This window comes from Nonomuraea recticatena (assembly GCF_039533245.1).
Lineage (GTDB): Bacteria > Actinomycetota > Actinomycetes > Streptosporangiales > Streptosporangiaceae > Nonomuraea > Nonomuraea roseola.
Window position 1 is genome coordinate 221,930 of sequence record NZ_BAAATE010000005.1, and the last position, 54,633, is coordinate 276,562.

The following is a 54,633-nucleotide window of genomic DNA, read 5'->3' on the forward strand; positions in this document are numbered from 1 at the left end:
CACGCGTCGCGCCGTAGTCGTTGGGGCTCGTGATCGTCCTCTGTGCCACCCCCTCCTTGTCTCCGTAGACCGTGATCCGAGATCCCCTGACGCTCGCGATCTTCGAACTGACGCTGCTCGCCGACTCGGGCCGTACGGCGCCGCTCGCGGAACTGGCGCTGTCCGCCGGCTCGCGCTGTACGGCGCTGCTCGCGCTGCCCGCACAGCCGGCCAGCAGGAACGCGAGTGCCGCCGCGGCAGCCGTACGAAGCAGGTTGGTTCTCACCTGCCGCAGCCTGGCGACAAAATGTGTGGAACCTGTTTGGTTGTCATGCGGATCCCATGTGCACCCCTCACGTGGACATAGCCTCAGCCCATGTGCGCGTACGTGCTGGTCGCCGAGGACGATCCCAAACAGGCCGAACTGCTCAGGCGGTATCTGGAGCGGGAGGGCCATGAGGTCCTCGTCGTGCACGACGGGCGTTCCGCGATCGACGAGGCGCGGCGGGCCGATCCCGACCTCGTGGTGCTCGACGTGATGATGCCGAAGGTTGACGGGTTGGACGTCTGCAGGGTGCTGCGTGCCGAGTCCGACCTGCCGATCCTGATGCTGACCGCCAGGTCCACCGAGGATGATCTGCTGCTGGGGCTCGACCTCGGTGCTGACGACTATGTCGCCAAGCCGTACAGCCCGCGTGCGCTGATGGCTCGCGTGCGGACCCTGCTGCGCCGTACCGGAAAGTCCCAGGACGCCGACCGGCAGGTGTTCCAGGCGGGCGACCTCCTCGTGGACCCGGTCAGGCACACCGTCACCGCGGCGGACACGCTGGTGGACTGCACGCTCGCGGAGTTCCGGATCATCGAGACGCTGGCTGCCGAGCCGGAGCGGGTGTTCACCAGGAAGCAGTTGCTGGAGCGCATCCACGGCTTCGACAGGTTCATCACCGAACGCACGGTCGACGTGCACGTGATGAACCTGCGCAAGAAGATCGAGCCTGATCCGCGCCGCCCGGTCCGGCTGCTGACCGTGTACGGCGTCGGCTACAAACTGACCAACGCATGAGGTCGTTGTTCGTCAGGTTGCTCACGAGCTCGGCTGTCGTGGCGGTCTGCTCCATCACGGCGACCGCGTGGCTGGCTGCCAGCAGCACCTCCGGCGCCATCCAGCGCGAGCAGGGCCAGACACTGGCCAGCGACGCCCGGATCAACAACAGCCTGCTCGGCTACGCCTCGCGTCATTCGGACTGGTCGGGCGTCGCACCCACCCTGCGCGAGCTCGCCGCCCAGACCAGCCGCCGCATCGCGCTGACCACCGAGAACGGTGCCCTCATCGCGGACTCGGCGACCGCCGGGACCCCACTGCCCGCCAAGGTGTCGGCCGTCGTCGACCCGCTGGCCGTGGACGTGACCCTGGTGCCCGGGGCGGCCAGGGACCGCATCGATCCACGCGCGGTGGGCCCTTTCCTGCTGTCCGCCCGCGATCGCGCCCGGCTGAGGAAGGCCGCCGACACCTATGCCGCCTGCATGGGCCGCACGGGGCAGGCCGTACAGGTGACCGTCTCGAACACCGGCAGGCCCCTCGTCACGACGCTCAGCCAGGAGGGCGGCCGGGAGCCGAGCCCGATGCCGAGCCCGATGCCGAGCGCCGCCCCCACCGTGGTGAGCCTCTGCGACACCACCGCCTTCAGCACGCCGACGCGCACCGAGAAGGCCGCGTTGAAACAACTCAACCTCCTGGTCAGCAGGTGCCTCAAGGGCAAGGGCGCGGAAAGGGGCTCGGTCGGACTCGACTTCACCTGGGTCTCCAAGGAGAAACAGCCGATGCCGCCGGCCGCCGAACCCGATCAGACGATCTCCTCCTGCGTCGCCACCGCCCGCAAAGAGCAACTCGATCCCTACGTCGCCCCCGCGGCGTACCTGTACATCGGCTCCCCCTCCGAGGCCACCGGCCAGCGCATCCCGCTGCCCTCGATCGCCGGTGCCGCCCTCCTCGTGCTCGTGCTGACGGTGGGCGTGAGCGTCATGGCGGCCAGGCGCCTGGTCAGGCCAGTCAACGCGCTCACCCACGCCGCGCAGCGGATGCGTGACGGGGACAGCTCCGCCCGCGTCACGGTCAGGACCACCGGCGAGATCAGCGAGCTCGCCACGGCGTTCAACGAGATGTCGGAGCACCTCCAGCGCATGGAGGAGCAGCGCAAGGCCATGGTCAGCGACGTCTCCCACGAGCTGCGCACCCCGCTGAGCAACCTCAGGGGCTGGCTGGAGGCCGCCCAGGACGGCGTCGCCGAGCTGGACCCGGCGCTGATCGCCTCGCTGGTCGAGGAGATCCTGCTGCTGCAGCACATCGTCGACGACCTTCAGGAGCTCGCCCTCGCCGACGCGGGCAAGCTCCGTCTGCACGTCGAACCCGTCCACCTCGGCGACCTTCTCGACCAGGTGGCCACCGCTCACCGGGGCCGGGCCGAAGCCGCAGGGCTCACGCTGACCACCATGGTCACCGATGACCCCCCGCTGACCGCGGATCCGGTACGGCTCCGCCAGGCCATCGGCAACCTGGTGACCAACTCCCTGCGCTACACGCCACGCGGCGGGCACATCACGCTGTGCGCCCGCCAGGATGGCGACCAGGTCGTCGTCGAGGTGACCGACACGGGCATCGGGATCCGCGCCGAGTACCTTCCCCACGTCTTCGACCGGTTCTGGCGGGCCGAGAAGTCCCGCAACCGCCAGACCGGCGGCAGCGGGCTCGGGCTCGCCATCGTGCGCAACCTGGCCGAGGCGCACGGCGGCACAGCCACGGTCGCCAGCGTGCCAGGTGTCCGCACGACGTTCACCCTGCGTCTTCCGTCGTAGCGGCGCCCATGGTCAGCAAGCAGCCAAATCGAGCTGTCAAACGACTCTCAGCGCGAAACCGGCGGTGGCACCGTAACTCGATCTCCGCGCTTTGGGCTCATGCCGAAACCTGCACCGGCCCGAAGTCACCGCTCGTGGGTTTGCGAGCTTCGGCGTAGTGCGCAGGGTCGGCCTTGATTCTGGCAGTGGCCCGCCAGCCCTCTATGACCTCGTGGGTGGTGGCGTCGACATCCAACTCCGCCGCGTCAGAGAGCGCTTCCACCAGTTCCAAAGTGAAGGCACGCAGCTCTTCCGCCGAGAGGTGGCGAACCCGAGCGATCAAGAAGATCGCGGCGACTCGGGGATGAACTCGCTCGGGCCGACCTCCCCGCCGCAGGTGCGCCGGTTCTCACGGTGGGCCACGCATCGCTGCACGGTGGTCCAGCTGACGGGGTGCAGAGGCACGGGGTGGGGCACTGACTCGGTACGACCGGGCCTGAGCGGGCGGTCGTCGCCGACGAGTCGGTGTCGCGGGTAGTGGTCGACGAGGCGTCGGCGTGCGCCTCCGGTGGTCAAGGGCTCGTAGAAATGCGCAGGGATGAGCGGTGAGCCCAGGTGGCCCAGCGCCAGAGCCACTCGATGGGGCCCTGGCGGTAGCGGCGCAGCCAGAGGGTGGACAACAGCCACTGGGCCGCCAGGATGGCTCCCGCGGTCCAGGACGCCGCCGTCAAGGACTGACCGATCGGCAGGCCGAGGATGTGACTGGCCGCCAGAACGAGGAGTGTGGCGGTCAGGTAATTGGTCAGTGCCATCCGGCCCAGTGGCGCGAAGACGAACTGCAGCACCGGTCGCAGCGGCGTTCTGAGCAGGACCAGCATGCCGCACACGTACACACCGACGAGCAGTAGATCAGCAAGGCTGGACGTGGAAGCCAGGTACGTCGTGGCCCCCACGGCCCGCATGCTGGCCTGCACCCACAGGGCAGAGGCCAGTCCCGCCGCGAAGACCAGGCCCAGCAGGAGCGGCCCTCGGGTGGACCGATCGATCTGCTCGATCACTCCGTAGCGGACCAGTGCCGAGCCCAGCAGGAACAGCCCTGCGATCAGCAGAGGCCCGCCCCCGCTGAGGATCAGCGCCGCCGGGATGAGCACAGCGGCGAGGCCGGCCATGGCCCACCGGGGCAGCCAGGTCGAGGGCAGCAGCACCAGTATGCCGACGACGGCGTAGTCGGTCAGGATCTCGCCCGGCCATAGCAGCATGTGCACGAGGCCGATCGCGAGCAGCGCCCCCAGCCGCCGGAGCAGAGCCAGGCGTGGGCGGGGGACGCGGCTCGCGGCGGAGCCCAGCAGCAGCGCGAACCCGATGCCGAACAGCAGGGAGAAGATCGGCATTCCGAGCCAGGGGTCCCAGTCGCCCATGGGCTGCGTCACGACGGCGGAGCTGCCGGTGGCCATGAGCTGGATGTTGGCGAACAGGATCTCGCACAGCGCGAACCCGCGCAGGACGTCGAGCGCGGCGATACGCGATCGGCCGGGCGAGGTCATCGCCGAGCCTCCCCTGCCGTCGCCTCGGCGCGGGTGCAGGGGACACCGGGAGCTCCGGCCATATCTCCGGCATTCAGTCCCGGAGCGTGATCTTTTAAGGGCATAGGGCCCGATTCTCCGGATGCGGCCCGGTGCGGACATCGACCACAAGACGGGGCGCGCGGTATCCCGGCCGTACTTTCGGCCGATTCAGCGCGCCCAGATAACCAGAGCATCCGCATAGCCGCAGCGCGGCCAGCGACCGCCCGACGCGCCGGGCCGCCGCAGGCGGACCGGCCTTGACCTGTAGAGAGAGTTGTCGCCGGTGTTACTGTCCGTGACGCTCTCCCAGCGTTGCTCGGCCCAGGATCAGGTCGGCGATACGCACTGATCGGGCCACGAAAGCTCGCGCCTCTCGACCACGGACGCGCCTGAGTACCCAACGAAGATCACGTGCGCATGAGCTCAACATACGCCGTTGCTCCTCCGTGAGAACGCCACGCTGAGAGCCGACATACGAGGTCACGATGCCCGCCATGTAGGCATCCGCGAGCACGAAGTCCGGGAAGACGTCCCCCATGCCAGGAAACGGCTGGCCGAGGTGCTCGGCCCAGAGGACCGAGACCTCGTTGAAGACCGCGCGGTTCACTCACCAGCAGGCGCGATGCCTACCGGGCAGGTGACCCCGGTCCCTCCAATCCCGCAGTAGCCGTTGGGAACCTTGTGGAGGTACTGCTGGTGGAAGCGCTTCGCTTCAGGCAATAGATGTACGACCTAATGAGGCTTGGACCGGTACTCCGCCCACAGGTCGACAGCCTCTTGAAGATCAAGAGCGGCAACGTCCTCGCGCGCCATCCCGACCGTGTAGATCAACCGGTCCGCGAGCCAATCCGGAACCGGTTCTCTAGGGGGTGCTTCCTCCATCCGAAGATGATCGGCTAGCGTGCCGAGACGCTCGATCACCTGACCGAGCTGGACAAACTCAGGACGGGCAGCAACCGCCTCGCGAACCCTCGCTGTCGCCTCCGCGTACACTTCCGCGTCGGCACGCTCACCAACGGCCCACACCTCACAGATCTCCACCGACTTGTCCTCGGTGATCCTGTAGACGACCCGCCAGGTGTTACGGCCGACCACCAGCTTCCGAAAACCGGTCAGTTCCCCACCGAGCGGGTAACCGGCCTCAGGATTGTCCAGCAGGAGAAGGATCTTCTTGAGGACCTTGGGCACCGCGTCTGGGCCGATGCGTCGGAGGTCGTCGACCGCCGGCGCCGTGAAGACGACGTCGGACACGACTCACTCATCGTCCGGGATGGCGGCCAGCGACTCGCGAGTCTGCCCGAAGGCGGCAAGCACGTCATCGAGCGAAACGCGCTCCCCCGTGTCCGTGACCGACCGAGCGAGCACAAGCGCAAGATCACGCAGATCAGCCGCCGCCTCCTCCAACTCCTTGAGTCGGCGAATGCTCACCACGGCCGCCACCGGCTGATGCCGGCGGGTGACCACCAGATCGGTCCCCTGCTCCGCATCAGCCACCAGGCGGGCAACCCCTCGCTGGGCCGCTTCTGTGACGCTCAGCTCAGTAGCGTCGTGCAGAACAGTCATACATGAACTGTATATCTTTCTGCACAGAACCGCGATACTTCGGCCCGCATGAGGCTCACGCCTCTCCGGAGGTCAGGCCCACCGGACAGGCCACACCGGTTCCACCGATGCCGCAGTAGCCGTTCGGTACTTTAAAAAGATATTGCTGGTGATAATCCTCCGCGTAGTAGAACGGGCCTGCTGGGGCGATCTCTGTGGTGATGTCGCCGTACCCCGCTCCCTTCAGCACCTCCTGGTAGGAGTCGCGCGACGTCAGTGCCGTCTTCTCCTGCTCAGGTGAGTGGAAGTACACGGCTGAGCGGTACTGCGTCCCCGCGTCGTTGCCCTGGCGCATCCCCTGCGTAGGGTCGTGCGCCTCCCAGAACACGCGCAGCAGCTCCTCGTACGACACCTTCGCAGGGTCGAAGAAGACCCGTACGACCTCCGTGTGTCCCGTGCGCCCTGAACACACCTCCTCGTACGTCGGGTTGGGGGTGTAGCCGCCCTGGTAGCCCACAGCGGTCGACACCACGCCCGGCGTCTGCCAGAAGATGCGCTCGGCGCCCCAGAAACAGCCCATCCCGAAGTCCGCGATCTCTCCGTTCGCGCCCTCGAGGGGAGCGTCCAGGACCGCGTGGCGAGCGGGCACCGGCATCGGGGTCGGACGGCCCGGTAGAGCATCCGAGGGGTCCACCATCGATGACTTGTGCGTGCCGAACAGCCAGCCCATCATCCACCTCCTCCATCGACTCTACGCGACAACACTTAAGCGGCCCTACATCATCCCAGATAGCAATACGCATTTGTATTTAATGGAGTAAGGCGTAAAAATCGGTTACATGCCTGACCAACGTCGCGGAGTCCTCTACGGGGTGGCCGCCTACGTCCTGTGGGGACTCTTTCCGCTCTACTGGCCCCTGCTGAAGCCCTCGGGAGCGATCGAGATCCTCGCCCACCGCATGGCGTGGTCGCTGGTCGCCGTCGTGGCGATCCTGGCGGTGCGCAGGCACTGGTCGTGGTTCAGGCAGCTGACGCGCAGGCAGCTCGGACTGCTCGGGCTGGCGGCGGTGCTCATCACGGTCAACTGGGGCACCTACATCTACGGGGTCAACTCGGGACACGTGGTGGAGTCGGCGCTCGGCTACTTCATCAACCCGTTGGTGAGCGTGCTGTTCGGGGTGATCCTGCTCAAGGAGCGGCTGCGGACCCTGCAGTGGGTCGCGGTGGGGTTCGGGACGCTGGCCGTACTCGTGCTGACCATCGACTACGGCCGGCTGCCGTGGATCGCGCTCACGCTGGCGATGAGCTTCGGCATCTACGGGCTGGTGAAGAAGAAGGCGAACGTCGGGGCCGCGGAGAGCCTGACGGTCGAGACGCTCGTGCTCCTGGCCCCCGCGCTGGCCTACCTCGTCTACCTGGAGCAGTCGGGCGGCTCGACGTTCGGCGACCACGGTCCGTGGCACGCGCTCCTGCTGGCGGGCGGCGGCGTGGTGACGGCGGTGCCGCTGCTGTTCTTCACGGCCAGCGCGATCAGGGTGCCGCTGACGACGATCGGCCTGCTGCAGTACATCGCCCCGATCCTGCAGTTCCTGGTGGGCGTCCTGATCGTGAAGGAGACCATGCCGCCGAGCCGGTGGGCGGGATTCGCGATCGTGTGGCTGGCGCTGGCGGTCTTCACCTACGACAGCCTCCGCTCGGCGCGCGCCCGGCGCGCGGCCGAGCTGCAGCCGGCCTGACCCTCTCTGGAAGCCCCCGTACGGCAAGCCCCCCACGGCGCCCCCGCGGTCACAGGGTTCCCCCCACCGCGGGCGCGCCGCCCAGCAGAACTCCGGTCCCCGCCGTCACGGCGTCCGAAGAGGTCGTCACGGCGGGGGCATCCAACGAAGCCGCCAGGGCATGGGGCATCCAGAGAAGTCGTCGCGGCACCCAGGGAGAAGGCGTCAGCCCGACCGCTCGACCACGTAGTCGCACAGCGACAGGAAGGCCGACCTGGCCGGGATGTCAGGCAGCTCCGCCAGCTGGCTCCGGGCCCTGTTCACCCACGAGTCGAGCTCCTGCCTGGCCCGTGCCATCCCCTGGTCCGCCCTGAGCAGCTCTAGCGCCTCGTCCACGTCGGACTCCGCCACGGGCGCGCTCAGCAGCGAGCGCAGCCGCGAGGAGGGCGACGACTCCAGCGCGTAGAGCACGGGCAGCGTCCTGATGCCCTCACGCAGGTCGGTGCCGGGCGTCTTCCCCGACTCGGAGGAGGTGGAGGCGACGTCCAGCAGGTCGTCGCCGAGCTGCCAGGCCACGCCGATCGCCTCACAGGCGTTGGAGAGCCGCTCCACCACGTCGGGAGAGGCCCCCGCCAGCAGCCCGCCGAAGCGGCCCGAGGTGGCGATGAGCGAGCCGGTCTTGTCTGCCAGGACCCTGATGTAGTGCGCCACGGGGTCGTCGCCGGCGGAGGGGCCGATCGTCTCGCGGATCTGCCCGCGCACGAGGCGGGAGAACGTCTGCGCCTGGATCTTGATGGCCTCGGCGCCGAGGTCTGCGAGGATCTCCGACGCCTGCGCGAACAGGAAGTCGCCGGTGAGGATCGCCACGGTGTTGTCCCACCTGGCGTTGGCGGAGGGCGAGCCTCTGCGGACCGGCGCCTCGTCCATGACGTCGTCGTGGTAGAGCGTGGCCAGGTGGGTCAGTTCGATCACCACCGCGGCGGGCACGACGCCCGGCGCGGAGGGATCGCCGAACTGCGCGGCCAGCAGCACCATCATCGTCCTGAAGCGCTTGCCGCCCGCCTCGATGAGATGCTTGGACGCCTCCGTGACGAAGGCGTCCTCGCTCTCGACCGACGTGCGCAGCAGCTTTTCGACAGACGCGAGACCGCTGGCCAGGTCTTGCGCCAACCGCTCATCGTCGATGGGCAGATCAACAACCGGTGGCGCGGACATACATTCCCCTTAGCGGATAAACAAGGCAGAGGCAGCCTTGTCGGCGAGATCCAGGACAGGCTGCGGGAAAACCCCCAGCACTACCGTAACTGCTGCCGCAAGAGTGATAACAGCCGCGGTGGCCGCAGTGGGCACCGCGATGGTGGGGCCGTCGGCCGCGGGCTCGCTGAAGAACATCAGCACGATCACGCGAACGTAGAAGAACGCGGCGATCGCCGAGGAGACCACACCGACGACGACCAGCGGCGTCGCGCCGTTGGCCACGGCGGCGGCGAAGACCGCGTACTTCCCGAAGAACCCGCTGGTGAGCGGGATTCCGGCGAAGGCCAGCAGGAAGAAGGCGAACACGCCCGCCAGCATCGGCGACCGTCTGCCGAGCCCGGCCCACCTCGACAGGTGGGTGGCCTCGCCGCCCGCGTCGCGCACCATCGTGACGACCGCGAAGGCGCCGACCGTGGTGATGCCGTAGACGAGCAGGTAGAACATGATCGCCGACAGCGAGGTGGCGTTGCCCTCGGCGTCGGGGCTGGTCGCGATCACGCCGATGAGCAGGAAGCCCGCGTGCGCGATCGAGGAGTAGGCCAGCATGCGCTTGATGTCGGTCTGGGTGATGGCCAGAACCGCACCCACGATCATGGTCAGGATCGCGACGCCCCACATGACCGGACGCCAGTCCCAGTCGAGGTTGCCCAGAGCCACCCAAAAGACCCTCAGGACGGCCCCGAAGGCCGCGACGAGGGTACCCGAGGCCATGAGGGCCGTGACGGGGGTCGGGGCGCCCTGGTAGACGTCAGGCTTCCACGCCTGGAACGGCGCGGCGCCGATCTTGAACAGCAGGCCGACGCCGAGCAGCCCCAGGCCGATCAGCAGCACCGTGTCCAGCCCGCCGACCGTGCCGAGCGCGTCGTTGATCTTCGACAGGTCGACGGAGCCGGCGAAGCCGTACACGAACGCCATGCCGTACAGGAAGAAGGCCGAGGAGAACGCGCCGAGCAGGAAGTACTTCATCGACGCCTCCTGCGACAGCAGGCGGCGACGGCGGGCGAGGCCGCACAGGAGGTACAGCGGCAGCGACATGACCTCGAGGCCGACGAACATCACCAGCAGGTCGTTCGACGAGGCGAACAGCAGCATGCCGCCGACCGCGAACAGGATCAGCGGGTAGACCTCGGTGTGCGCGCCACCGGAGATCTCCGCCTCCTCCTCGGCCGCGCTGCCCGGCACGGCCGCGGCCGAGGCCACGAAGTGCTCGTCGTCGATGACCAGCAGCACGCTCACGAAGGACAGGACGAGGATGACGCCCCAGAAGAACAGCGCGGGACCGTCCACCGCGACGGCGCCCATGGCCGCTGCCGTGGTCGGCACGCCGCCGATCACCTGGAAGATGACCAGCACGAAGGCGCCGGCCGTGCTGAGCAGCGTCAGCGGCACGTGGATCGACTTGCGCAGGTAGCGCGGCGCGAACGCCTCGACCAGCACGCCGATGACCGCGGCGCCGAAGATGACGAGCATCGGCGCGAGCGTGCCGTACTCGATCGTCGGCGCTTGGATGCCATTCACTGTCCGGCCCCCTTCTCGGCAATCGCCGGGGTGAACTTCTCCACCTGGACGGAGACCAGGGTGTGGTCCACGGCCGGGTTGATCACGTCAAGCAGCGGCTTGGGGTAGAAGCCGAGCCCGATGATCAGGGCGATCAGCGGGGCGACGACCCACAGCTCGCGGCCGTTGAGGTCCTTGAACTCCTTGACGGGCTCGGCCGTCGGACCGCCCGCGACGCGCTGGTACATCCACAGGATGTAGATGGCCGCCAGGACCACGCCGCTCGCGGAGATGATCGCGGGGACCATGTACCGCTCGGCGGTGCCGACCAGCACCATGAACTCGCTGACGAAGGACGACAGCCCGGGCAGGGCCAGACCGGAGAGGCCGGCGATGAGGAACACGCCCGCGAGCTTCGGTGTGACCTTCTGCACGCCTCCGTAGTCCTCGATGTGCGGCGAGCCACGCCGCGCGATGAGGAACCCGGCGATCAGGAACAGCGCGCCGGTCGAGAAGCCGTGGTTGACCATGTAGAGCGTGGCGCCCGCGCCCGCGTCGTTCGTCATCGCGAACACGCCGAGGGCGATGAAGCCGAAGTGCGAGATCGAGGTGTAGGCGATCAGGCGCTTCATGTCCGTCTGTCCGATGGCCACGATCGCGCCGTAGATGATGCCGACCACCGACAGCACGATCACCAGCGGCGTGAAGAACTTCGACGCGTCAGGGAACAGCTCCAGGCAGAAGCGGAGCATGCCGTACGTGCCGACCTTGTCCAGCACGCCGACCAGCAGCACGGCCGCGCCCGCGGGAGCCTGGGCTGCCGCGTCGGGCAGCCAGGTGTGGAACGGCCACAGCGGCGCCTTCACCGCGAACGCGAAGAAGAAGCCGGCGAACAGCCACTTCTGCGTGGTCGGGTCCTGGATGGCCCCGATCAGCTCGGGGAACATGAAGGTGTTCTTGCCCGCGACCACGTAGAGGCCGATGACCGCGACCAGCATGAGCAGGCCGCCGAACAGCGAGTAGAGCAGGAACTTGACGGCCGCGTAGGACCGCTGGGCTCCGCCGTACGACCCGATCATGAAGTACATCGGGATCAGCATGGCTTCGAAGAAGACGTAGAAGAGGAAGATGTCGGTCGCCGCGAAGACGCCGATCATCATGGCCTCGAGCACCAGCAGGAGCGCGAAGTACGTCTTCACCGAGCGCTTGGCGCTCGGCGCGTCGGCGTCGTGCCACGAGGCCAGCACCACGATCGGCACCAGCACGGCGGACAGCGCGATCAGCACCAGGGCGATGCCGTCGACGCCGACGCCGTAGTGGACGCCGAAGCGCGGGATCCACTCGTAGGTCTCGACGAACTGGAAGCGGTCACCCTTCGGGCTGAACTGCACCGCCATCGCGATGGTCAGCGCCAGCACCACGACGGAGACGGCCAACGTGAGCTGCTTGGCCAGCTTGTCGTTGCCCTTCGGCGTGAGGGCCACCAGGACGGCGCCCACCACGGGCACCGCCATCAGGATCGTAAGCCAGGGCATCACAGGTTCCCTACGAGGAGCAGAGCGCCCGCCAGTACGGCAGCGCCGAAGAGGATGGACAACGCGTACGTCCGCGCGAAGCCCGTCTGGAGGCGGCGAAGCCGTCCCGACGAGCCGCCGATCGTCGCCGCCAGCCCGTTGACCAGGCCGTCGATGCCGCGGTTGTCGAAGAACACCGCGATGCGGGTGAGCCACTGACCGGGGCGCATGAGCAGCGCCTCGTTGAGGGCGTCGCCGTACAGGTCACGCCGCGCGAAGACGGTGACGAACGAGCCACGAGGAGCGACCTCGGGGACCTCCGCCTTGCCGTACTTGAACCACGCGAGCACGGCGCCCACGGCCACCAGCGCCAGCGTCGCGAGTCCCGCGACGCTGTTCCAGTGGAAGACGGGCAGTTCCTCCGGCCGGCCGACAGCGGGGGCGAGGAAGAGCATCAGCCTGTTGCTCAGCACCAGGTAGCCACCGAGGAAGATCGAGCCGATCGACAGGATGATCAGCGGGACCGTCATGACGGCGGGCGACTCGTGCGGGTGCGCCTCGGAGTCCCAGCGACGCTTGCCGAAGAAGGTCATGAAGACCATCCGCGACATGTAGAAGCCGGTGAGGCCCGCGCCGGCGACGGCGAGCCAGCCGAGGATCTGGTTGTGGTGCATCGCGGTCTCGATGATGCCGTCCTTGGTGAAGTAACCGGACAGCAGCGGGAAACCGATGATCGCCAGGTAGCCGATGATGAAGGTCACCGCGGTCACCTTCATCACGGAGAACAGGCCGCCGTACTTCCTCATGTTCACCTCGTCGTTCATGCCGTGCATGACCGATCCGGCGCCGAGGAACATGTTGGCCTTGAAGAAGCCGTGCGTGATCAGGTGGCCGATCGCGAAGGCGTAGCCGGCGGGGCCGAGGCCCGCGCCGAGCATCATGTAGCCGATCTGCGACATCGTCGAGCCGGCCAGGCCCTTCTTGATGTCGTCCTTCGCACAACCGATGATCGCACCGGCCAGCAGCGTCGCGACGCCGACGATGGTGACGACCAGCTGCGCGGTGGGCGCGCCCTCGAAGATGAAGCCCGAGCGGACCACCAGGTAGACACCGGCGGTGACCATGGTCGCGGCGTGGATGAGGGCCGAGACCGGGGTCGGGCCCTCCATCGCGTCCAGGAGCCACGACTGCAGCGGCAGCTGGGCCGACTTGCCGCAGGCGCCGAGCAGGAGCAGCAGGCCGATCGCGGTCAGCGTGCCCTGCGAGGCCTCGCCGACCTTGCCGGAGATGTCACCGAAGGCGAGCGAGCCGAACGTGGTCCACATCAGGAAGATGCCGACCAGCAGGCCGAAGTCGCCGACACGGTTGACGATGAAGGCCTTCTTGGCCGCGGCGGCCGCCGTGGGCTTGAACTGCCAGAAGCCGATCAGCAGGTAGGAGGCGAGACCGACGCCCTCCCAGCCGATGAACAGTCCGACGTAGTTCGACGACAGCACCAGCAGCAGCATGGCCGCGACGAACAGGTTCAGGTAGGCGAAGAACCTGCGACGGTCGGGGTCGTGCGACATGTAGCCGATCGAGTAGATGTGGATCAGTGAACCCACACCGGTGATCAGCAGGCAGAAGCTGATGGACAACGGGTCGACCAGCAGGCTGATGTCGGCGATGCCGGGAATGAAGTCGAAAAGGCGGATGCTGTAACGACCACCAGCGAGCTGGAGGAAGGCGAGCACCGCGACGACGAACGAACCCAGTGACATCAGGACACCGAGGTAGTGCCCCCATGCGTTGGTACGGCGCCCGCCGAGCAGGAGGATCGCCGCGCCCAAGAGGGGCAGTGCGATCATCAGCCAGGAGGCCCCGATCACTCCACCGGAGTGCGGGATGATCTCAGCCGGTTCCACTGTCACCTCTTAGTACTTCAGCAGGTTGGCATCGTCCACGGATGCCGACCTGCGGGTTCGGAAGATCGTCACGATGATGGCCAGACCGATCACGACTTCCGCGGCGGCCACGACCATCACGAAGAACGCGATGATCTGACCGTCGAGGTTGCCGTGCATCCTGGCGAAGGTGACGAACGCGAGGTTGCAGGCGTTGAGCATGAGCTCGACGCACATGAAGACCACGATCGCGTTGCGCCTGATCAGCACGCCGAGCGCGCCGATCGCGAAGAGCAGGGCCGACAGGACCAGGTACTCGGTGGTCACTTGGTCACCTCGGCCTGCGAGTCGGTTTCCTGCGACGAAGCCTGCTCGTGCCTGTGGCTCCGCTCGGTCACGGGCTCCTCCTCGACCGCGTGCTTGAGCGCCTCGGCGAGCTTGGGGTCATCGGGCAGGTGGCCCCGCTCGACGTCGTAGCGCGCGATGTGGCGGTTGACCGACAGCTCGGAGACCGAGCCGTCGGGCAGCAGCGCGGGCATGTCGATGGCGTTGTTCCTGGCGTACGTGCCCGGTGCCGGCAGCGGCGAGGGGTCGCCCTCGGCGAAGCGGGCGCGAGCCATGTCCTTCTGCGTGGCCTTCGGCTCGAGCCGCTCGCGGTGCGCCAGCACCATCGCGCCGAGCGCGGCGGTGATGAGCAGCGCGGAGGTGACCTCGAAGGCGAACACGTAGCGGGTGAACACCAGCCTCGCCAGCGCCTGGACGTTGCCGCCCGCCTGCTCGGTGGCGGCGGCCAGCCCCGCGGGCTCGGGCACGAACAGCGCGTTGCCGATGGCCAGGATCACCAGGACGGCGAAGCCGATCCCGGCGAGGCCCGCCCAGACGCGCTGCCCCCTCAGGGTCTCGACCAGCGAGTCGGCCGAGTCGACGCCCACCAGCATGAGCACGAACAGGAAGAGCATCATGATCGCGCCGGTGTAGACGATGATCTGCACCGCGGCGAGGAAGGGCGCCTCCTGCACGGCGTAGAGCACCGCGAGGCACAGCATGACGCCGCCGAGGAGGAGCGCCGAGTAGACCGCCTTACGGCTGAAAATCATTCCGAGCGCCGCGCCGACGGAGACGACGGCGAGCACCCAGAACGTAATGGTCTCACCCATTATCGCGCCCCAAGCGGTAGTAGTCCTCTTCGGTGTCGCCGAGCCGCATGGGGTGCGGAGGCTGCTCCATGCCCTGGGTGAGCGGCGCGAGGAGCATCTCCTTGGTGTAGATGAGGCTCTCTCGGCTGGAGTCGGCGAGCTCGTACTCGTTGGTCATCGTGAGCGCCCTGGTCGGGCACGCCTCGATGCACAGACCGCACAGGATGCACCGCAGATAGTTGATCTGGTAGGTGCGTCCGTAGCGCTCGCCGGGCGAGAACCGCTCGTCCTCGGTGTTGTCCGCGCCCTCGACGAAGATCGCGTCCGCGGGGCACGCCCATGCGCACAGCTCGCAGCCGACGCACTTCTCCAGGCCGTCAGGCCACCTGTTCAGCTGGTGACGACCGTGGAAGCGAGGAGCCGTCGGCTTCTTCTCCTCCGGGTAGTTCGTCGTGACCGGCTTCTTGAACATCGTGTGAAAGGTCACGCCGAACCCCTTCACGGGGTTCAGAAAATCAGTTAGTCCCACTGGGAACCTCCTTGCGCTCCACCCCGTGGTAGTGCGGCAGGTCAAGCGGCGGCACAGGGAAGCCACCGGCCGTCGGCTCGGCGGCGAGCTGCTCGAACTCGGCGGCGACCTTTGCCTTCTCCGCATCCTTGCGGCGCTGGTTCACGGTGTCGAAGCGCCACCAGATGGCGAAGGCTCCGACGATGACGATCGCTCCGATGATCATCACTGGCGTCTTGTCGACGGCGCCGGTCTCGTCCCTCATCAGCTTGACGGTGGCGACGAGCATGATCCACGCCAGGTTCAGCGGGATCAGCACCTTCCAGCCCAGCGCCATCAGCTGGTCGTAACGCACTCGCGGAAGCGAGGCGCGGACCCAGACGACGAAGGAGAACACCAGGATGAACTTGATGAGGAACCACAGGAACGGCCACCAGCCGGTGTTCGCGCCGTCCCAGAGCGAGATCGGCCACGGTGCCCGCCAGCCGCCGAGGAACAGCGTGATCGCCATCGCCGAGGCGGTGAACGTGTGCAGGTACTCACCCATCATGATCAGCGCGAACTTCAGCGACGAGGAGTACTCGGTCTGGAAGCCGCCGACCAGCTCGCCCTCGCCCTCGGGCAGGTCGAACGGGATGCGGGCGGCCTCACCGAAGGCGCAGACCACGTAGATCAGGAAGGACGGCAGCAGCAGGATCACGTACCAGGAGGGCATCGGGATCCCGAAGAACTCCCCTCCCGAGGCCTGGGCCGCCACGATCTCCGAGGTGGACAGCGTGCCCGCGAACAGGAAGACCGCCACGAACGACAGACCCATCGCGATCTCGTAGGAGACCACCTGGGCCGCCGACCGCAGACCGCCGAGCAGCGCGTACGGCGAGCGGGACGACCATCCGGCCAGCACCACGCCGTAGACCGACACGGCGCCCATCGCCAGCATGAACAGCACCGCGACCGGCAGGTCGACCAGCTGCAGCGGCGTCTGCACGCCGAACATGTTCACCATGGGGCCGAACGGCGTGATCGAGAAGGCCAGGAAGGCCGGGATCACCATGATGACCGGGGCCAGCAGGTAGAGCACCTTGTCCACGGTGTTGGGGAAGATGTCTTCCTTGAGGCCCATCTTGATGCCGTCGGCCACCGACTGCAGCAGGCCGAACTTGCCCGCCCTGTTGGGGCCGTAGCGGTTCTGCATGCGGGAGATCAGCTTACGCTCGTACCAGACGCCGAACAGGATGCCGAGCATCAGGAAGGCGAAGACGCCGACCGCCTTGATGATGGTGATCCAGAGCGGGTCCTTGCCGAAGTCGGCAAGGGTCGGATCGACCGCGAGGACTGGCAGGCTCATGAAGCACTCCCGATCTTGACGATGTCGCCGGCCACCGCGCGCAGGTCGCGCGAGACCGAGCTGCCTGCGGAGTTCGCCGGCACCCAGACCACCCGGTCGGGCAGGTCGGCGACGCGCACGGGCAGTGACACCGTCTCACCGATAACGATCTTGTCGCCGTCGACCACGCCGATCTCGGCGGCGGTGCTCTCCGACAGCAGCGCCTCGACGGCGCGAGCGGTGCCCGCGAGGTACGGCTCGCCGTCCTGCAGTCTGCCCGCGTCGAGGAGCTGGTGCCAGGTGGCCAGCACGGCCTCGCCCTGCTGGGGCGAGCCCTGGGCCCTGGCGTTGACGTTCGGCGCCGAGACCCGCGTGCCGCGCCAGGCGCCGAGAGCGCCGAGCTCCCTGCGGACCGAAGCGGCGTCCGGCAGGCCGAGGTGCACGTCCATGTGGTCGGCGATGGCGCCGATCACGCCGAGGTCGCTCATGAGACCGGGGACCCTGAGCGCGCGCTCGAACGAGCGGCCCCTGCCCTCCCAGTTCACGAACGTCCCCGCTTTCTCGGCCACCGCGGCGACCGGCAGGACCACGTCGGCCCTGTCGGTGACCGCGCTGGCGCGGATCTCCAGGCTGACGATGAACGGCGTGTTCTCCAGCGCGGTCAGCGCCGCCTCGGGGTCGGCGAGGTCGTGCGGGTCGACGCCCGCGACGAGCAGCGCGTCGAGCTCCTCGTTCAGCGCCGCGGCGAGCATCGCGTCGGTGCCGCGACCGGGGGCGGCCGGCAGGGAGCCGACGTTCCACGCTCGGGCGACCTCGGCCCTCGCCGACTCGTCCTCGACCGGGCGGCCGATGGGCAGCAGGTTGGGAAGCGCGCCCGCCTCGACGGCTCCTCGCTCGCCCGCCCTGCGCGGGATCCAGGCCAGCTTCGCGCCGGAGGCGGCGCTCAGCCGTACCAGCGCCGACAGGGCGCCGGGGACGGCGGCCAGCCGCTCGCCCGCCAGGATGATCGTGCCCTCGGCCACGGAGCCGAGCTCGTTGAGCGCGTCGGCCTCGCCGCCCGGCGTGGTCCTGATGAGCGTGCCGCCCATCTTGGCCAGGCCCTCGGTGGCGAACGGGGCGATCGAGGTGACCTTGAGGCCCTTCTTCCTCCACGCCTTGCGCAGGCGCAGGAAGACGATGGGCGACTCCTCGTCGGGCTCGAACCCGACCAGCAGGACGGCGGGCGCCTGCTCGAGGTCGGTGTAGGAGATCTCGATGCCCTTGCCGGCGACCGCGTGCGCCAGGAACTGGGCCTCCTCGGCCGAGTGGGGCCTGGCGCGGAAGTCGACGTCGTTGGTGCCGAGCGCGACGCGGGCGAACTTGGCGTAGGCGTAGGCGTCCTCGACGGTCACCCTGCCGCCGACCAGCACGCCAGCCTTGCCGCGCGCCTTGGCCAGACCGGCGGCCGCGACGGCGAGCGCCTCAGGCCACGACGCGGGGACCAGCAGGCCCTCCTCGTTGCGGACCAGCGGCGTCTTGAGCCGATCGGGCTGCGTGGCGTAGGTGAAGGCGAAGCGGCCCTTGTCGCAGTTCCACTCCTCGTTGACCTGCATGTCCATGCCGGCCAGACGACGGGTGACCTTGCCCCGGCGGTGGTCGGTGCGCAGGGCGCAACCGGACGCGCAGTGCTCGCAGGCGCTCGGGGTGGAGACCAGGTCGAACGGGCGGGCGCGGAAGCGGTAGGCACCGCTGGTCAGCGCGCCGACCGGGCAGATCTGGATCGTGTTGCCCGAGAAGTAGGAGTCGAACGGCTTGCCGTCGGCGACACCCACCTGCTCCTTGGCCCCGCGCTCGAAGAAGTCGATGAGCGGGTCGCCCGCGATCTCGTCGGAGAAGCGGATGCACCGCGCGCACTGCACGCAGCGCTCACGGTCGAGCAGGACCTGCGTCGACAGCGGCAGCGGCTTGGGGAAGGTGCGCTTGTGCTCGTGGAAGCGCGACTCACCCTGCCCGTTGGACATCGCCTGGTTCTGCAGGGGGCACTCGCCGCCCTTGTCGCAGACCGGGCAGTCCAGCGGGTGGTTCATGAGCAGCAGCTCCATCGCGCCGCGCTGCGCCTTCTCGGCCACCGGCGAGGTGAGCTGGGTCTGCACGACCATGCCCTGGGCGACCTCGATCGCGCACGACGGCTGCGGCTTGGGGAAGCCGCGGCCGTTGCCCGCGTCGGGGATGTCGACCAGGCACTGGCGGCAGTTGGCGGCGGGGTCGAGCAGCGGGTGGTCGCAGAACCTGGGGATCTGGATGCCCAGCAGCTCGGCCGCTCTGATGATCAGCGTGCCCTTGGGCACGGAGATCTGGAAGCCGTCGATCGTGAGGGTGACGACCTGGGTCTCTACGGCTGTCGTTGTCACTTGTCACCCCACAAGGTGGACTTCTTGTGGTCGAACGGGCAGCCGCCGACCTCGAAGTGCTTGAGGTACTCGTCGCGGAAGTACTTCACCGACGAGTGGATCGGGCTGGTGGCGCCGTCGCCCAGGGCGCAGAAGGAGCGGCCCAGGATGTTGTCGGCGATGTCGGTGATCAGCGAGAGGTCGTCCTCGGTGCCCTGGCCGGCCTCCAGGCGCTTGAGCACCTGCTTGAGCCAGTAGGTGCCCTCACGGCACGGCGTGCACTTGCCGCACGACTCGTGGGCGTAGAACTCGGTCCAGCGCAGCACCGTACGGACCACGCAGGTGGTCTCGTCGAAGATCTGCAGCGCCCGGGTGCCGAGCATCGAGCCCTTCGCGCCGACCGCCTCGAAGTCGAGGGGGACGTCGAGGTGCTCGTCGGTGAAGATCGGCGTGGAGGAGCCGCCAGGGGTCCAGAACTTGATCTGGTGCCCCTCGCGGATGCCGCCCGCCATGTCGAGCAGCTCGCGCAGCGTGATGCCGAGCGGGGCCTCGTACTGGCCCGGACGGGTGACGTGGCCGCTCAGCGAGAAGATGCCGAAGCCCTTGGACTTCTCGGTCCCCATCGAGGCGAACCAGTCGGCGCCGTTCGCGATGATCGAGGGAACACTGGCCACGGACTCCACGTTGTTCACCACAGTGGGCGACGCGTACAGGCCCGCCACGGCTGGGAACGGAGGCTTGAGGCGCGGTTGACCCCTGAAACCCTCCAGCGAGTCGAGCAGCGCCGTCTCCTCGCCGCAGATGTAGGCGCCCGCGCCGCTGTGGACGACCAGCTCCAGGTCGTAACCGGAGCCGAAGAGGTCCTTGCCGAGGTAGCCCTTCTCGTACGCCTCGCGCACGGCCGCGTGCAGCCGGCGGATGACGTGCAGCACCTCGCCGCGCACGTAGATGAAGGCGTGGTTGGCGCGGATGGCGTAGGAGGTGATGATGATGCCCTCGACCAGCGAGTGCGGGTTGGCCATCATCAGCGGGATGTCCTTGCAGGTGCCGGGCTCCGACTCGTCGGCGTTGACGACGAGGTAGTGCGGCTTGCCGTCGCCCTGCGGGATGAAGCCCCACTTCATGCCGGTGGGGAAGCCCGCGCCGCCTCGGCCGCGCAGACCGGAGTCCTTGACGGCCTGGATCACCGCGTCGGGATCCATGCCGAGCGCCTTCTTCGCCGCGTCGTAGGGCCCGTAGCCCTCCAGCGTGAAGGAGTTGGCCTGGTCCCAGTTCGCGGTGAGGACCGGAGTAAGGGTGGTGCTCATGCCTCGGGGGCCTTCCATCCGTTGGCCTTGGCGACCTTCAGGCCCTCGAGCGAGGGACCTGCCGCCGACGGGCCGTCACCGGCCAGGTCGTCGGGCAGGCCCGAGAGCACCCGCGAGGCCTCTTTGAAGGTGCAGAGCTTCTTCGGGCCGCGCGTGGGCGAGACGCTCTTGCCGTCGCGCAGGTCGTCGACGAGCTGCTTGGCCGACTCGGGCGTCTGGTTGTCGAAGAACTCCCAGTTGACCATCATCACGGGCGCGAAGTCGCAGGCGGCGTTGCACTCGAGGCGCTCGAGCGACACCTTGCCGTCGGGGGTCGTCTCGTCGTGGCCGACGCCGACGTGCTCCGACAGCTCCTCCCAGATCTGGTCGCCGCCCAGCACGGCGCACAGCGAGTTGATGCAGACGCCTACGTGGTAGTCGCCCATCGGCTTGCGCTTGTACATCGTGTAGAAGGTCGCGACACCGGTGACCTCGGCCTTGCTCAGGCCGAGCATCTCCGCGCAGAACTCCTGTCCGTGCTCGGAGACGTAGCCGTCCTCCGACTGCACCAGATGCAGCAGCGGCAGCAGAGCCGAGCGCGTCTTCGGGTAGCGCCCGATGATCTCCTTGGCGTCTCTCTCGAGACGCTCCCGGACGTCCGGCGAGTAACTCACCGGTCAACACCTCCCATGACCGGGTCGATGGATGCCACAGCCGCGATGACGTCGGCGACCTGGCCACCCTCGCAGGTTGCCGGTACGGCCTGCAGGTTCGTGAAGGACGGCTCGCGGAAGTGGACGCGGTACGGGCGGGTGCCGCCGTCGCTGACCACGTGCGCGCCGAGCTCGCCGCGGGGGGACTCCACCGCCGCGTACGCCTGGCCTGCCGGGACCCTGAAGCCCTCGGTGACCAGCTTGAAGTGGTGGATCAGCGCCTCCATGGAGCTGCCCATGATGTGCGCGATGTGGTCGGGCGAGTTGCCGAAGCCGTCAGGGCCCAGCGCGAGCTGCGCGGGCCAGCCGATCTTCTTGTCCTCGATCATGACCGGCTTGTTCTTCAGCGGTCCCGCGATGCGGTCGAGGGCCTGCTCAATGATCTTGAGCGACTCCTCCATCTCCTGCATGCGGACGAGGTAGCGGCCGTAGACGTCGCAGCTCTGCTGCGTGGCGACGTCGAAGTCGTAGGTCTCGTAGCCGCAGTAGGGCTGCGACTTGCGCAGGTCCCACGGCAGGCCGGCAGCCCGCAGCATGGGGCCGGTGATGCCGAGCGCCATGCAGCCGGTCAGGTCGAGGTAGGCCACGTCCTTGGTGCGACGGGTGTAGACCGGGTTCTCGTCGAGCAGCTTGCGGGTGTCCTTGATGCGCTTGGGCATCTCCTTGAGGAACTCGCCGACCTTGTCGACCGTACCCGCCGGCAGGTCGACGCTGACGCCGCCCGGCCTGACGTAGGCCATGTTCATCCGCAGACCCGTGATGTACTCGAACAGGTCCATGATCATTTCACGGTCGCGGTAGCCGAAGAGGAACGGCGTGGTCGCGCCCAGCTCCATGCCGAACGTGCCCATCGCGACCAGGTGCGAGGAGATCCGGTTGAGCTCCATCATCATGACGCGGATGGCCTGCGCCCGCTCGGGGATGCGGTCCTCGATGCCGAGCAGCCTCTCCACGCCCATGCAGTACGCGGTCTCGTTGAACAGCGGCGCGAGGTAGTCCATGCGGGTGACGAACGTGGTCCCCTGGGTCCACGTTCGGTACTCCATGTTCTTCTCGATGCCGGTGTGCAGGTAGCCGATGCCGGTACGGGCCTCGGTGACCGACTCGCCGTCGAGGGTGAGGATCAACCTGAGCACGCCGTGCGTGGAGGGGTGCTGCGGGCCCATGTTGATGACCAGGCGCTCGTCCTCGGAGTCGCGCACCGCGCCGACGACGTCGTCCCAGTCGGCGCCGTTGACCGAGTAGACCTTGCCCTCGGTCGCCTCGTCATATCCGGTGCTCACGCGTACTCCTCGCTTCGCTCGTCAACGCTCAGCTCGTCAAACTCGCTCACGCGTAAGACCTCCTGTTGTCCGGGGAGGGAACCTCGGCGCCGCGGTACTCGACGGGGATGCCGCCGAGCGGGTAGTCCTTGCGCTGCGGGTGACCGTCCCAGTCGTCCGGCATCATAATCCTGGTCAGCGCGGGGTGACCGTCGAAGATGATCCCGAAGAAGTCGTACGTCTCGCGCTCGTGCCAGTTGTGCGTCGGGTAGACGCCGACCGTCGAGGGGATGTGCGGGTCGGAGTCGGGCGCGCTCACCTCGACGCGGATGCGCCTGTTGTGCGTGATGGAGCACAGGTGGATGACCGCGTGCAGCTCCTCGCCCGCCAGGTGCGGGTAGTGGACGCCGCTCACGCCCAGGCTGAGCTCGAAGCGCAGCTCGGGCTCGTCGCGCAGGCGCTGGCAGATCTCGACCAGCTTCTCGCGCTTCACGTGGAGGGTCAGCTCGCCGCGGTCGACGACCACGCGCTCGACGCCGTCCTCGACGAAGGACTCGAGCTTGTCGACGACCTCGTCGAAGTATCCGCCGTAGGGGCGGGGGGTCGACAGGCGGGGCGCCCGCCGTACGACGAGGCCGGCGTAGCCGGAGGTGTCGCCGGTGCCACTGGCGCCGAACATGCCCTGGCGGGCCACCGGCTCCTCGGGCACCTGCTCCTTGGGCACCTCGGGGAGGTTCTCGCTCACTTGGAGGCCTCCTGGTCGATCAGGGGCAGCGTGCGGAGCGCCTGCAGCTCGAGCTCCTCGATCTGCTTGGCGCGGTGCGCGCCGAACTTCATGTTCTGGATCTTGTCGTGAAGCTTCACGATCGAGTCGATCAGCATCTCGGGCCGCGGGGGGCACCCCGGCAGGTAGATGTCGACGGGCACGATGTGGTCGACGCCCTGCACGATGGCGTAGTTGTTGAACATGCCGCCGCTGGAGGCGCACACGCCCATCGCGATGACCCACTTGGGCTCGGCCATCTGGTCGTAGATCTGGCGCAGCACCGGCGCCATCTTCTGCGAGACGCGGCCGGCGACGATCATCAGGTCGGCCTGGCGAGGAGACGCCGAAGCGCGCTCCATGCCGAAGCGCGCCAGGTCGTAGTGCGATGCACCGGTTGCCATCAGTTCGATCGCGCAACAGGCGAGGCCGAACGTGGCCGGCCACACGGAGTTCTTCCTGGCCCACCCGGCGGCCGCTTCGACCGTGCTGAGGATGAACCCGCTCGGGAGTTTCTCTTCAAGTCCCATTATCTAGTCCCAGTCCAGACCCTTGCGGCGCCACACGTAGGCATAGGCCACGAGCACGGTGACGATGAACAGCACCATCTCGACCAGCCCGAAGACCCCGAGCATGTCGAACGACACGGCCCACGGGTAAAGGAAGATGATCTCGATGTCGAACACGATGAAGAGCATCGCGGTGATCATGTACTTCAGCGGGAAGCGTCCGCCACCGGCAGGCTGGGGCGTCGGCTCGATGCCGCACTCGTAGGCGTCGAGCTTCGCGCGGTTCCAGCGCTTGGGACCGGTGAACGGAGCGATCGCCACCGAGAAGAGCGCGAAGCCCCCCGCGACAATGGCGAGCACCAGGATGGGCACATAAAGATCCATCGCTACGCCTCCTCTCCCATCTCCACGCGCGCGGGCGCGCAGACTGATCTGTAAGTGTGCCGGGTGGATGAACGGTTCATGCTGGTGGGGCGACCTTCGCGAGAGCGTTGATGATCCGGTCTGACGCATCGCCTCGCCGGTCGGTGAGATTACCAAGGAGTTTGAGAGCGAAGCGCATCAGCCTGGGGTGGTGCAGCCCATGCCGTGTGCCGAAGCTCATCACGCCAGGCTTCCCAATTGCTTCGACAAACCACCTGCCAAACGTGAAATATCCGCCGTAGGCATCCTTGAGCACCTGCGGGTAGCTTCGCAGGATTCGCTCCTGCTGGGCGGCGGTGGTGCCGCGCAGCGCCTTGGCGATCACCTCGGCGGCGACCTCGCCCGTCTCCATCGCGTAGGCGATGCCCTCACCGTTGAACGGGTTGATCGCGCCACCCGAGTCGCCCACGAGCACCAGGCCCCGGGTGTAGTGCGGCTGCCTGTTGAACGCCATCGGCAGCGCAGCGCCCCTGATCGGGGTCGTCATGTTCTCCGCGGTGAAGCCCCACTCCGCCGGCATGTTCCTCGTCCACCGCTTCAGCAGGTCGCGGTAGTCGATGTTCTTGAACGCGTCGCTGGTGTTGAGCAGCCCGAGGCCCACGTTGGAGGTGCCGTCGCCCACGCCGAACACCCACCCGTACCCGGGCAGCAGCGTCTCCTCGTCCCAGAGCTCCAGCCAGATCTCCAGGTAGTCGTCGTCGTGACGAGGAGACTCGAAGTAGGTCCTGACGGCCACGCCCATCGGACGGTCTTCCCGCTTGTACAGCCCCATCGCCAGGGCGAGCCTGGTGGAGTTGCCGTCCGCGGCCACCACCACGCGGCTGCGGTAGGAGGCGCCGTCCTTGGTCGTGACGCCGACGATGTGCCCGCTGCGGTCGTCGAGGATCGCGCCGGTGACGTTGACGCCCTCCATCAGGCGGGCGCCGGCCTTGACCGCGGTGGCGGCGACGACCTGGTCGAAGTCCTGCCTGGTACGCACCAGCCCGAAGTCAGGGAAGCTGTCGAGCTGCGGCCAGTCGAGGTCGTAGCGACCGCCGCCGCCCACGACGCGCAGGCCCTTGTTCCTGACCCATCCAGGCGCGTCGATGTCGACGCCCATGTTCATGAGCTGCTTGACCGCCCGCGGGGTCAGCCCGTCACCGCAGACCTTCTCGCGGGGGAAGCGGGTCTTTTCGAGAAGCAGCACGTCGAGCCCGGCCTGGGCGAGATAGAACGCCGTCGCCGATCCGGCGGGACCTGCGCCGACGACGATGACGTCGGCGTCAACCGCGTTCATGGTCGCGCCCGCCTCGCCGCTGGTTGGCTGGTTCCTCGCGCGCTCACGGCGAGCTCCTGCGCTTGCCTGCTGTCAGCTGGCACGGTCACGGACCTGTCCTGTCCTACACGCTTGTTGGCCGCGGAGTGTGGGCCTTCGTTCCTTTGTGAAGCTCTTCACAAACTTTGTCGGCTGGAAGTCTAGCGCTTTTCCGGCACCAGGTGGCAGGCGGGTACTCGGTTGGCCCATACGGAAGGCCCCCCGTCAGCGACAGAGGGCCTTGACTCGATCACCGGTTCGGAGTCAGACGTCGAACTCGGCGTTGCGGACCCCGGCGACGAACGCCCTCCACTCACCGAGCGTGAATGCCAGCACCCCGCCCGACGGATCCTTGGAGTCCCGGATCATGACCCCGCCGTCGACACCCCGAGCGAACTCGACGCACTCGCCGGTAGCGTGGCTGAACGAGCTCTTGCGCCAGGTGGTGTCCGGGTCGCGAGAAGGGAGGCTGGGAAGACCTGTCCCGAACACCGCACTGTTCACATCTCATCCAAGAAGAAGAAGGCGCTACGGTGCGTCGTCGCAGCCGCGCGCGGGCGTGACCATCGGGCCCATCTTCCATGGATTGAAGCTCAAGATCGCCGACCGACACCGGAGAGTTATCAAAACGAGGCCGGCAAGTTAGGAACTTATCACCTAAGGGTAGCGGCATGGCACCCGTACCAGCACAAACACCCCGGCTGAGGCTGCCCCACAGGACGGCACCTAAGGGCGACTGCGCCGCCCCGCCGTCACTCGTAGGAGAACTCGCCCAGCGCCACCCCTCCGATGAACGCCTTCCACTCCCCGATGCTGAACTGCAGCACGGCGTCGTCCGGTCGCTTGGAGTGTCTGACGAGTATTGCCTGACCGTCCCTCGCAACCTCCACGCACTCGCCATTGACAACACTCAGGCTGCTCTTGCGCCACGCGATCTCTTCCGAGGTCGATGACTCCATGGGCATATCCTCACTGTCGGGGGACCAAAGACGGCATACCCCGACAGTGAGGGACCAATTCACCGGGCGTGTTCTCCGATGAGTTTCAGCGAATCCTCCTCGGATAGCGCGGCCGCCAGGATGCGGTGGAAGACCCGCTCGTAGGCGAACGTTTCCTGCTCGTTCTCTTCGAAAATGGCGTCGCGGGCGTTCTCGATGTAGACGATGTCGTCGTGGAGAGCGTCCAGTCCTTCACACTGCGGAAACTTCAGCAGCACGAAACCGTGAAACACCCAGGAGCGCTCGAGGGGCACCACCCTGACGCTGACGTTCGGCTGCTCGGCCATTCGGAGCACGTGCCTTACCTGGTCGCGCATGACCTCCGGCGAGCCGAACCTGCGCATCAGCACCGACTCCTCGAGCAGGACAGACAGGCTGAGCGGATCCGGTCCCTCCAAGATGTGTCCCCGCCGGGTACGAACCCTGACCAGCCGCTCGATCTGCGTCGGCGGCTGCGGGCTCCACGCGTCACCGAAGCCGATGAGTGCCCTGGCGTAATCGGGTGTCTGGAGCAGCCCAGGGAAGACGATGTTCTGCCAGGTGAGCGCTTTCTCAGCGCCGGCCTCGAGGCCGATGAAGGTGGTGTAGGACTCGGACAGCGACTCGTTGTGCGCGTCCCACCAGCCCTTGCCCTCCGCCTCGGCCGCCAGCGTGAGCAGGGCGTCGCGGACGGCGGGCCGTACCTGGTAGAAGTCGGCCAGCCTGGCGACATCCTCGCGATGGGCGGCCACCTGGGCCTTTTCCATGCGGGACACCTTGGAGGACGACCCGTCGAGCACCTGGGCGACCTGGGTTCCCGTTACCTGGGCATCCTCGCGGAGTCGACGCAGCTCTGCGGCGAGTCGGCGTCGGCTGACGGTGGGGCTCGGCTCCCGCGCCACTCAGCTCTCCTCACAAGCGTGTCGAAGTACTACCCACCACTCGGAAGGGTTGAACCCTTCTCAAGGCGGGCATCTCTCCAATAATCCCAGCGGGAATTGCACGACACTTCCCGGAGGGAAATCTCCATCCTAGCCTCTGCAGCGCGAAAAGCGGTGAATCGGATGAAGACGCGAGCGCCTCCCCACGGGTCCATCGAGCCGGATGTCCACGCAGACGACGCGGGCGGATGGTCGCGACCCATCCGCCCGTAAGGTCCCGCAGCACCCGCGCACCTACGACAGGACATCGGAGCCTTGAGACATGACCAGAGTCACCCCCAGGCGCGTGTCGCGCAAGGGGAGCTTCCTCCTCTGGAGCTCTTCGGACCACCACTTAACAGCAGGCGGGCCGCCCGGTGACGGGCACCCGCGAAACCACCCGCACATACCGCAGGCACGGGACCTGCCGGCCTTCCTCGGAGCGCTGTTCAGGTGGCGGTCGGAGGTGGCGGCCTTCGGGCTGACCGCGATGGCCACCGCGCAGGTGGCGGTGTGGACGAACGCGGTCACCGCGGGGATGGCGCTGGTCGGCGTCGCCCTCGCGTGCGCGGGCACGCCGCAGGCCAGACGGGAGATCGTCGGCTACGCCGTCTCGGTGATCGTGCGCCACCGCTTCCAGGGACTGGCCAGAAGAACCTCGATGCGGACGATGAGAGGCCGCCTCCCGCTCGTGCTCAGGATGAGCGTGGAGGGCGCCAGCGTGCTGCTGCTCCTCGGGCTGCGGTCGGGGCTGAGCCTCGAACTGCTCGAGGACTACGCGGCCGAGATCAGGACCGCCTGCCTGGCACAGGCGGTCGTCTTCTATCAGCACCCTGCCAACGGCGGCCTGGTGACGATGGAAGTGGTTCAACCCTGGGGCTTGTAGCCCCTGTGCAGGGCGACGATGCCCAGGTTGAGGTTGCGCCACGCCACCCGCTCCCAGCCGGCCCTCTGGATGATCCTGGCCAGGGCCGGCTGGTCGTGCCAGTCCCTGATGGACTCGGCGAGGTACTCGTAGGAGTCGTCGTTGGAGCCGAAGACCTTGGCCACCTTGGGCAGCATCTTCATCAGGTACTCGCGGTAGACGAGGTCGAACGACTTGACCGTCACGTGGGAGAACTCGAGGATCACCAGCTTGCCGCCCGGCTTGGTGACACGCAGCATCTCGCGCAGGGCCTGCTCGGTGTCGTGCACGTTGCGCAGCGCCACCGAGATCGTCACGGCGTCGAAGGCGTTGTCGGCGAACGGCAGGTTCAGCGCGTCACCCGCGATGAACGGCAGGCCTGGGCCGGTGAGCGCGTTGCGCCCCCTGCGCCTGACCCCGGTGCTCAGCATGCCGAAGGAGAAGTCGGAGGCGATCGCGCGAGCGCCCAGCCCGGTGAAGGCGTCGGTGGAGGTGCCCGTGCCCGCTCCGAGGTCGAGCACGATCTCGCCGGGACCCGCGTCGACGGCCTCGGCCACGGCCTTGCGCCACAATCGCACCTGGCCGAGCGAGATGACGTCGTTCACGAGGTCGTATCGCCGGGCCGTGCGATCGAACATCGCGGCGACCTCATGCGGCTGCTTGTCCAACTGTGCGCGGGTCATGGGACAAGCCTAGGGCTTTAGCGGCAATAAACCGGAAGTAGTCGCTCGATTACTCACAGTATGCTAAGACTTGGCGAATGCTTGCCCGGACCACCCTCGCGGCGCTCGTCGCCGTCTCCCCCATCGCGCACGCGCGCGTGGTGTCGGCCAACCCCGTCGACACCACACCTCACGTGCTCGACGGCATCGTCAACGCCATCGCGCTGGTCGGCGACACGGTCGTCGTCGGCGGCTCCTTCAGCGAGGTGAGTGACGCGCACGGCTCCACGACGCTGGAGCGCGCCAATCTCTTCGCCTACGACCTGCGCACCGGCGAGATCCTCCCCCACTTCGCCCCCGACCTGTCCTCGCCCGTCTACGCGCTGGCCGAGGGCGCGGGCGGCACCGTCTACGTCGGGGGCGCGGGGCTCGTACGGCTGCGCCTGTCCGACGGCTCGGCCGTACGGAGCTTCAATCCCAGGGTGAGCGGTGGCACGGTCTCCACGCTCGCCAGGAAGGGGTCGAAGCTCTACGTGGGCGGCGACTTCACCCAGCCGAGGCTCGCGCTGGCCAGGCTCAGCGCCACGACAGGCGTGGCCGACTCGAGCTTCGCGATCACACCGGGCCACCCGCGCACGCCGAGGGTGAAGGTCCACGCGCTCGCGGTGAGCCGCGACCGCCTGGTCGTCGACGGCACCTTCACGACGCTGAACGGGCTGTCGAGGCCGCAGCTCGGCCTGATCGACGTCGGCGGGGTGAGCGCGAAGGTCGCCGACTGGCGCACCGACGCCTACGCCGCCGACTGCATGGCCGTCTTCCCCTCGTACGTGCGCGGGCTCGACTTCGCCCCCGACGGCAGCTACTTCGCCGTCGTCACGACGGGCGGGCCAGGAGGCAGGAGGAAGCTCTGCGACACCGCGGCCAGGTTCGAGACCTACGCCCGTGGCGAGCGCGTCAGGCCCACGTGGGTCAACCACACGGGTGGCGATTCGCTCTACTCGGTGTCAGTGACGGGGTCAGCCGTCTACGTGGGCGGACACCAGCGTTGGATGGACAATCCGAGCGGGCGCGACTCCGCCGGCCCCGGAGCGGTGCCACGGCAGGGGATCGCCGCCATTCATCCCGTCACGGGAAAGGCGCTCAGCTGGAATCCGGGACGCGAGCGTGGCATCGGAGTCAAGGCATTTCTGGCGCACGCGGGCGGACTACTCGTTGGTAGTGACACAACGCGACTCGGACGGGAGTACCATGCCCGGATTGGCATGTTCCCCCTGCCCTAGTCGTCCTCCGGCTTCGGCCGGTCGACCTTGTCACTGATGCGTGCGCTCACGGCGTCACGCTGCTTGGACAGCAGGACGTAGCTGGCAATCCCGCTGATCACGAACGCCACCGCGATCAGCAGCAGCGGGTCGCGAAGGTTCAGCAGGTAGAGCACACCCAGGGTCACGAGAAACAGCCCGATCCGCGACGCGGTGTAAACGAGTACAGGACGCACAACGTCGAGGTTACTCGGCCCCTCGGGCGGTCGCTCTACGCACTGGGCACGAGCGCTGCTACTGTTCCCAGTTAGGCGCTTTCGTAAAGAAACACCCACGAGAGCCCCAAAGAGGCTCTATCATATAACAATCGGGCAGTCAGCTGATAACAACCCGTGATCTTTGTAGAAAAGCACGGATAAATCAGGGTTCGCTCGACACACTGGGTACCTGTCCGCCCGCTGGCAGGAAGCGGGATGCGAGGGGGAGAGATTGGTGGAGAGTAGCAGCGAGCGTCTGCTGACGCCGGGAGAGGTAGCCGCCCTCTTCCGGGTAGACCCAAAGACGGTGACGCGCTGGGCCGCGGCAGGCCGCATCAGTAGCATCCGTACCCCCGGAGGGCACCGTCGCTTCCGCGAATCGGAAGTGCACGCCCTTCTGCGTGGCGAGGACGTTCTTACGGCCGACCGGCCTGGTGAGTCCCCGCGCGTCTGACGTTCCGTCAGCCGGTGATCCTGCTAGTCACAACCCGCAGGGTCACCGGTGCGGATGATCAGCGCGTACGGCAGGCGCGCCCAGGCCCACCCGCCGTCCGTGGCCCAGGCCCGTCCCCCACGCCGCTCCAGCGGACTCCGGCCGGCCGCCGCCACGTCGCATGGCCGGCACGACGAGCCGCCATGCCCCCGCCTCCCTCCATGAGGGATCAGGTCTCTTCCTGCTGTGACCTGAACGCGAGGAACGCCCGCTCCAGCTCGTCGTTCTCCTCCTCCCAGCGCCGCCTCCGCTCGGCCAGCTCCTCCTCGGTCAGCGCCTCGGGCAGCCACCGCTCGTAGTCCGGATCGCCGGGCTCCACCTCGACGTACGCGTTGCCGATGAGCCGCCCGTCTTCGCTGGTCAGGCTCTGCGGCACGCGCAGAGTCCCGTCAGCGAGCCGGATCACGTACATGGCTGATCACCTAGATTCCGTAGCGCCGGTTGAAGAACAACATGACATCGAGCGCCATCCGCGTGTCACCGCCCAGCATGTCGACCAGGGCGGGACGCTGGCGCGAGGCGATCGCCGCGAAGGCGTCCGCGAAGAACTCCTTGCGGCCCAGTCCGTCACCCTGTCGGTGGAAGGAGGAGGCCAGCAGGGGTTGGGCCTGCTCGTAGAGTGCCATGAACTCCGGCGAGTCCGACACCCAATCCCCGTGAGGGGAGTCGACGTCGTCGATCGCGTGACCGACCTCGTGCATCATCACGTCGGGCGTGGGCGAGGGACGGTCCCCCACGACGATCTTGCGGTCGCCGTACGCGCCCGCGCAGATGTCCCAGGAGGCCCGCCCCGAGGGCAGGGGCGCGCCCCTCAGGTAGCCCATGTCGTCGAGGTCGGGCACGCCGCCCTCGCCGACGTAGATGCCCTCGAGCCCTTCGGCGAGCAGCTCCTTGAGCCGCTCGGGGAGCCTGGCCAGGCTCTCCACGGCGCGCACGGCGTCGGCGGAGGGCGGTCCCTGCCTCGCGTCCCACTGCCGGTGCAGGATGCCCTCGAGCCGCCCGCAGTGGGCCAGGCCGTCGCCCTGGGCGGGCGTGTCGGGCCTGTTGGGCTGCGCCCTGGGGCGCGCGTCGATCCGCTCGAAGTCCTGCCAGGTGTACTGCGGCCTGTCGACGACCGAGGCCGCGTAGCGCGAACCCTTCTCCTCCTTCGGGGGAGCGTCGCGGCTGCCGCTCGGGCCCCTGTCCCATGCGCCGCCCGCGTGCGGCCCCTGCGTGCCCGCCGTCCACGAACGCCTCGGCTCCTCCCACGGCCGCTCATGGACGCTCTCCCGCTCGACGTCCGGCCGGTCCTGCCCTCGCCGTCGGCCGCCCTTGTCGCGGTTCCTGTCCTGACGGCCGCCGAACAGCCCCCACAGGGAGCCCGGCTCGTCGTCGCGCTCGGGCCTGTCTCCGGCCCAGAACGACTCGCGCGGCGCGTCGGAACGGCGGGAGGAGAGATAGGAACCCCGCCGCCACCAACGACTCCCCCGCCGATGACGGCCCCTGTCGCCTGACCGCCTATCGTCAGAAAAGGCCATCGCACCTCTCCACGACCCTGGAGCCCGCCGCGCCCGAGACCCGCGGTCGCCGGCCGGCGACTCCTTGATCGGACTGCCGGGAACCAGACTCCACCGTACGACGTCGATCTTCCCGAGTCATCCGAAATGGGGCAGCTCGGCGACACGATCACGCGTTCCATGGCCTACAGTGCGGGCATGCCTAGCGTGCTTCTCGGCCTGGCGGTGCTGGCCTTCTGGCTCTACTCCTTGTTCGACGTCATCACGACCCCGGAGAAGGAGACCAGGAACCTGCCGAAGATTCTCTGGGTCCTCGTCATCGTCCTCGTGCCCCTGGTCGGCAGCGTCTTCTGGCTGCTGCTCGGCCGTCCTCTGCGCTCGCGTCCGCTGCGCATGCCCGGTCGTTCGATCATGGACGTGGGCGAGCCGCCACGCGGCCCCGACGACGACCCCGACTTCCTGCGCGACCTCGACCGGCGCATGCGCGACGACGACTAGCCTCCACGTGACGGCGGGGCGCGAAGTCCCGCTGGAGCAGGCGTGGAGGACGGACGGCAAGCGGTGACCGGGGTGGCCCCTGAACCGCCTGCCGTACTCGAGGGAGAGCGGCCGCTCAGCCGCCGACGTCGGCGTAGCTGTGCAGGCCGCCGAGGAAGATGTTGACGCCCACCAGGTTGAACAGCAGGCAGGCGAAGGCCACCAGCTGGACGATGGTCGCGGCGCGGCCCTTCCATCCCGCCGTGGCGCGGGCGTGGAGGTAGCCGGCGTAGACGATCCAGGTGATGAACGCCCAGATCTCCTTGGGATCCCAGCCCCAGTAGCGGCCCCACGCCTTGTCGGCCCACAGGGCGCCGGCGATGACGGCGAAGGTCCACACAGGGAAGGCCAGCACGATCGCCCTGTGGGCGACCCTCTCCAGGTCGGTCCTGGTGGGCAGGCGCGAGAAGCCCTCACCACGGACCAGGTAGAGGATGCCCGAGACGCCCCCCACCGTGAACAGGCCGCTGGCGATGACGGCGGCCGAGACGTGGATGGCGATCCAGTACGAGTTCAGCGCGGGCACGACGGGCCCGGCCTGCACGTGGAGCCAGATGACGGCGAAGCCGAGACCGAGCGCGGCCGTCACCATGACGAAGGCGCCGAGGAAGCGGACGTTGCTGCGCAGCTGCGTGATGAGGAAGGCCGCCACCGCCGCGAGGCAGATGGCCACCACGAACTCGTACATGTTGCCCCACGGCCAGCGGCCGACGGCCAGCCCGCGGGTGACGACGGAGCCGAGGTTGGCCGCCAGGCCCACCCAGCCGAAGATGAGGCCGACCGTGCCGGCCTTCGGGGCCCACGACGGCGGCTCCGGCGGGCTGACGGCCACGGTGGCCCCCGCCTCGGCCCCTTCGCCGCTCCCTCCTGACGAACGGGCGGCCACGGAGGATCCCGCGGCCATGGAGGAGCCCGCGGCGACGCTCTCCTTGACGCCCGGCTCGGTGACGGTGAGCGCGGTGGCGCCGGTGTTCGTGCGGGCGCGGCCGAAGGCCAGCTCCAGCGCGAACCCGATCATCGCGGCCAGGTACAGCAGGACGGCTCCGAGGACGAGGTCGTCGCTCAGTCCTGCGAGTTGCTCAGCGGACATCCTTCTCTCCTGCGGATAGGGCCTTGACGATGTCGGCGAACTCTTCGCCGAAGCCCGTGCCCGACCCCTCGGTGCGCGTCAGACCGCCCACGTCGACCGCGCCGTCCTTGATCCGGACGAACACGCGGCGGCGGCGGATCATGAGCGACATCACCAGGGCGACGGTCGCGAGCGCAGAGGCCAGCAGCGCCGGCATGCGTCCAGGGTCGTGAGCGATCTGGAGCGTCATCCACTCCTTCACACCGGTGAACTCGATCTTCCCCAGCTTGTCCGGCAGGTCGAAGGACTGCCCGACCGCCAGGGGCGGCGGTGCCTTCGACCCCATGGCCAGGGGCTTCAGCTTCTTCATGACGTCGTCGGGCGCCAGCTGGTAGACCGACTGCGGCTTGCCCGAGCGCACCCCGAGATCGCCGGAGAAGGCCCCGACGATCTTCGCCTGCGGGTTCAGCTGGCCGGGGAAGGCCGAGACGTGGCTGCCGTCGGTGAGCCGCACGCTGGTCGGCAGGAACTGCAGCAGGAAGCCCAGCTGCTCGGGCTGGGCGTCGGGCACCTTGACGACGCAGCCGGAGGTGAGCGTCGGCTTGCTCTCGATGAGGCACGGCACAGGGCCGTCGAAGGCGATCTGCCCCTTGCCGTCGGTCACCCTGAACACCGGCGCGTAGCCGTGGCCGATCAGGTAGGTCTGGGTGCCGTCGATCTCCAGCGGCTCGTTGACCTTGAGGTCGTAGTCGCGGGCGGGCGACTCCGGCGAGTCGTTGACCGAGAGCTTGGCGGTGTAGTCGAGCTCCTGGCCCCGCTTGTCCCCGCCGAGCTGGTAGCTGGCCTGGAAGTCCTTCAGCGTGAAGGAGAACGGCTCGAGCGACTCGGCCGAGACCCTGCTGCCGGGCATGTAGCGGTCGTAGGCGGCGACGGTGTTGGCGAACCCGTCGCCCTCGACGACCAGCACGTTGCCGCGGTAGCCGAACAGGGAGCCCATCCCGACCGCCACCAGCAGCCCGAGCAGGGCCACGTGGAAGAGCAGGTTGCCGGTCTCGCGCAGGTAGCCCTTCTCCGCCGACACCCAGCCAGGCCCCGTGGCCACCCTGAAGCGCAGCCTGCGCAACCTGCGGGCCGCCTCCTCCACGTCGAGCTCGCCTTCGGCCCTCGCGTGGTACGGCAGCCGCGAAAGGTTCTTCGGCGCCGTGGGCGGCCTGCGGCGCAGCTCCTTCAGGTAGGTGCTGGTGCGAGGCAGGACGCAGCCGATCAGCGAGACGAACAGCAGCAGGTAGATGGCCGCGAACCAGGGGGCGGTGAAGACGTCGAAGAGGTAGAAGCGGTCGTACCACTCGGCCAGCGCCGGGTCGTTCTGGTAGATCAGCGCGACCTTGTCGGGCTCGACCGAGCGCTGCGGCACCAGCGAGCCGGGGATGGAGGCCAGCGCGAACAGGAACAGCAGCACCAGCGCGGTCTTCATCGAGGTGAGCGTGCGCCAGAACCAGCGCAGCCACCCCACGAGGCCGAGCTTCGCGGGCTGGGGCGTCTCCTTCTGGAGCTCGTCGACCGTCATCAGATCACCGGCTCGAATCCGCCGATCCACGTCTGCATGCCAGCGATGATCTGCCCCCAGACTCCGGTGACGAGCAGCACGCCGACGGCGACCAGCATGCCGCCGCCGATCCTGGTGATGAGCTGCGAATGCTTGCGGATGGCGCGGAAGGTGCGCAGTGCCTTGCTGTAGGCGAGGGCGGCGATCACGAACGGCAGGCCGAGCCCCGCGGCGTAGGCGACGGCGAGGAAGGCGCCCCTGGCGGCACTGCCCTCGTTGTAGCCGAGCGAGAGCACGACGGCGAGGGTGGGGCCGATGCAGGGGGTCCAGCCGAGGCCGAACACCACGCCGAGCAGGGGCGCGCCCGCCAGGCCCGCGCTCGGGACCCTGTGGATGCGCACGTCGCGCATGAGCATGGGGATCACGCCCATGAAGGACAGGCCGAGGACGATCGTCAGGACGCCGACGATCCTGGTGATCAGGTCGGCGCTGCCGTACAGGGCCGAGCCGAGGCCGCCGAACAGCGCGCCTCCCGCGACGAAGACCACCGCGAAGCCGAGGACGAACAGGCCGGTGCCGAGCACGAGCCTGCCGCGCTTGGGGTCGGCGCTCATGCCTGTCACGTACGACAGGTAGCCGGGGACCAGCGGGAGCACGCAGGGGGACAGGAACGACACCAACCCCGCCAGCACCGCGATCGGGACGGCGAGCAGCAGCGACCCCGAGGCGACGACGTCACTCATCGCGCACCTGGGTCACGGCCTTGAGCAGGTCGTTGTACTTGACGGCGCCGAGCGCCCTGGCCGCCACCCTGCCCTGCTCGTCGATGATCAACGTGGAGGGGATCGCGGCGGGCGGCACCGTGCCCTGGAAGGAGAGCGCCACCTTGCCCGGCTGGTCGAAGATGCTGGGGTAGCCGGGCTGCTCGGTGCGCTCGAAGGCCAGCGCGTCGGCCTGGCGGTCCTTGAAGTCGATGCCGATGAACTCCACGCCGCTGGACTTGGTCTTGGCGTAGATGTCCTTGAGCACCGGCGCCTCCGCCCTGCAGGGACCGCACCACGAGGCCCAGAAGTTGAGGACGACGACCTTGCCCTTGTGCGCGGCGACGGAGGCCCTGGCGCCGTCGAGCGTCGTGCCCTCGACCACCGGCGCGGCCTTGCGGTCGGCGGCGGGGAAGACGGTGACCTTGCCGTCGCCCGCGACGAACCTGGTGTCACCCGCCTGCGGCTGGCCACCGACGTTACCCGCGCATCCGGAGACGGCGAGCAGGGCCACGAGGGCGAGGGCGTGTGGTTTCGCGCGCACGGGAGAAGGATCTCCTTGTACTACAGCCGGTAGAGCTTGTCACTCTACCCGCGGGGTCACGCGCCCGGGACGCTGGGGCCGCCCTTGAGTAGCGCCGAGGCGGGCTCGCTGTAGCCGATGCTGACCAGCCGGTCGCCCTCGAAGGTGAAGGTGGTCAGGCTGGCGAGCGCGCACTGACGGCGACGCGGATCGTGCCAGAGCCTGCGGCCCTCGGCCGCCACCCTGATCATCCAGATCGGCAGCTGGTGGCTGACCAGCACCGCCTCGTGCCCTCGGCTCGCCGCCCTGGCGGTGTCGACCATGGACCGCATGCGCGCCACCACCTCGGTGTACGGCTCGCCCCACGACGGCCGCCCCGGATGCCAGAAGTGGCGGTAGTTGCGCGGGCTCCTGACCAGGCGGGCGATGGGCCTGCCCTCCAGGATGTTACCCGCCTCGATCAGCCGCTCGTCGATCGCGACCTCGAGGCCGAGCTTGGCGGCCAGCGGCGCGGCGGTCTCCTTGGCGCGCTCGAGAGGTGAGCTGTAGAGGCCGACGATGTCACGGTCGGCCACGGCCTTGGCGACCGTCTCGGCCATCTGGAGGCCCGTCTCGGACAGGTGGTATCCGGGCAGCCTGCCGTAGAGGATGCCCTTCGGGTTGTGCACTTCTCCGTGCCGCAGGAGGTGAACGACGGTGGTCTCAGCCATGGTGGCCCCACCCTATCCGCTGGCGTCGGGCGGCCTGCGAAAGTGGACGTGTGAACCCCCTCGCACTCGCCCTGGTCCTGGTCGCGGCGTTCTCCCACGCGGGATGGAACCTGTTGAGCAAGCAGGCGGCCAAGGCCGACGGCGTGGTGTTCCTGTGGCTGGTCGCCGCCGCCTCGACCGTGTTGTGGACGCCCGCCGCTCTGGTCTCAGGCGCCATGCCGTCGTGGCGGGCGGTGCCGCTGATCTGCGTGAGCACGTCGCTGCACCTGGCCTACTTCGTACTGCTCCAGCGCGGCTACCGCCACGGCGACCTGTCGGTGGTCTACCCCGTGGCGAGGGGCACGGGCCCGATGCTGGCCAGCGCCGTGGCCGTGCTGTTCCTCGGCGAGCAGCCCACGCATCTCGGCGTCGCGGGGATCCTGCTGGTGGGCGTCGGGGTGTTCCTGCTCAGCGGTGGCGGCGCGGGAGACGTCAAGGGGCTGCTGTTCGGGCTGGTGACGGGCCTGTTCATCGCCGGGTACACCGTCTGGGACGCCCAGATGGTGAAGGAGTTCGCGGTCGCGCCGATGGCGCTGATCTATCTCGGCGAGATGTTCAGGATGCTGGCGATCACGCCGTTCGTGGGCGGCGGCAGGCGGCGCCTGGTCGCCGAGGTGTGGCGTGAGCACTGGCCGAGGGTGCTCGGGGCGGCCGTGCTGGTGCCGCTGTCGTACCTGCTGGCGCTGTTCGCCTTCAGGCTGGCGCCGGTGAGCGTGGTCGCGCCCATGCGGGAGGTGAGCGTGCTGATCGCGGTGGTGATGGGAGGGCGGTTGCTGGCCGAGGGCGACCTACGGCGCAGGCTGCTGGCCGCGGGCGTCATCCTCGGCGGGATGGTCGCGATCGCGATCAGCTGATCCAGCCCGTCTCCAGCTCCTTGCTGCCGTGCACCAGGGCCTCGACCGCGGCGCGGATGGCCGGCCTGCGGGCGGCGTCGGTGCGCCACAGCGCGTAGATGCGCCGGGTCTGTCGCGGCATGATCGGCACCATCCGCACGCCCTCGGGGATGTGGGCCCTGCCGAGCCTCGGCACGATCGCGCAGCCCAGCCCCGCCGCGACCAGCGCGAGCTGGGTCGGGTACTCGTCGGCCATGCAGGTGATCTCGGGCTCCAGCTCGGCGCTGCGCAGGGTGAAGACCAGCCAGTCGTGGCAGATCGTGCCCGGCGAGGAGCTGACCCACCTGTCGCCGCTGAGCTCGGCCAGCGCGACCTCCTTGCGCCCGGCCAGATGGTGCGTCGAGGGCAGCGCGACGTCGGCGATGTCGTCGAGCAGCGTCGCCCTGGACAGCCCCTCGGGCACCGCGATGGGCCTGTTGAGCCAGTCCTGGACGACGACCAGGTCGAGCTCGCCGCGCGAGACCTCCCTGATCTGGCGCTCTGGCTCCCGCTCGGTCAGATGCACCTCGAGGTCGGGGTGGCGCTGCCTGAGCAGCGTCAGCGCCTGTGGCATCAGCCCCCTGGCGGCGGTGGGGAACGCGCCGACGTTGAGCCTGCCGACCACGGCCCCTCGCAGCGCCTCGAAGTCGGCCTCGGCGGTCTCCACCAGGGCGAGGATCTTCTCCGCGTGCTCGGCGAGCAGACCCGCCGCGTCGGTGAGCTTCACGCCCCTGCCGTTGCGTTCGAGCAGCGTGGCGCCGGTCTCGCGTTCGAGCTTGGCGAGCTGCTGGGAGACCGCCGAAGGCGTGACCATGAGCGCGTCGGCGGCGGCGCCCACCGACCCGTAGACGTGGACGGCGTGCAGCGCCTTCAGCCGGTTCAGGTCGAGCATGTAGCCATACTAAACCTTTGACGTAAGAAAGTATTGCTTGTGCTCAAGTGTCTTGTCTGGCGAGCATGGTCGGGATGCGTCTCAAGCACGTCCTGCTCGCCGTCGGACTGGCCGCGGTCTGGGGGTTCAACTTCGTCGTCATGGAGATCGGGCTCCAGCACTTCCCTCCCCTGCTCTACGCGGCGCTCCGCTTCGCCCTCGCCGCCTTCCCCGCGCTGCTGTTCGTCGGGCGGCCCGGCGTGGCATGGCGCTGGATCGTCGGCGTGGCCGCGGCCGTGGGGGTGGGACAGTTCGGCCTGCTCCTGGTCGGCATGCGCGCGGGCATGCCGCCGGGGCTCTCCTCGCTGGTGCTGCAGACCCAGGCGCTGTTCGTCGTGGTCTTCGCGGCGGTGGTGCTCGGCGAGCGGCCGGGGACGCGCAGGATCGTGGGGCTCGCCGTCGCCTTCGCGGGCCTGGCCATCGTGGCCTTCGACTTCGGCGCGGGCGGTCCCGTCGGCGCGTTCCTGCTGTGCGTCGGCGCGGCGGCCTCCTGGGGCCTCGGCACCGTCATCCAGCGCAAGGCCGCGCCGCCCGACTCGCTGCGCTTCATGGTGTGGGTGAGCGCGCTGTCGGCCCCACCCCTCCTGCTGCTGTCACTGGCCGTGGAGGGCATGCCGCACCTGACCTTCGCGTGGGAGGGGGTGGCCTCGCTGGTCTACGTGGCGTTCATCTCGACGCTGGGCGGCTTCGGGGTGTGGGGATGGCTGCTGAAGCGGTACGACGCGTCGACGGTCGCGCCGTACACGCTGCTCATCCCCGTCTTCGGCCTGTCGTCGGCGGCGCTGGTGACGGGCGAGAGCATCTCCCCTGTGAAGCTGCTGGCCGGAGTCCTCATCGTCGCAGGAGCCCTCTGGGCGGGCACCAGGCCCCGCGCCGCCCGAGCCTACGCGGCCGAGGCGGCGGCCTTGGCCGCGGCGGGCAGGGCCTCGACGATCAGCCCGACGGCCTCCTCGTCGTGCGAGGCCGACAGGAACCACGCCTCGTACGCCGAGGGCGGCAGGTAGACGCCCTGGTCCAGCATCGCGTGGAAGAAGGCGGTGTAGGCCTTGGTGTTCTGCGTCTGCGCGGCGGCGAAGTCGGTCACCTCCCGATCGGTGAAGAAGATCGAGAAGAGGCTGCCCGCACTCTGCAGCCGGTGCGGGACACCCTCCGCGGCCAGCGCCTGCGAGGCCGCGACCGAGACGGCCGAGGCCGCCGCGTCGACCCTGGCATAGGCGTCCTGGTCGAGACCGCGCAGCGTCGCCAGCCCCGCCGCCGTGGCCAGCGGGTTGCCCGACAGCGTTCCCGCCTGGTAGACGGGGCCCTCGGGGGCCAGGCTCGCCATCACGTCGGCCCGTCCGCCGAAGGCCGCGGCGGGCAGCCCGCCGCCCATGACCTTGCCGAACGTCATGAGGTCGGCCTCCACGGGGTCGAGGCCGTACCAGCCCGCGCTCGACACCCTGAAGCCCGTGAGCACCTCGTCGACGATGAGCAGGGCGCCGTTGGCCGCGCACAGCTCCTTCAGCCGCTGGTTGAAGCCGGGCAGCGGCGGCACCACGCCCATGTTGGCGGGGCACGCCTCGGTGATCACGCAGGCGACCTCGGCGGTGCGGAAGGCCTCCTCCACCGCCGCCAGGTCGTTGTACGGCAGGACGATGGTGTCGGCGGCGGCCGCTCCCGTGACGCCCGGCGTGTCGGGCAGCCCGAAGGTCACCACGCCCGAGCCGGCCGAGGCCAACAGCGCGTCGACGTGGCCGTGGTAGCAGCCGGCGAACTTGATGATCTTGGAGCGGCCCGTGAAGCCGCGGGCCAGCCGTACGGCGCTCATCGTCGCCTCGGTGCCCGAGCTGACCAGGCGCACCTTCTCCACGGGGGCGATCCTGGCCACGATCTCCTCGGCCAGCTCGACCTCGCCGGGGGTGGCGGTGCCGTACGACAGGCCGTGGGACAGCGCCTCGGACACGGCCGCCACGACGGAGGGGTGGCGGTGGCCCAGGATCATCGGGCCCCACGAGCAGACCAGGTCCACGTAGCGGTTGCCGTCGACGTCGGTGATGTAGGGGCCCTGGCCCTCGGCCATGAAGCGGGGCGTCCCCCCTACGGCGCCGAAGGCCCTGACGGGAGAGTTGACACCGCCGGGGACGATCGCGCGGGCGCGCTCGAAAAGTTCCTCTGAGTTCTGTGTACGGCTCACGCCTTCCAGCCTAAGGGCCGCACGGGGCGCCCCCTCAGGAGGCCGCGCGCGCTCAGACCAGCCAGTCGAGCAGACGCAACGGGTCGGGCAGCGGGCGGCCGTCGGGGGCCCGCAGCCAGGAGACCGGCTGACCGGTCGGCAGCGTGGACGGCGGAGCCAGGACGAAGCTGTCGCGGCAGTGCCAGCGCAGCCCGGGCGTGTCGTCGATCGTGGTGGGGGCGACGTCGAGGCTGCAGGACCACCACTCGTCCTCGTCCTCGGGGTTGCCCCTGGTGGCCACATAAAACAGCACCCGGTCACCGTTGGAGGCGACCGGGCCTGAGGGGAAGTCTGCGGCGTCCATGCGGGCCAGCGCGCTGAGGCCCGCCGTCAGCGGTACGTCGAAGACGTCGAACACCCGCCCCGTGGGGAGAATCACGTTGGCCTCGGGCTCGCGCTGCCACCAGCGCGTGAGCTGGGCGGTGTCCGTCGTGGCCTGCAGGCTCCACGCGGGCGAGAGGGGATGCGCTCCGGGGTCGGGACAGCCGATGCGGTCACAGGAACAGGCGCGCGCCCCTCGGCGCAGCGGATGGGCGCCGGGCACGCTGGCCCACCCCAGGGCGGCGTACTGCAGGACGGTGTCGATGCGCGTCGGGCGCGTCCTCTTTTTGGTACGCCGAGCGAGTGGTACCCCCACCATTGGTGTCTCCCGTTCGAGTCCCGTGCCTAAGAAGGGTCCCCGGGCACAAGACAAGGCTTCACAAGGGACACACCAGCACTTGTCCTCGCACTCTAACGCATAGGTCCCATGACCCGACGGGAAACCCCCCACGCTCAGATGCGGCGGGCCACTTCCGTCGCCCAGTACGTGAGAATCAGGTCCGCCCCGGCGCGCCGGATCGCGACCAGCGACTCCATGATCGCCCTGTCGCGGTCGATCCAGCCGTTGGCGGCCGCCGCCTCGATCATCGCGTACTCGCCGCTGACCTGGTAGGCCGCCACCGGCACCTCGACCGTGTCGCGGACCTCGCGCAGGATGTCGAGGTAGGCCAGCGCGGGCTTGACCATGACGATGTCGGCGCCCTCGGCGAGGTCGAGCCGTACCTCACGCAGGGCCTCGCCGCGCGGGCCCGCGGGGTCCTGCTGGTAGGCCTTGCGGTCGCCGAAGTCCTTGGGCGTCTCGACCGCGTCGCGGAAGGGGCCGAAGAAGGCGGAGGCGTACTTCGCCGCGTAGGCCATGATCGGCAGCTGCGAGAAGCCGGCCGCGTCGAGGCCGGCCCTGATCGCGCCGACCTGGCCGTCCATCATGCCGCTCGGCGAGATCATCTGGGAGCCCGCGCGAGCCTGAGCGACGGCCATGGAGACGTAGCGCTCGAGCGTGGCGTCGTTGTCGACCTCCCCTTCGGGGGTGAGGATGCCGCAGTGCCCGTGGTCGGTGACCTCGTCGAGGCAGGTGTCCGCCATGACCACCAGCGCGTCGCCCACCTCGGCCACCACGTCGCGCAGCGCCCGCTGGGTGATGCCCTCGGGGTCGTCGGCCGCGCTGCCGCGGGAGTCCTTGACCGCGGGGATGCCGAACAGCATGACGCCGCCCACCCCGGCCTCCGCGGCCTCGTGGACGGCCTTGCGCAGCGAGTCGCGGGTGTGCTGGACGACACCCGGCATCGAGCCGACCTGCTGCGGCTCGGCGATGCCCTCCTTGACGAACGCCGGCATGATCAGCTCAGCCGGGTGCAGCCGCGTGCTCGTCACCATCCGCCGCATGGCGGGCGTGCGGCGAAGCCGCCGCGGACGGGCGGCAGGAAACTCAGCGGTCATGGGGGTCCCCCTACTTGGTGCGCCTGCGCGCGCCCCTGCGGTTCTGTGACGGCCTGCGCGGGATGTCGCCCGCCTCCAGCGCCGCCTGCCTCTGCTTACGACCGTACTCGGCCAGCGCGGCGGCCAAGGCGGAAGCGGAAGGTTTGTCGGCCATGACGTCGACGCGCAGCCCGAACTCCTCGGCCGTCTTGGCGGTCTGCGGGCCGATGACCGCGATCACCGTGACGTTGTGCGGCTTGCCCGCGATGCCGACCAGGTTGCGGACCGTGGAGGAGGAGGTGAACAGCACCGCGTCGAAGCCGCCGCCCTTGATCGCCTCACGGATCGGCGCGGGCGGAGGAGCGGCGCGTACGGTCCTGTAGGCCGTGACGTCGTCGCACTCCCAGCCCAGCTCGGTCAGGCCCGCGACCAGCGTGTCGGTGGAGATGTCGGCGCGCGGGAGCAGCACCCTGTTGATCGGGTCGAGCATCGAGTCGTAGGGCGGCCACTCGGCGACCAGCCCCTCGGACGACTGCTCGCCGGTGGGCAGCAGGTCGGGCTTCACGCCGAACTCGACCAGCGCCTGCGAGGTGGCGTCGCCCACCGCCGCGACCTTCAGCCCCGCGAAGGCGCGGGCGTCGAGACCGTACTCCTCGAACTTCTCCCGCACCGCCTTGACGGCGTTGGCGCTGGTGAAGGCGACCCACTCGTAGCGCCCCGTGACCAGGCCCTTGATGGCGCGGTCCATCTGCTGGGGAGTGCGCGGAGGCTCGACCGAGATGGTCGGGACCTCCTCGGGCACCGCTCCGTAGGAGCGCAGCTGCTCCGACAGGCCCGCGGCCTGCTCCTTGGTGCGCGGCACCAGCACCCGCCAGCCGAACAGCGGCTTGGTCTCGAACCACGACAGCTGGTCGCGCAGGCCGACCGCCTCGCCGACCACCATCAGCGCGGGCTCGGTGAACCCCGCGTGCTTGAGGTCGGGCTGCAGCCTGGCGAGGGTGGTGGCGACCGTGTACTGCTCGGTCGTGGTGCCCGCGCCGCTGACGGCGACGGGCGTGGCGTCGGGCTTGCCGTGCGAGATCAGCGCCTTGCCGATGGCGACGGCCTGCTCGATGCCGTTGTAGATGACCAGCGTGCCGGGGCAGGCGGCGTGGGAGGCCCAGTCCTGCTCCTGCGCGGCGTCGACGATCCTGAACTCGGGCACGTCGGAGGCGGGAGGGATGCCGGCGTACGTGAGCACGGCCGTGGCGGGCGGCACGCCCGGCACGATCTCGAAGTCCACCTCCGCGGCGGTGCAGGCCGCCACCTCCTCGGTGATCGAGGAGAACAGCATCGGGTCGCCCTCGCACAGGCGCACGACGAGCTGGCCGGCCTTGGCGCGCCTGACGAAGTCGCCCTGGACGACCTCGACGCCCTCCTTGCAGTGCTTGAGCAGCGGCTCGAAGGCCTCCTGGTCGAGCACGACGGCGTCGGCCCTGCCCAGCAGCTCGGCGCCGCGCAGCGTGAGGAGGCCCGCGTCGCCTGGACCCGCGCCCACGAAGGCGACGAAAGCGGAGGTTGGACTATCGGAGCTCAATGGGATTGCTCCCCCATCAATCTGTCGGCCCCATCGGCGATCATGGCGGCCGCGAGATCGCGGCCCAGCTCCATGGCCTCCGAAGGAGAACCGGCGGCGGACTTGCGCACCGCTTCGCGGCCGTCGAGCGAGACGACCACTGCGGTCAGGTTCAGCGTGTGGCCGTCATCGAGGGCGAAGGCGCCGACCGGGGCCGAGCATCCCGCCTCGAGAGCGGACAGCACCGCGCGCTCGGCCGTCACCGCGGAACGGGTCCGCGGATCGTCGAGCACGCTGAGGAAGTCGACCAGGTCAGACCGGGTCGAAAGGCACTCTACGGCCAAAGCGCCCTGCCCAGGTGCGGGCAGCAGCTCTTCGACTTCGAAGATTTGGGAGATTTCTCCCTGCCTGCCGATGCGGGTCAGGCCGGCGGCGGCCAGGACGACGGCGTCGAGCTCGCCCGAGGTGACCTTGCCGATGCGGGTGTCGGCGTTGCCGCGGATCGGCACGTAGTCGAGGTCCTGGCGCAGCGCGCGCAGCATCGCGATGCGGCGCGGCGAGCCCGTGCCCACCTTCGCGCCGGGGGCGAGGTCGGCGAACTTCGTCCTGCCCACCAGCGCGTCGCGCACGTCGTGGCGCTCGGGAAGCGCGGCCAGCGTGAAGCGAGGATCCTGCTTGGTCGGCAGGTCCTTCAGCGAGTGGACGGCGAAGTCGATCTCGCCCTCGACCAGCTTGTCGCGCAGCGCGCTGACGAACACGCCCGTGCCGCCGAGCTGCGACAGCTGGGCCTTGGTCACGTCGCCGAACGTCGTGATGCCGACCAGCTCGATCTCCCTGCCGGTCTTCGCCGTGTAGAGATCGGCGATCATCTGCGACTGGGTCGTCGCCATGAGGCTTCGACGGGTTCCCAGCTTCACAGGTCCACCCTCCTCACGGCCTCAGGCTTCTTCGGATCCAGATCGAACAGCTCACGCAGCGCTTCGGCATAATGATCGCCCGCCGGCGAGGTGGCGAGCCGCTTGACACGCACAGTCGGCTCGTGGAGCAGTTTGTCCACCACGCGCCTCACTGTCTGCTCCACCTCGTCGCGGGCCCTGCCCTCGAGCTCGGGCAGGCGCATCGTCAGCCTGCCGAGCTCGGCCTCGACCACCTCGGCGGCCTTGCTGCGCAGCGCCACGACGGTCGGGGTGACACGCGCCGCGCGCTCGGCCGAAAGGAACGTCTCGAGCTCCTCGGCCACCAGCGCTCTCACGGCGTTCACGGGGCCGCTCTCGGCCGCCCCCACGCCCGACTCCCTGATGGTCTCCAGGTCGACGAGGGTGACGCCGGGCAGCTCCCTGACCGAGGGGTCGATGTCGTGAGGGAGCGCCAGGTCGAGCAGGAAGACGGGGCCGCCCAGCATCTCCGGCGTGATCGTGTGGTGGCCCGCGCCCGTGCAGGAGATGACCAGCTCGGCGTCCTGCAGCTCTCGCTGGACCTCGGACAGCTCGACCGCCCTGCCGCCGACGGTCTCGGCCAGCCGTACAGCCTTGTCGAAGGTGCGGTTGGCGACCACGACGTCGGTGACGCCCACGCGCGCCAGCGTGGCGACGGCCAGCCCGCTCATCGCGCCCGCGCCCACCACCAGCGCCCGCCTGCCGGCCAGCTCGCCGGCGAACGAGAGGCCCGCGGTGACCAGCGACGCGCCCGCGCGGTCGATGCCGGTCTCGGCGTGGGCCCGCTTGCCGACCCTCAGCGCCTGCTGGGCCAGCTCGTTCAGGGTCGCGCCGAGGGTGCCGTGCTCCTGCGCCAGCCTGAGCGCCTGCCGGGTCTGCCCGAGGATCTGGCCCTCACCGACGACCATGGACTCCAGGCCCGCGGCGACGGAGAACAGGTGCTCGACCGCGCGGTCCTCGTAGTGCACGTACAGGTGCGGCGTCAGCTCCTCCACCGGCACGCCCGAGTGCACGGCGAGGAGGTTGGTGATCGAGGTCAGCGCCGGGTGGAAGCGGTCGACCGCGGTGTAGACCTCGACCCTGTTGCAGGTCGAGACCACCATGGCCTCGGCGACGTTCACCTCGGTGTGCACGTCTTGCAGCAGCTTGACCAGCGCGTCTCCGGAGACCGACACGCGCTCCAACAGGGCCACCGGAGCGCTCCGGTGGCTGAGCCCGACAACAAGAACGCTCACTGGCTGTCCACGGCCATAAGTGGCCCCCCACTCATCCGATCCGTTTTGCGCTGCTCGTGGAACGCAAGGATCTGCAGCTCGATCGATAGGTCGACCTTACGGACATCGACAGTGTCAGGCACCGAAAGCACGACGGGGGCGAAGTTCAGGATGCTCGTCACTCCGGCCGCGATCACCCGGTCGCACAACTCCTGCGCCGCGGCCGCTGGGGTGGCCAGCACGACGATCGAGACCCCGCGCCTCTTGATGACGGCTTCCAGCTCGTCGATGTGCTCAACATTCAACCCCGCTATGTCGTCGCCCACGATTTCGGGGTCGGCGTCGAGCAGCGCGGCGACCCTGAACCCGCGGGAGACGAAGCCGCCGTAGTTGGCCAGGGCGCGGCCGAGGTTACCGACTCCGACGATGGCGACCGCCCAGTCCTGGGTCAGGCCGAGCTCGCGGGAGATCTGGTAGACGAGGTACTCCACGTCGTACCCTACGCCGCGGGTGCCGTACGAGCCGAGGTGCGACAGGTCCTTGCGGAGCTTGGCGGAGTTGACGCCCGCCGCGGTCGCCAGGTCCTCGGAGCTCACCGTGGCGACGCCTCGCTCGGCCATCCCGTTGAGCGCCCGCAGGTACAACGGCAGCCTGGCCACCGTCGCCTCAGGGATGCCGCGGTCACGCGGTTGGGACTGACGCATCACGTGCCGGGGCTCCTTGGGACTTGCGCGATCGGTGTTGGGGCCGTCTTTCAGACTAATCCCTTTGTGAACCGACGCACAAAGTCGTGGCTATCGTGGGGGCATGCACCAGATCACATTGCTGGGCAAGCCCGGCTGCCATCTCTGCGACGACGCCCGCGCCATCATCTCCAGAGTGGCGGGCGAGCTGGGGGTGCCGTGGGAGGAGATCGACATCAACTCCTCGCCCGAACTGACCGAGAAGTACTGGGAGATGATTCCCGTCACACTGGTCGACGGCGTGCAGCACGACTTCTGGAAGGTCTCCGAGGCGCGCCTGCGCGCGGCCCTGACCGGCTGACCCTCCGTACGGCGGGCCCGCTCAGAGCTGGAAGGCCGTCGGGAGCGGCACCACCTTCGCGGCGTTGACGTTGAGCTCGATGACGTTGGTGGCGAGCACCATCGACTGGCGTTCGGTGAGGAAGCGCTCCACGTGCGGCTGGCGCTGGTGGTCGACGTAGGCGACCTCGTCGCGGTAGAGCTCGTAGACGATGCGCTGCAGCGGGGCCGACTTCACCGCGTGGCAGGCGTAGATCAGCGTGTCGGGCTCGCCTCGCCGTACGGCGTCGACGGTCTCCTCCGCCAGCCTGTCGAAGGCGTCGCCGGAGCCGTCCATGATCGTGAAGACGGTCAGCAGGCCGTAGATGTTCGGCGAGGGGCGGGAGGAGCCGACGGGGGCGGGCACGGTCTGGGCCCCCGTGTTGCCGCCGAAGAGGGGGTGCTCCGCGCCGGGGCGGTTGTCGGCGCCCGGGTAGATCTCCGCGCCGGGGTAGAGGGAGCCGGTGCCCGGCATGCCGTACTCGGGCTCCCTCGCGGCATCTCTGGGGCCTCTGCCGTAGCCGTGGGAGGTCGCCAGCCCCTCGGGCACGCCGAACATGCCGGTCTCGGGCGCCACCTGGGGAGCGTGCGGCTGCGGGATGCCGTGGGGGCCGGTCTGCGGGCCCATGGCCTGGTGGGCACCCGTGTGGAAGCCGTTGCTCTGGGGCCCGCCGTGCCGGCTCTGGGCCGGGCTGTCGTGGGGCAGGGGCGCGTCGGCGCCGTTGGCGGACATGACGTAGCCGGTGGCGGGGCCGGCGGAGAAGGCGTCGGAGGGTGGCGACATGCGGGCGGCGTAGTCGATCTCCTGCTCGCCGGCTCGGTACTCGGCCACCAGATCACCCAGACCCGACCTGCGGGGCTGGACGGCGGGCGCCTGGGCAGGCGCCTGGACGGGCTCCTGAACGGCCCTGCGCCCCGAAGGGCGCGTGTCCCACTGCTCGCCCTCGATCTCGTCCTCGTCGTCGTCGTAGGGCGCGAGCGGGCGCAGCACGGTGTACCAGACAGCGGCGGCGGCGACCAGGAGCAGCGCGACGGTGAAGACGGCCGGCACGCTGAAGCGCACGGCGCCCACGAGCGCGATGCCGCTGGGCGCGATCACCAGGGCGGCGTGCATGTTGTCGGTGTCGTACTCGTCGCCGCTGCGCCAGCGCAGGCCCGCCACGATCAGGCAGCCCAGCAGGGCAAGCCCGACCAGGGCGTGCACGCCCGTCAGGACGGAGCTCGCCACCAGGCCCCAGTGGCCGGCCGAGGGCAGCGTCTCCTGCGCGAACTTCGCCTCGTCGAGGATCGGGTCGAGAATGATGATGTAGGTGGCGACGATGGTGACGGCGCTGCCGAGCAGCCAGGTGGCGAAGCTCGTCCTGCCCTTCTCGGCCAGCAGCTGGATCAGGCCGATGGCCAGCCAGAGCGGGGCGAGCAGGGCGCCGAACAGCTGGTAGAGCCTGAAGGTGAGGGCGCCGAACGACGTGACGCCACCCAGGCCGATCACAGCCAGTGACACGCACAGCGCGACCGCCGCGACCGTCCAGGCGATCAACCAGCCTTCGCGCTCTTCCTGGAGGCGGCGCACCAGGGCGTACGCGGCGATCCCTGCGAGCAGAGCGCCGGCGAACGCGATCACTGCGACGAGGAGTTCCATGGTGCCCCCAATGCTGCCGGACATCACCTCCCAACCGGTAGCCGAAGAGGGAAGCTGGTTGGTCCACACGGTATCCGCCGGTTACAGGTAGTCATGCCGCGCCCAGTGTGGATTGTGGAATTTCCAGTTGATTTCTAGAGTGTTCGAGCACGCCGCACCCCTTACCCCTAGGGATACCGGATGCCTGAATCGTGGTCGTTCGCCGGGCTACTTCCTCCAGCGGCCGTTGGAGGAGCACGGACGAGCGAGCTTGCCGTGCGCGAAGACGCCCAGGAGGCGGAGTGCGGTGAGCTGCGCGCGCTGGTCCTGCGGGCGAAAGCCGGCGACAGCGACGCCTTCGGAACGCTCTACGACCGCTATCTGGACCTCGTCTACCGCTACATCTACTTCAGGGTCGGTTCTCATCCCCTCGCCGAGGATCTCACCAGCGAGACCTTCCTCCGCGCTCTTCGCCGGATCGGCGACTTCACCTGGCAGGGCCGTGACTTCGGCGCGTGGCTCGTGACCATCGCGAGGAACCTGGTCGCCGACCATTTCAAGTCAGGCCGGTACCGCCTGGAGGTTTCGACCGCCGAGGTGCTGGACGTGCCGCTCGAAGGGGCGCACATCCCGGAGAACGCCGTCGTCACGGCGATCATCAACGACCGCGTGCTGCGAGCCGTCAGGGATCTCAATCCCGAGCAGCAGGAGTGCGTGGTGCTGAGGTTCTTGCACGGCCTGTCACTCGCGGAGACCGCACTGATCATGGGGAAGAAGAGTGGAGCGATCAAAGCGCTGCAGTTCCGTGCGATTCGATCGCTGGCCAGGGCCCTCAAGCCCGATCTGGCGTAACCTCACCCGGCGGCAGGTCGTTAGGCAAGTATCACCAACAGATCATCATCCGGGGGCGGCAGGGAGCGTTCATGGGTAGGTCGCGGCAACGGCGCCATGATGACCTTCTGCGCCAACTCACCGACCTGGGGGACAACCTCCCGCTGGGCCCGGGTCCCGATCCGGCGTTCAGAGCGAGGCTGCGCGAGACCCTCATGGCCGAGTCCTTCGCCGCGCCCGTCCCCGAACGGCGTGGGCAACGGCGCAGGCAGGGGCGGTGGCAGGGGCGGTGGCTGGCCCCCGCCCTGTCGGCGGGCATGGCGCTGGTGATGGTGCTGTCCGTCATGGTGACCTCCAGAGCGGTGCCTGGCGACATGCTCTACCCGCTCAAGCGGGCCGCCGAGGGCGCGATCAGCGAGCTCAACCCCGACAAGGCCGGTGGCGAGCTGGAGGCCGCCGCGCAGCGGGCGGAGGAGCTCAGGGCGCTGCTCGACGCGGGCGGGGGCGGCCCGCACGTCGGCGCCACCCTCCAGGAGATGGAGGCGAGCACGCGCTCGGCCATGGAGCGGCTGGACAGAGCGGCCCCCCGCGACCAGGAGAAGATCAACCAGTTCGTCGAGGAGCAGCACAAGGCGGTCGATCCCATGCTGGAGCGGCTCAACGACGTGGATCAGGAGCAGGCCAGCGGCTACCTCGACTACATCGACGGCCTCAGGCTGCCGCCTGGCTAGCCGCGCGTACGACGCGAGCGCGGCCTTCGGTAACGTGTGCCGGTTAAGCTGTCAGGCTATGAGGCGGCTACTTCGACGGCAACGTGCGACCGAGGCGGAGATGGCCGGAGAGGTGGCGGCAGCCGCCGCCGTGGCCACGCTCCCCGCCGATCCCGACCTCCAGGCCGCCGCCTTCTTCGACGTGGACAACACGATGATGCGCGGCGCCTCCATCTACCACTTCGCGAGGGGCCTTGCCACCCGCGGCATGTTCACCTCGTCCGACCTGATGAAGTTCGCCGTCGGCCAGGCGGTCTTCCGCCTGCGCGGCAACGAGAACCCCGAGCACATCGCGGTGGCGAGGGAGACGGCTCTCGCGTTCGTCGCCGGCAGCAAGGTCGAGGACGTCGTACGGCTCGGCGAGGAGATCTACGACGAGGAGATGTCCGACCGCATCTGGTCCGGCACCCGCGCCCTCGCCCAGTCCCACCTCGACGCGGGGCAGCGCGTCTGGCTGGTCACCGCCACCCCCGTCGAGCTGGCGAGGGTCATCGCGCAGCGGCTCGGGCTGACCGGCGCGCTCGGCACCGTCGCCGAGTCACGCGACGGGGTCTACACCGGCAGCCTGGTCGGCGACCTGCTGCACGGCCCCGCCAAGGCGGAGGCGGTGCGCGCGCTGGCCCGGCGTGAGGGCCTCGACCTCACCCGTTGCACCGCCTACAGCGACTCGGCCAACGACCTGCCGATGCTCTCGCTCGTCGGGCACGCGGTGGCGATCAATCCCGATTCGGAGCTGCGCGAGCACGCGAAGAAGCACGGGTGGCCGATCCGCGACTACCGCACGGGGCGCAAGGCCACGCTGACCGCGCTGCCGATCGCGGCGGGGCTGGGCGCGGTGGCGGGCGGCATCGCCGCAGGCATCGCCCTCCGCCGCCACTACCGCTCCACCTGACGGCCGGAGCCCGCCGTCGGGTCACGGACGGCTCCAGGCTCTCAGCTTGCCTGCCCGCACCGCTCCAGCAGCGCGGACAGCTCGGCGCTGACCACCGCGGGGCGCTCCAGCGCCAGCATGTGCCCCGCCCCCCGCACCACGACTAGCCGGGCGGACGGCAGCGCCTCGGCGATCCTGTGGCTGTGGACGAGCGGGGTGAGGCGGTCGTGCTCGCCGACCATGACCAGTGTGGGCACCTCGCCGAGCGCGGACAGCGCCGCCAGCTTGTCGTGGACGGCCATGCCGTGGAAGAAGCCCGCCATCACCGCGGCGGGCGTGGCCGCGACCATGCGGTTGACGAAGCGGAGGTGCTCGGCCCTGGGGCCGAAGGCCATGTAACGGGTCAGGGGCAGCGTGGTGACCGGAGTGATCAGCGGGTCTCTGAGCGCGCCCATGACGCGCGGGGTCACCCTCGGAGCGAGCCTGCCGAAGAGCCCCGGCAGGCCGTAGGTGCTCTCGGCCAGCCGCCCGGACGACGTGCTGACCAGCGCCGCGCCGGCGATGCGCGAGCCGAACAGCTCAGGACGGGCGGCGGCCAGCCCCATCACCGTCATCCCGCCCATCGAGTGCCCGACCACCACCACGGGCAACCCTGGCGGCACCACGGAGGAGATCACGGCGTGCAGGTCCTCGCCGAGCTGCTCGATCGTGCAGCAGTCGGGAGGACCGGCGGTCGAGTCGCCGTGGCCTCGCTGGTCGTAGGAGACGAGGATGGCCCTGCCCGCCAGCGCCTCGCGCTGGAAGTGCCACGAGTGGCGGTTGAGCGCCCAGCCGTGGGCGAACACCACGGCGCAGGCGGGCGACTCGGGCTCGTCCACCTCGACGGCCAGCCGTACGCCGTCGGGGGTGGTGACGGTCAGAGCGCGCCCGCGCAGCGGCTGGGGCACGGGGGCCCTCCGCACGCGGGCCGCGGCCCCGATGGCCACACCTGCCAGCACCCCCGCGGCGACCTTCCACGCTGTCATGTCGCCGACGATAACCCTTGCTGGACTTATCGTCCAATAGGCTGGTCGTCGGCGAGCTTCCCGAACAGCCGATCGGCGTCGGGCTGCTTCCACGCGAGCCGGTTGGGGTCGCGGGGGTACGGGATCGCCGGCACGGTGTGGAAGGAAACCTTGGCGTCCGCCATGCCCCTCGCGATGGCGGACATCTCCTTCACCCCCAGCCCTTCATCGGTGATGACCGACTCGTCCGCGACCTCGATGAAAGCGCCGATGCGCGTGGGATCGCTCCTGAGCTTCCGCACGAGGGAGAGGAGCAGTTCCTGCTGTCGCCGGATGCGCTGCAGGTCGCTGCCGTCGCCGTAGGCGCGCAGCCTGAAGTAGCCGAGCGCCTGCTCCCCGTCGAGCTCGTGGACGCCCGCGGGAAGCTTCAGCTTCGACTTGGGGTCGTCGATCGGCTCCGGCACCTCCACACGGACTGTCCCGACCGCGTCGACCAGCTCCTTGAACGCGGCGAAGTCGACCTGGACGGCGTGGTCGATCCTCAGGCGGGTGAGGCTCTCCATGGCCTTCCACGTGCACTGGAGACCGCCCTGGTCGAGCGTGCCATTGATCATCATCACCCCGCCCTGCTGTCCCCCGCAGGCCGGGACCTTCACCATGGAGTCGCGCGGGACGTTCACGGCCGCCGCCGACTTCCCGTCGGCCGACAGGTGCAGCAGGATCAGTGTGTCGGCCCTGGCTCCCGAGTCGATTCTCGAGCTGTGCGGGCCGTACTTGGCGTTGCCCTCCCCGTGGCGGGTGTCGGAGCCGATGAGCAGGACGTTGAGCGCCTGGTTCGCCTTGACGGGGCGAGCCCCCGCCGGGGCGGGCACCGTACGGCTCGACAGCGTCTGCTGGCCGCCGACCAGCACCATCGGCACGGCGACCGCGGCCGCCGTGGCGACGGCGGCCAGGCCCAGCATCGGCCAGCCGCCCAGTCTGAACCTGCGGCGCGGCGAGTCCTGGTAGCGGTGGCGCTGGCGGGCCAGCGACGCGGGAGGCTCATGCTCCAGCTCGTGCCCGAGGTCGCGGAGCATCCTCAGATCGTCCATGGTCACTCCTCCTCGTTCATCGGGTTGGTGTCGCCGAGGGCCGCGCGCACCTTCTTGCGGGCCCTGTTCAGCCGGGAGCGCACGGTCCCGACGGGGATGGACAGCGCCCGCGCGACCTCCTCGTAGGACAGGTCACCCCAGGCGACCAGCAGCAGCACGTCCCTGTCTCTCGCGGGCAGCGCGGCGAGGGCGGCGGCCAGCTGCGGCCTGGCGGCCCGCGCCGTCATGCCCGTCACGACGCGCTCCACGTGTGACTCCGACACCCCGTCGTGCGGGGCGCGCAGCAGCGCCCTGTACCGGGCCGCCTCGCTGCGGTGATGGCGCGACAGGAGCTTGGTGACGATCCCGAACAGCCACGGCCTCGCGTCCGTGTAGGCGGGGTCGTAGCTCTTGCGCTTCGCGAA

General features: G+C 69.0%; 58 protein-coding genes and 2 pseudogenes (2 of these 60 only partly in view). 13 read left to right on the plus strand and 47 right to left on the minus strand.

What is annotated here, in order from left to right; translation table 11 throughout:
- Positions 1-265: the start of a L,D-transpeptidase gene (locus ABFX50_RS12570; protein ID WP_346146054.1), read on the minus strand. It extends 485 nt beyond the left edge of the window; 265 of the gene's 750 nt are visible here — the first part of the coding sequence; its start codon is at positions 263-265; the stop codon falls past the left edge of the window.
- A 90-nt stretch (positions 266-355) separates the two neighbouring features.
- On the opposite strand from ABFX50_RS12570, the gene ABFX50_RS12575 reads away from it, so the two are divergent.
- Both ABFX50_RS12575 and ABFX50_RS12580 read left to right on the plus strand, forming a co-directional pair.
- Positions 356-1,042, plus strand: a complete 687-nt coding sequence (locus tag ABFX50_RS12575; protein ID WP_183652008.1) for a response regulator transcription factor — start codon at positions 356-358, stop codon at positions 1,040-1,042.
- Complete coding sequence (locus ABFX50_RS12580) at positions 1,039-2,832, plus strand: sensor histidine kinase (RefSeq protein ID WP_346146055.1); 1,794 nt, start codon at positions 1,039-1,041, stop codon at positions 2,830-2,832. The genes ABFX50_RS12575 and ABFX50_RS12580 overlap by 4 nt, the downstream gene beginning before the upstream one ends.
- 97 nt (positions 2,833-2,929) lie before the next feature.
- Here the strand turns inward: ABFX50_RS12580 and ABFX50_RS12585 are convergent, their stop codons facing one another.
- The 6 genes and pseudogenes from ABFX50_RS12585 to msrA all read right to left on the minus strand — a co-directional run bounded on the left by ABFX50_RS12585 (position 2,930) and on the right by msrA (position 6,648).
- Positions 2,930-3,154: a hypothetical protein gene (locus ABFX50_RS12585; RefSeq protein ID WP_346146057.1), complete on the minus strand. Its 225-nt coding sequence runs from the start codon at positions 3,152-3,154 to the stop codon at positions 2,930-2,932.
- Between the two features lie 229 nt (positions 3,155-3,383).
- Positions 3,384-4,355, minus strand: a complete 972-nt coding sequence (locus tag ABFX50_RS12590) for a DUF418 domain-containing protein (protein WP_346146059.1) — start codon at positions 4,353-4,355, stop codon at positions 3,384-3,386.
- 624 nt (positions 4,356-4,979) lie between these two features.
- Positions 4,980-5,087: pseudogene (locus ABFX50_RS12595) on the minus strand (peptide-methionine (S)-S-oxide reductase MsrA); the annotation flags it as partial.
- A 21-nt stretch (positions 5,088-5,108) separates the two neighbouring features.
- On the minus strand, positions 5,109-5,627 hold the full coding sequence (locus ABFX50_RS12600; RefSeq protein ID WP_346146061.1) for a type II toxin-antitoxin system RelE family toxin: 519 nt from the start codon (positions 5,625-5,627) through the stop codon (positions 5,109-5,111).
- A 3-nt stretch (positions 5,628-5,630) separates the two neighbouring features.
- A complete protein-coding gene (locus ABFX50_RS12605; RefSeq protein ID WP_346146063.1) occupies positions 5,631-5,939 on the minus strand; it encodes a type II toxin-antitoxin system Phd/YefM family antitoxin in 309 nt (102 codons plus the stop codon).
- Between the two features lie 55 nt (positions 5,940-5,994).
- Positions 5,995-6,648: a peptide-methionine (S)-S-oxide reductase MsrA gene (msrA, locus tag ABFX50_RS12610; RefSeq protein ID WP_346146454.1), complete on the minus strand. Its 654-nt coding sequence runs from the start codon at positions 6,646-6,648 to the stop codon at positions 5,995-5,997.
- A gap of 109 nt (positions 6,649-6,757) precedes the next feature.
- On the opposite strand from msrA, the gene rarD reads away from it, so the two are divergent.
- Positions 6,758-7,654, plus strand: a complete 897-nt coding sequence (gene rarD / locus ABFX50_RS12615) for an EamA family transporter RarD (protein WP_346146065.1) — start codon at positions 6,758-6,760, stop codon at positions 7,652-7,654.
- A 204-nt stretch (positions 7,655-7,858) separates the two neighbouring features.
- Here rarD and ABFX50_RS12620 read toward each other — a convergent pair whose 3' ends face one another.
- From ABFX50_RS12620 to ABFX50_RS12710, 19 genes are all read right to left on the minus strand, one after another.
- Complete coding sequence (locus tag ABFX50_RS12620) at positions 7,859-8,848, minus strand: polyprenyl synthetase family protein (RefSeq protein WP_183652020.1); 990 nt, start codon at positions 8,846-8,848, stop codon at positions 7,859-7,861.
- A 9-nt stretch (positions 8,849-8,857) separates the two neighbouring features.
- A complete protein-coding gene (gene nuoN / locus ABFX50_RS12625) occupies positions 8,858-10,360 on the minus strand; it encodes an NADH-quinone oxidoreductase subunit NuoN (RefSeq protein WP_346146456.1) in 1,503 nt (500 codons plus the stop codon).
- A gap of 44 nt (positions 10,361-10,404) precedes the next feature.
- Positions 10,405-11,922, minus strand: coding sequence for an NADH-quinone oxidoreductase subunit M (locus tag ABFX50_RS12630; RefSeq protein WP_346146067.1), 1,518 nt, complete (start codon positions 11,920-11,922; stop codon positions 10,405-10,407).
- Positions 11,922-13,748: an NADH-quinone oxidoreductase subunit L gene (gene nuoL, locus ABFX50_RS12635; protein WP_183660264.1), complete on the minus strand. Its 1,827-nt coding sequence runs from the start codon at positions 13,746-13,748 to the stop codon at positions 11,922-11,924. Before nuoL ends, ABFX50_RS12630 begins: the two co-directional genes overlap by 1 nt.
- Before the next feature lie 66 nt (positions 13,749-13,814).
- Complete coding sequence (gene nuoK, locus ABFX50_RS12640; protein ID WP_183652029.1) at positions 13,815-14,111, minus strand: NADH-quinone oxidoreductase subunit NuoK; 297 nt, start codon at positions 14,109-14,111, stop codon at positions 13,815-13,817.
- Positions 14,108-14,941 (minus strand): NADH-quinone oxidoreductase subunit J, encoded by an 834-nt coding sequence (locus ABFX50_RS12645; protein ID WP_183652032.1) that lies wholly within the window; start codon positions 14,939-14,941, stop codon positions 14,108-14,110. The genes nuoK and ABFX50_RS12645 overlap by 4 nt, the downstream gene beginning before the upstream one ends.
- Complete coding sequence (nuoI, locus tag ABFX50_RS12650; protein WP_183652035.1) at positions 14,934-15,449, minus strand: NADH-quinone oxidoreductase subunit NuoI; 516 nt, start codon at positions 15,447-15,449, stop codon at positions 14,934-14,936. Before nuoI ends, ABFX50_RS12645 begins: the two co-directional genes overlap by 8 nt.
- Positions 15,436-16,776, minus strand: coding sequence for an NADH-quinone oxidoreductase subunit NuoH (nuoH, locus tag ABFX50_RS12655; RefSeq protein WP_183652038.1), 1,341 nt, complete (start codon positions 16,774-16,776; stop codon positions 15,436-15,438). The genes nuoI and nuoH overlap by 14 nt, the downstream gene beginning before the upstream one ends.
- Positions 16,773-19,145 (minus strand): NADH-quinone oxidoreductase subunit G, encoded by a 2,373-nt coding sequence (locus ABFX50_RS12660; protein ID WP_346146071.1) that lies wholly within the window; start codon positions 19,143-19,145, stop codon positions 16,773-16,775. Before ABFX50_RS12660 ends, nuoH begins: the two co-directional genes overlap by 4 nt.
- A complete protein-coding gene (gene nuoF, locus ABFX50_RS12665) occupies positions 19,142-20,431 on the minus strand; it encodes an NADH-quinone oxidoreductase subunit NuoF (protein ID WP_346146072.1) in 1,290 nt (429 codons plus the stop codon). Before nuoF ends, ABFX50_RS12660 begins: the two co-directional genes overlap by 4 nt.
- Positions 20,428-21,084, minus strand: coding sequence for an NADH-quinone oxidoreductase subunit NuoE (nuoE, locus tag ABFX50_RS12670; RefSeq protein WP_183652047.1), 657 nt, complete (start codon positions 21,082-21,084; stop codon positions 20,428-20,430). The genes nuoF and nuoE overlap by 4 nt, the downstream gene beginning before the upstream one ends.
- Positions 21,081-22,406 (minus strand): NADH-quinone oxidoreductase subunit D, encoded by a 1,326-nt coding sequence (locus ABFX50_RS12675; RefSeq protein ID WP_346146074.1) that lies wholly within the window; start codon positions 22,404-22,406, stop codon positions 21,081-21,083. Before ABFX50_RS12675 ends, nuoE begins: the two co-directional genes overlap by 4 nt.
- Before the next feature lie 46 nt (positions 22,407-22,452).
- Positions 22,453-23,130 carry an NADH-quinone oxidoreductase subunit C gene (locus tag ABFX50_RS12680; RefSeq protein WP_183652052.1) on the minus strand — a complete coding sequence of 226 codons (678 nt, stop codon included), beginning with the start codon at positions 23,128-23,130 and terminating at the stop codon, positions 22,453-22,455.
- Positions 23,127-23,678: a NuoB/complex I 20 kDa subunit family protein gene (locus ABFX50_RS12685; RefSeq protein ID WP_183652055.1), complete on the minus strand. Its 552-nt coding sequence runs from the start codon at positions 23,676-23,678 to the stop codon at positions 23,127-23,129. The genes ABFX50_RS12680 and ABFX50_RS12685 overlap by 4 nt, the downstream gene beginning before the upstream one ends.
- Positions 23,679-23,681: 3 nt before the next feature.
- Positions 23,682-24,041, minus strand: coding sequence for an NADH-quinone oxidoreductase subunit A (locus ABFX50_RS12690; RefSeq protein ID WP_346146077.1), 360 nt, complete (start codon positions 24,039-24,041; stop codon positions 23,682-23,684).
- A 76-nt stretch (positions 24,042-24,117) separates the two neighbouring features.
- Positions 24,118-25,356, minus strand: coding sequence for a geranylgeranyl reductase family protein (locus ABFX50_RS12695; RefSeq protein WP_346146079.1), 1,239 nt, complete (start codon positions 25,354-25,356; stop codon positions 24,118-24,120).
- A 282-nt stretch (positions 25,357-25,638) separates the two neighbouring features.
- On the minus strand, positions 25,639-25,878 hold the full coding sequence (locus ABFX50_RS12700) for a DUF397 domain-containing protein (RefSeq protein WP_346146081.1): 240 nt from the start codon (positions 25,876-25,878) through the stop codon (positions 25,639-25,641).
- A 248-nt stretch (positions 25,879-26,126) separates the two neighbouring features.
- Positions 26,127-26,333 carry a DUF397 domain-containing protein gene (locus ABFX50_RS12705; protein WP_346146083.1) on the minus strand — a complete coding sequence of 69 codons (207 nt, stop codon included), beginning with the start codon at positions 26,331-26,333 and terminating at the stop codon, positions 26,127-26,129.
- Positions 26,334-26,392: 59 nt separating this feature from the next.
- Positions 26,393-27,253, minus strand: a complete 861-nt coding sequence (locus ABFX50_RS12710; RefSeq protein ID WP_346146085.1) for a DUF5753 domain-containing protein — start codon at positions 27,251-27,253, stop codon at positions 26,393-26,395.
- A gap of 484 nt (positions 27,254-27,737) precedes the next feature.
- On the opposite strand from ABFX50_RS12710, the gene ABFX50_RS12715 reads away from it, so the two are divergent.
- Complete coding sequence (locus ABFX50_RS12715; protein WP_346146087.1) at positions 27,738-28,157, plus strand: hypothetical protein; 420 nt, start codon at positions 27,738-27,740, stop codon at positions 28,155-28,157.
- On the opposite strand, the gene ABFX50_RS12720 is transcribed toward ABFX50_RS12715, so the two are convergent.
- On the minus strand, positions 28,139-28,858 hold the full coding sequence (locus tag ABFX50_RS12720) for a demethylmenaquinone methyltransferase (RefSeq protein WP_346146089.1): 720 nt from the start codon (positions 28,856-28,858) through the stop codon (positions 28,139-28,141). The two genes, ABFX50_RS12715 and ABFX50_RS12720, sit on opposite strands and share 19 nt — an antisense overlap.
- Before the next feature lie 77 nt (positions 28,859-28,935).
- Here ABFX50_RS12720 and ABFX50_RS12725 point away from each other — a divergent pair, with 77 nt between their 5' ends.
- Positions 28,936-30,117 (plus strand): hypothetical protein, encoded by a 1,182-nt coding sequence (locus ABFX50_RS12725; RefSeq protein ID WP_346146091.1) that lies wholly within the window; start codon positions 28,936-28,938, stop codon positions 30,115-30,117.
- Here ABFX50_RS12725 and ABFX50_RS12730 read toward each other — a convergent pair.
- On the minus strand, positions 30,114-30,332 hold the full coding sequence (locus ABFX50_RS12730) for a DUF4229 domain-containing protein (protein WP_183652073.1): 219 nt from the start codon (positions 30,330-30,332) through the stop codon (positions 30,114-30,116). The genes ABFX50_RS12725 and ABFX50_RS12730 overlap by 4 nt on opposite strands.
- A gap of 256 nt (positions 30,333-30,588) precedes the next feature.
- Between ABFX50_RS12730 and ABFX50_RS12735 the strand changes: the two genes are divergently transcribed.
- On the plus strand, positions 30,589-30,807 hold the full coding sequence (locus ABFX50_RS12735) for a BldC family transcriptional regulator (protein ID WP_183652076.1): 219 nt from the start codon (positions 30,589-30,591) through the stop codon (positions 30,805-30,807).
- A gap of 208 nt (positions 30,808-31,015) precedes the next feature.
- On the opposite strand, the gene ABFX50_RS12740 is transcribed toward ABFX50_RS12735, so the two are convergent.
- On the minus strand, positions 31,016-31,258 hold the full coding sequence (locus tag ABFX50_RS12740) for a hypothetical protein (RefSeq protein ID WP_346146094.1): 243 nt from the start codon (positions 31,256-31,258) through the stop codon (positions 31,016-31,018).
- A gap of 10 nt (positions 31,259-31,268) precedes the next feature.
- Positions 31,269-32,363, minus strand: coding sequence for a hypothetical protein (locus ABFX50_RS12745; protein WP_346146096.1), 1,095 nt, complete (start codon positions 32,361-32,363; stop codon positions 31,269-31,271).
- A 177-nt stretch (positions 32,364-32,540) separates the two neighbouring features.
- On the opposite strand from ABFX50_RS12745, the gene ABFX50_RS12750 reads away from it, so the two are divergent.
- Positions 32,541-32,840, plus strand: coding sequence for a PLDc N-terminal domain-containing protein (locus ABFX50_RS12750; protein ID WP_246452066.1), 300 nt, complete (start codon positions 32,541-32,543; stop codon positions 32,838-32,840).
- 115 nt (positions 32,841-32,955) lie between these two features.
- Here ABFX50_RS12750 and ccsB read toward each other — a convergent pair whose 3' ends face one another.
- The 5 genes from ccsB to ABFX50_RS12775 are packed head-to-tail and all read right to left on the minus strand — an operon-like array spanning position 32,956 to position 37,488.
- Positions 32,956-33,969, minus strand: a complete 1,014-nt coding sequence (gene ccsB / locus ABFX50_RS12755) for a c-type cytochrome biogenesis protein CcsB (RefSeq protein ID WP_346146098.1) — start codon at positions 33,967-33,969, stop codon at positions 32,956-32,958.
- On the minus strand, positions 33,959-35,515 hold the full coding sequence (gene resB / locus ABFX50_RS12760) for a cytochrome c biogenesis protein ResB (protein ID WP_346146100.1): 1,557 nt from the start codon (positions 35,513-35,515) through the stop codon (positions 33,959-33,961). The genes ccsB and resB overlap by 11 nt, the downstream gene beginning before the upstream one ends.
- Positions 35,515-36,237, minus strand: a complete 723-nt coding sequence (locus ABFX50_RS12765; protein ID WP_346126856.1) for a cytochrome c biogenesis CcdA family protein — start codon at positions 36,235-36,237, stop codon at positions 35,515-35,517. The genes resB and ABFX50_RS12765 overlap by 1 nt, the downstream gene beginning before the upstream one ends.
- Positions 36,230-36,799 carry a redoxin domain-containing protein gene (locus ABFX50_RS12770; protein ID WP_346146102.1) on the minus strand — a complete coding sequence of 190 codons (570 nt, stop codon included), beginning with the start codon at positions 36,797-36,799 and terminating at the stop codon, positions 36,230-36,232. Before ABFX50_RS12770 ends, ABFX50_RS12765 begins: the two co-directional genes overlap by 8 nt.
- A 56-nt stretch (positions 36,800-36,855) precedes the next feature.
- Positions 36,856-37,488 carry a histidine phosphatase family protein gene (locus ABFX50_RS12775; protein WP_183652099.1) on the minus strand — a complete coding sequence of 211 codons (633 nt, stop codon included), beginning with the start codon at positions 37,486-37,488 and terminating at the stop codon, positions 36,856-36,858.
- A 50-nt stretch (positions 37,489-37,538) separates the two neighbouring features.
- Between ABFX50_RS12775 and ABFX50_RS12780 the strand changes: the two genes are divergently transcribed.
- Positions 37,539-38,381 carry an EamA family transporter gene (locus ABFX50_RS12780; protein ID WP_346146104.1) on the plus strand — a complete coding sequence of 281 codons (843 nt, stop codon included), beginning with the start codon at positions 37,539-37,541 and terminating at the stop codon, positions 38,379-38,381.
- Here ABFX50_RS12780 and ABFX50_RS12785 read toward each other — a convergent pair.
- On the minus strand, positions 38,374-39,291 hold the full coding sequence (locus tag ABFX50_RS12785) for a LysR family transcriptional regulator (RefSeq protein ID WP_346146106.1): 918 nt from the start codon (positions 39,289-39,291) through the stop codon (positions 38,374-38,376). The genes ABFX50_RS12780 and ABFX50_RS12785 overlap by 8 nt on opposite strands.
- A gap of 74 nt (positions 39,292-39,365) precedes the next feature.
- Between ABFX50_RS12785 and ABFX50_RS12790 the strand changes: the two are divergent.
- A pseudogene (locus ABFX50_RS12790) lies at positions 39,366-40,172 on the plus strand (EamA family transporter); the annotation flags it as partial.
- 41 nt (positions 40,173-40,213) lie between these two features.
- On the opposite strand, the gene hemL reads toward ABFX50_RS12790, so the two are convergent.
- The 7 genes from hemL to ABFX50_RS12825 form a co-directional block, all read right to left on the minus strand.
- A complete protein-coding gene (gene hemL, locus ABFX50_RS12795; protein WP_346146108.1) occupies positions 40,214-41,503 on the minus strand; it encodes a glutamate-1-semialdehyde 2,1-aminomutase in 1,290 nt (429 codons plus the stop codon).
- 52 nt (positions 41,504-41,555) lie between these two features.
- Complete coding sequence (locus ABFX50_RS12800) at positions 41,556-42,182, minus strand: bifunctional DNA primase/polymerase (protein WP_346146110.1); 627 nt, start codon at positions 42,180-42,182, stop codon at positions 41,556-41,558.
- A 134-nt stretch (positions 42,183-42,316) separates the two neighbouring features.
- On the minus strand, positions 42,317-43,300 hold the full coding sequence (gene hemB / locus ABFX50_RS12805; protein WP_346146112.1) for a porphobilinogen synthase: 984 nt from the start codon (positions 43,298-43,300) through the stop codon (positions 42,317-42,319).
- A 10-nt stretch (positions 43,301-43,310) separates the two neighbouring features.
- A complete protein-coding gene (locus ABFX50_RS12810) occupies positions 43,311-44,816 on the minus strand; it encodes a uroporphyrinogen-III synthase (RefSeq protein WP_183660267.1) in 1,506 nt (501 codons plus the stop codon).
- 35 nt (positions 44,817-44,851) lie between these two features.
- On the minus strand, positions 44,852-45,751 hold the full coding sequence (gene hemC, locus ABFX50_RS12815; RefSeq protein WP_346146115.1) for a hydroxymethylbilane synthase: 900 nt from the start codon (positions 45,749-45,751) through the stop codon (positions 44,852-44,854).
- Positions 45,748-47,004, minus strand: a complete 1,257-nt coding sequence (locus tag ABFX50_RS12820; protein WP_346146117.1) for a glutamyl-tRNA reductase — start codon at positions 47,002-47,004, stop codon at positions 45,748-45,750. Before ABFX50_RS12820 ends, hemC begins: the two co-directional genes overlap by 4 nt.
- The gene (locus tag ABFX50_RS12825; RefSeq protein WP_183660269.1) at positions 47,001-47,687 is read right to left on the minus strand and encodes a redox-sensing transcriptional repressor Rex; all 687 of its coding nucleotides are present in this window, start codon (positions 47,685-47,687) and stop codon (positions 47,001-47,003) included. The genes ABFX50_RS12820 and ABFX50_RS12825 overlap by 4 nt, the downstream gene beginning before the upstream one ends.
- 103 nt (positions 47,688-47,790) lie before the next feature.
- Between ABFX50_RS12825 and ABFX50_RS12830 the strand changes: the two genes are divergently transcribed.
- On the plus strand, positions 47,791-48,027 hold the full coding sequence (locus tag ABFX50_RS12830) for a glutaredoxin family protein (RefSeq protein ID WP_183652120.1): 237 nt from the start codon (positions 47,791-47,793) through the stop codon (positions 48,025-48,027).
- A 21-nt stretch (positions 48,028-48,048) separates the two neighbouring features.
- Here ABFX50_RS12830 and ABFX50_RS12835 read toward each other — a convergent pair whose 3' ends face one another.
- Positions 48,049-49,683 carry an antibiotic biosynthesis monooxygenase gene (locus ABFX50_RS12835; protein WP_346146120.1) on the minus strand — a complete coding sequence of 545 codons (1,635 nt, stop codon included), beginning with the start codon at positions 49,681-49,683 and terminating at the stop codon, positions 48,049-48,051.
- A gap of 180 nt (positions 49,684-49,863) precedes the next feature.
- Here ABFX50_RS12835 and ABFX50_RS12840 point away from each other — a divergent pair, with 180 nt between their 5' ends.
- From ABFX50_RS12840 to ABFX50_RS12850, 3 genes are all read left to right on the plus strand, one after another.
- A complete protein-coding gene (locus ABFX50_RS12840; protein ID WP_183652126.1) occupies positions 49,864-50,514 on the plus strand; it encodes a sigma-70 family RNA polymerase sigma factor in 651 nt (216 codons plus the stop codon).
- A 71-nt stretch (positions 50,515-50,585) separates the two neighbouring features.
- A complete protein-coding gene (locus ABFX50_RS12845; RefSeq protein WP_346146123.1) occupies positions 50,586-51,224 on the plus strand; it encodes a DUF5667 domain-containing protein in 639 nt (212 codons plus the stop codon).
- 58 nt (positions 51,225-51,282) lie between these two features.
- Positions 51,283-52,155: an HAD family hydrolase gene (locus ABFX50_RS12850; RefSeq protein WP_183652132.1), complete on the plus strand. Its 873-nt coding sequence runs from the start codon at positions 51,283-51,285 to the stop codon at positions 52,153-52,155.
- Positions 52,156-52,196: 41 nt separating this feature from the next.
- Here the strand turns inward: ABFX50_RS12850 and ABFX50_RS12855 are convergent, their stop codons facing one another.
- The 3 genes in view from ABFX50_RS12855 to ABFX50_RS12865 are tightly spaced (at most 26 nt apart) and all read right to left on the minus strand, a layout consistent with a single transcriptional unit that may run on beyond the window.
- Positions 52,197-53,159 carry an alpha/beta fold hydrolase gene (locus ABFX50_RS12855; RefSeq protein ID WP_346146125.1) on the minus strand — a complete coding sequence of 321 codons (963 nt, stop codon included), beginning with the start codon at positions 53,157-53,159 and terminating at the stop codon, positions 52,197-52,199.
- 26 nt (positions 53,160-53,185) lie between these two features.
- Complete coding sequence (locus ABFX50_RS12860) at positions 53,186-54,229, minus strand: LCP family protein (protein WP_346146127.1); 1,044 nt, start codon at positions 54,227-54,229, stop codon at positions 53,186-53,188.
- 2 nt (positions 54,230-54,231) lie between these two features.
- Positions 54,232-54,633, minus strand: partial view of an RNA polymerase sigma factor gene (locus tag ABFX50_RS12865; protein ID WP_246452067.1) — the 3' portion only. The gene runs 180 nt beyond the window's last position; the window shows 402 of its 582 coding nt (coding positions 181-582); its start codon lies off the right edge, out of view; the stop codon is at positions 54,232-54,234.

What these genes read in the sequence shown, in the direction of transcription:
- ABFX50_RS12575 (WP_183652008.1), top strand. Translation starts at nt 356, where the DNA reads ATGTGCGCGTACGTGCTGGTCGCCGAGGACGATCCCAAACAGGCCGAA.
- ABFX50_RS12580 (WP_346146055.1), top strand. Translation starts at nt 1,039, where the DNA reads ATGAGGTCGTTGTTCGTCAGGTTGCTCACGAGCTCGGCTGTCGTGGCG.
- ABFX50_RS12590 (WP_346146059.1), bottom strand. Translation starts at nt 4,355, where the DNA reads ATGACCTCGCCCGGCCGATCGCGTATCGCCGCGCTCGACGTCCTGCGC.
- ABFX50_RS12605 (WP_346146063.1), bottom strand. Translation starts at nt 5,939, where the DNA reads ATGACTGTTCTGCACGACGCTACTGAGCTGAGCGTCACAGAAGCGGCC.
- msrA (WP_346146454.1), bottom strand. Translation starts at nt 6,648, where the DNA reads ATGGGCTGGCTGTTCGGCACGCACAAGTCATCGATGGTGGACCCCTCG.
- rarD (WP_346146065.1), top strand. Translation starts at nt 6,758, where the DNA reads ATGCCTGACCAACGTCGCGGAGTCCTCTACGGGGTGGCCGCCTACGTC.
- ABFX50_RS12620 (WP_183652020.1), bottom strand. Translation starts at nt 8,848, where the DNA reads ATGTCCGCGCCACCGGTTGTTGATCTGCCCATCGACGATGAGCGGTTG.
- nuoN (WP_346146456.1), bottom strand. Translation starts at nt 10,360, where the DNA reads ATGCTCGTCATCTTCGGCGCCGCGGTCATCGGCGTGCTGGTCGAGGCG.
- ABFX50_RS12630 (WP_346146067.1), bottom strand. Translation starts at nt 11,922, where the DNA reads ATGCCCTGGCTTACGATCCTGATGGCGGTGCCCGTGGTGGGCGCCGTC.
- nuoL (WP_183660264.1), bottom strand. Translation starts at nt 13,748, where the DNA reads ATGATCGCACTGCCCCTCTTGGGCGCGGCGATCCTCCTGCTCGGCGGG.
- ABFX50_RS12645 (WP_183652032.1), bottom strand. Translation starts at nt 14,941, where the DNA reads ATGGGTGAGACCATTACGTTCTGGGTGCTCGCCGTCGTCTCCGTCGGC.
- nuoH (WP_183652038.1), bottom strand. Translation starts at nt 16,776, where the DNA reads ATGAGCCTGCCAGTCCTCGCGGTCGATCCGACCCTTGCCGACTTCGGC.
- nuoF (WP_346146072.1), bottom strand. Translation starts at nt 20,431, where the DNA reads ATGAGCACCACCCTTACTCCGGTCCTCACCGCGAACTGGGACCAGGCC.
- ABFX50_RS12685 (WP_183652055.1), bottom strand. Translation starts at nt 23,678, where the DNA reads ATGGGACTTGAAGAGAAACTCCCGAGCGGGTTCATCCTCAGCACGGTC.
- ABFX50_RS12690 (WP_346146077.1), bottom strand. Translation starts at nt 24,041, where the DNA reads ATGGATCTTTATGTGCCCATCCTGGTGCTCGCCATTGTCGCGGGGGGC.
- ABFX50_RS12695 (WP_346146079.1), bottom strand. Translation starts at nt 25,356, where the DNA reads ATGAACGCGGTTGACGCCGACGTCATCGTCGTCGGCGCAGGTCCCGCC.
- ABFX50_RS12705 (WP_346146083.1), bottom strand. Translation starts at nt 26,333, where the DNA reads ATGGAGTCATCGACCTCGGAAGAGATCGCGTGGCGCAAGAGCAGCCTG.
- ABFX50_RS12720 (WP_346146089.1), bottom strand. Translation starts at nt 28,858, where the DNA reads ATGACCCGCGCACAGTTGGACAAGCAGCCGCATGAGGTCGCCGCGATG.
- ABFX50_RS12725 (WP_346146091.1), top strand. Translation starts at nt 28,936, where the DNA reads ATGCTTGCCCGGACCACCCTCGCGGCGCTCGTCGCCGTCTCCCCCATC.
- ABFX50_RS12740 (WP_346146094.1), bottom strand. Translation starts at nt 31,258, where the DNA reads ATGTACGTGATCCGGCTCGCTGACGGGACTCTGCGCGTGCCGCAGAGC.
- ABFX50_RS12745 (WP_346146096.1), bottom strand. Translation starts at nt 32,363, where the DNA reads ATGGCCTTTTCTGACGATAGGCGGTCAGGCGACAGGGGCCGTCATCGG.
- ABFX50_RS12750 (WP_246452066.1), top strand. Translation starts at nt 32,541, where the DNA reads ATGCCTAGCGTGCTTCTCGGCCTGGCGGTGCTGGCCTTCTGGCTCTAC.
- ccsB (WP_346146098.1), bottom strand. Translation starts at nt 33,969, where the DNA reads ATGTCCGCTGAGCAACTCGCAGGACTGAGCGACGACCTCGTCCTCGGA.
- resB (WP_346146100.1), bottom strand. Translation starts at nt 35,515, where the DNA reads ATGACGGTCGACGAGCTCCAGAAGGAGACGCCCCAGCCCGCGAAGCTC.
- ABFX50_RS12765 (WP_346126856.1), bottom strand. Translation starts at nt 36,237, where the DNA reads ATGAGTGACGTCGTCGCCTCGGGGTCGCTGCTGCTCGCCGTCCCGATC.
- ABFX50_RS12775 (WP_183652099.1), bottom strand. Translation starts at nt 37,488, where the DNA reads ATGGCTGAGACCACCGTCGTTCACCTCCTGCGGCACGGAGAAGTGCAC.
- ABFX50_RS12785 (WP_346146106.1), bottom strand. Translation starts at nt 39,291, where the DNA reads ATGCTCGACCTGAACCGGCTGAAGGCGCTGCACGCCGTCCACGTCTAC.
- ABFX50_RS12800 (WP_346146110.1), bottom strand. Translation starts at nt 42,182, where the DNA reads ATGGTGGGGGTACCACTCGCTCGGCGTACCAAAAAGAGGACGCGCCCG.
- hemB (WP_346146112.1), bottom strand. Translation starts at nt 43,300, where the DNA reads ATGACCGCTGAGTTTCCTGCCGCCCGTCCGCGGCGGCTTCGCCGCACG.
- ABFX50_RS12825 (WP_183660269.1), bottom strand. Translation starts at nt 47,687, where the DNA reads ATGCGTCAGTCCCAACCGCGTGACCGCGGCATCCCTGAGGCGACGGTG.
- ABFX50_RS12830 (WP_183652120.1), top strand. Translation starts at nt 47,791, where the DNA reads ATGCACCAGATCACATTGCTGGGCAAGCCCGGCTGCCATCTCTGCGAC.
- ABFX50_RS12835 (WP_346146120.1), bottom strand. Translation starts at nt 49,683, where the DNA reads ATGGAACTCCTCGTCGCAGTGATCGCGTTCGCCGGCGCTCTGCTCGCA.
- ABFX50_RS12840 (WP_183652126.1), top strand. Translation starts at nt 49,864, where the DNA reads ATGCCTGAATCGTGGTCGTTCGCCGGGCTACTTCCTCCAGCGGCCGTT.
- ABFX50_RS12845 (WP_346146123.1), top strand. Translation starts at nt 50,586, where the DNA reads ATGGGTAGGTCGCGGCAACGGCGCCATGATGACCTTCTGCGCCAACTC.
- ABFX50_RS12850 (WP_183652132.1), top strand. Translation starts at nt 51,283, where the DNA reads ATGAGGCGGCTACTTCGACGGCAACGTGCGACCGAGGCGGAGATGGCC.
- ABFX50_RS12855 (WP_346146125.1), bottom strand. Translation starts at nt 53,159, where the DNA reads ATGACAGCGTGGAAGGTCGCCGCGGGGGTGCTGGCAGGTGTGGCCATC.
- ABFX50_RS12860 (WP_346146127.1), bottom strand. Translation starts at nt 54,229, where the DNA reads ATGGACGATCTGAGGATGCTCCGCGACCTCGGGCACGAGCTGGAGCAT.